Below are 56,702 nucleotides of genomic sequence, written 5' to 3'. Positions count from 1 at the left end.
GGTACCGCTGCCAGGTTTCCTTGAACCCAGCGGGGTTTCGCGGCCAGTCGTTGGCCTGCTTCCAGGTGGCCCAGTAGTCGCCGAGCCGCGCGCGATCCTGCTCGCTGAGCTCGCCAGTGACGTGTGCGCCGAAGGACTCGCACAGGTCCGGCGGGCTCTCCTGGTCCATGCTCAACGCGGTGGTCCCACCGGAACGCCGGAAACTGGCCACGAGCTGCTTTTCCCTGACTGGCAACCGGAAGAAGGCGTTGGTGACGGCGAACATGCCCTCGATCAGCTCCCCGGGCACGCCGTGGCCAACGATGACGAAGAAGCCGGAGGACTCGCAGACGGCACCGATTTCCCTTGCCAGCGCGGCTCTTCCGGTGCCGTGCCGTCCGGCGAGGTCGATGACCGGGACGTGGCTCATGCGGTTTTCCTTTCCAGGGTGAGGAAGGTGTGCAGCAGCGCGGCGGCGAGCAGGATGCCCACCGCCACGGTCAGCTCGGCCGCGCTGGTGACCACGGTGTTGAGCAACGCGGTGCCCAGCGCCGCGCCGAGCTGCTGGCAGGCGTGGTAGGAGGCGGAGGCCGCGCCGAGCTGGTCGGGGGCGGCCGCCGCGGTGGCCAGGATCGCGGTGGGCGGCAGCACACAGCCCAGGCCAAGGCCGGTGAGCACCAGCGCGGGCAGCAGGTACAGCGGCAGCGCGTGCGGGCTGTCCGGGGTGAGCCAGGTGAGCACGAACAGCCCGGCCGCCGCGGCGAGCAGGCCGGCGCGGATCAGCATGCCCGGCCGCACCCGGCCGTGCAGCCTGCCCGCGATCAGGGTGGCCCCGGCCAGCGCGGCCAGCGCGTTGACGATCAGCGTCAGCCCGGCTTGCACGGGTGTGTAGCCCAGCTCGTGCTGGGTGTAGTAGCTGAGGAACAGGTAGCAGCCGAACATCGCGACGAACATCAGCGTGATGGCCAGGAACGCGCCGCCCCGCGTCCGGTGCCAGAAGGTTTTCCGTTCCACACCGACAAAAGCGGCCAGCAGCAGCACTCCGGCGGCGAGCAGTCCGAGCACCACCGGCGAACCCCAGCCCCGCGACTCGGCCTCGGCACAGGCGTAGACCACCGCGACGAAGCCGCCGGTGCTCAGCAGCGCCCCGGTCACGTCGAACCGCCAGCCGCTCACCGGCCGGTCCTTCGGCACGAACACCGTGCCCAGCAAGGCCAGCAGCGCCACCGGCACGTTGAGGTAGAGGCACCACCGCCAGCTCGCGTACTCGGTCAGCAGCCCGCCCGCGACCAGCCCGACGGCCGAGCCCGCCGCTCCCACCGCGGCGAAGACCCCGAACGCCCGCCCGCGTTCCCTGGTCCCGGTGAAGGTGGTGCTCAGCAGCGCCAGCCCGGCCGGCGCGAGCACCGCGGCGAAGACCCCCTGCAACGCCCTGGCCGTGAACAGCGTGCCGGGCGTACCGGCCGCCCCGCCCAGCGCGGAGGCCGCGGCGAACCCGGCCAGCCCGATGCCGAAGGCCCGCCGGTGCCCCAGCGCGCCGCTGATCCGGCCGCCGATGAGCAGCAGCCCGCCGAAGGCCAGCGCGTAGGCGGTGATCGCCCACTGGCGGCTGGCATCGGTCATGCCGAGCGCGCGCTGCGCCGAGGGCAGCGCGATGTTCACGATCGTCCCGTCCAGCACCACCAGCAACTGGGCCGCGCTCACCACCGGCAGCGTCAAACGCCTGATTTCCATGTGGCGCAACGCTATTCCTGTTGCCCGAGTCGTCACACGAGTTGCCCGCGCGGGCAACCTGGTCTGGTCTGGACCAGTGGGCGCCCTCTGCGCCGACTGGTCCGCCCCCGGAAGTAGGTGTCCGCACCGGCGCGGTTTTGGTCGAATGGAAGGCGCGCACAGGCGCGAAGGGTTCGAACTTGCGCGGGATGTCCTTGCCGCCGGGGCCAACCGCGGGATGTGGGGTTGGTGATGGGTGGCATGTCACGACTGCTGGGACTCGGGCTCGCGGTGCTCTGCGCCACGCTGGGCCTGACGGCGCCGGCGAGCAGCGCGGAAGCGGCGGAGACCTGCGCGGTGAAGTCGAAACCGGCGGGCAAGGTGCTGCACGGGTACTGGGAGAACTGGGACGGCGCGGTCAACGGCGTGCACCCGCCGTTCGGCTGGACGCCGATCACCGACCCCCGGATCCGCGAGCACGGCTACAACGTGATCAACGCGGCCTTCCCGGTGATCCGCTCCGACGGCACCGTGCTGTGGGAGGACGGGATGGACGCCACGGTCAAGGTGGCCACCCCGGCGGAGATGTGCGCGGCCAAGGCGGCCGGGCTGACCATCCTGATGTCCATCGGCGGCGCGACCGCGGGCATCGACCTGAGCTCCTCGGCGGTGGCCGACCGGTTCGTGGCCACCGTGGTGCCGATCCTGAAGAAGTACAACTTCGACGGCATCGACATCGACATCGAGACCGGCCTGGTGGGCAGCGGCAACATCAACCAGCTCTCGCCCTCGCAGGCCAACCTGATCCGGATCATCGACGGCGTGCTGGCCGCGATGCCGTCGAACTTCGGGCTGACCATGGCCCCGGAGACCGCCTACGTCACCGGCGGCAGCGTGGTCTACGGCTCGATCTGGGGCGCCTACCTGCCGATCATCAAGAAGTACGCGGACAACGGCCGCCTGTGGTGGCTGAACATGCAGTACTACAACGGATCCATGTACGGCTGCGCCGGCGACTCCTACCAGGCGGGCACCGTGCAGGGCTTCACCAAGCAGACCGACTGCCTGGACAAGGGCCTGGTCATCCAGGGCAGCACGATCCGGGTGCCCTACGACAAGCAGGTGCCCGGCCTGCCCGCGCAGCCGGGCGCCGGTGGCGGCTACATGTCGCCGAGCCTGGTCTCGCAGGCCTGGCGGCACTACGGCGGCAAGCTCAAGGGCCTGATGACCTGGTCGATCAACTGGGACGGCTCGAAGAACTGGACCTTCGGCAACAACGTGAAGTCCTTGCAGGGCCGATGAAACGCGACGAGGCCGCGCCTGCCAGCGCGGCCTCGTCCTTCGGTCACTTCTTGCGCAGCCTGCCCCACGGCTTGTACACCGAGATCACGGTGGCGAACAGCAGCGCGGTGGTGGACACGATCGGCGGGTACACCAGGTCGCCCGGCCCACGCAGCGGCGCCTGCCCGGCGGCCAGCTGCCGCCCGTACTCGGCGATCTCGGTGACCCCGCTGCGCAGCGCGAAGGCCACCAGCGCGAGCAGCGCCAGGTTGAGCACCAGCTTGACCGCCACCCACCAGTACCGGACCAGCCCGTACTTGGTGCCCAGCCCCAGCACCACGCCACTGACCAGGCACAGCGCCGCCAGCGTGAGCATCGGCCAGACCAGCAGCTCCAGCACCTGGTAGCAGAGCGCGGCCAGCTGGGCGTCCGAGGTGCCCGCCGCGGTGAAGACCAGCACGGCCAGCACCACGTCCAGCCCGATCCAGGCCCCGGCGCTGACGATGTGCGCCACCAGCACGGCCTTGCGGGTGCGCCGCGGCAGCAGGCGCTCCCGCCCGGCACTGCGCCGGACCGGCGCGGGCCTCGGCTTGACTGCGGTTGCTTGCGTGCTCATGGGTGCTCCCTCGCCGACACGTCTGGTCGGTTCCCATCGTCGGCGGGAGCGCGGCCCCGGTCGTCCGTTGAGGCGGTGAACCCGGCTACGCGGATCTGCGTAGCCGCGGCTCAACGGCCCGCGCAGTACCGGCGGGGCAGCCAGTAGCGGAAGAAGTCGCAGAAGTGCCAGGTGATCGGCGGCCGCTCGGCCGCGGGCGGGGCGGGCGGCGGCGCGGAGGTGCTGGGGCGGGCGGGTGCGGGCTTGGCCGGGCGGGGCGCCGGTTTGGGCCGGGCGGGCAGGACCGGCTTGGTGACGATGGGCACCGTGACGATCGGGGCCGGGCTGGTGTGCACCGGTGGCGGGTCGGCGTAGACCGGGTCGACCGCCCTGGCCTCCAGCGGCGGCGGCAGGGCCAGCACCGGGTTGGCGATCAGCTGCGGCGGCCGCGGTGGCGGCCGGTCCAGGGCCACGACCGCGCCGGTGGCGGTGCCTGCCCCGAGCAGGGCCAGCGCCAGTAGTCGAGTGCGAGTGTTGGCGGTCGATCGCACGAGGCACCCCCGTCAGGTGGGTTTGTCCCGGTTAACGGGGGTGCCACCACTTCGGTTCAGCGCAGGGCCAGGGCCAGCTCCACCAGTCGCGCCCGGCCCGCGGTCGCCGACCGCGCCACCACCGCGGGCCCGCCGCCGGTGCCGGCCAGGGTCACCGCGGTGTCGGTCACCGCGGCCTGCCTGCCGTCCAGCTCGGTGTCGAACCGGGGCACCTGCGCCGGCAGCCCGGTCACCGGGTCGCGGGCCAGGTCCCGCTGGGTGCCGACCAAGATCCGCCCACCGCCGGGAGCGCCGTAGACCAGCAGCACCGCGTCGGTGACCCGGTCGGTGCTCCCGTACGGGCTGAGCACCCCGAGCAGCGGCTCCGGCTGGACCTGCTCGAACGGCACCAGGATCAGGTCGTCTGCCCCGGACTCGACGCTCTGCGCGATCCGGTGCGCCTGCTCCCGGTCGCCCGCGCCCTCGACGGACCCCCAGGCCCCGTCGGTCCACTCCCAGGCCACGCCCGTGCCCTGCCACACCGCCCGCCGCCCGTGCACCGGCGGCGCGGCCTCGCCCCCTGGTCCGGGACCGCCGCCGGTCATGGTGACCGTGGCCTGCCCGCCGCCGCCGTCGGCGCGCACCAGGGTGATCCGCTGCCGGTCCCGCCCGGTCTCGTAGCTGACCGGGGTGAAGCCACCGGCCGAGCCGACCCGGAAGGACTTGCGCAGCGGGTCGAAGGTCACCGCGGGCCGCGCGGGCTCGACCGTGGACAGCCCGCTGACCAGGCTCGGCGCCAGCAGCGCGATCAGCACGGTCAGCGCCGCGGCCACCCCGGCCCCGGCCACCTGCCGCAACCGTCGGCGCCGGGTCCCGGCCCGGATCGCCGCGGGCACGTCCACCGTGGACGGGGTGCGCGGCCCGGCCTCCCGCAGCGGGGCGAGCAGCTCCTCCGGTTCCATCTCCGCTACTCCTTCCCCAGGTTGGCCAGCGCCGACTCGCCCAGCAGCCGCCGCAGCGCGGCCAGCCCGAGCGAGGTCTGGCTCTTCACGTTCCCGGCCGAGCAGCCGAGCAGCTCGGCCACCTCCAGCACCGGCAGGTCCAGCAGGAACCGCAGCACCAGCACCGCCCGCGCCCTGGGCGCGACCCTGGCCAGCGCCGCGTGCACCACCGCCCTGGTCTCCACGTCCGGCCCGGCGGGCGCGGCGGTCGGCGGCAGTTCCTCGGGACCGCCGACCAGCCGGATCCGCTTGGCCCAGCCCAGCCGCTGCTCGGAGATGAAGGTGCGGACCAGCATCGCCCGGACGTAGCGGTCCAGGTCGTCCGCGGCGGCGGCCCGGCGCCAGTGCACGAAGAGCTTGGTGATGGTCGCCTGCACCACGTCGTCCGCGCGGTGCTCGTCCCCGCAGAGCAGGTACGCGGTCCGCCGCAGCGCGGGCAGCCGCGCGCTGACGTACTCGGTGTACCGCTGTTCCTCCGCCGCCCGCATCCGGCCACCACCTCCCCTCAACCCGGGGACGCGCACGGCCGCCGACGCGGTTGTGTGCGCTGGGCCACCCAAGGGGCTGTGTCACCGAGGGGGGAAGAAAGAAGTAGGCCGGGCACTCGCGGCGGGCGGACCCCTGGGGGTTAGGCCCACCCTGCGGCGATCCCGCCCGGCCTACTGCACCTACTGTAAACGCATCTGGGGCCGTTGTGCCTCGACATGCCCTAAAGACGCCAAAATTTCCGGAAAATCACTAGATTCTCGGCCTCAGGTCAGGGTTCGCCCCTCGGTCTCCGGTAGCGCCAGCGCGAGCAGCACCGAGACCACCAGGAAAGCGTTGATCACCAGCATGACCAGGGTGAACCCGCTGGAGGCTGCCAGCAGCAGGCCGATCGCGGCCGGTGCGCTGGTGCTGGCGATCAGCTGCATGGCGCTGGAGTAGGCGGCGCCGGTGCCCCTGGTCGCGGTCGGGTAGAACTCGCCGTTCCAGGTGTTCCACACCCCCCACGCGCCGAGGCTGAAGAAGGCCAGGGTGAAGTTGCCCAGGTACAGCTGGGTGAGCGAGTCGGCGGTGGCGAAGACGAAGCCCCCCGCGCAGGCGGCCAGCACGTACAGCAAGAAGATCTTCTTCCGGCCGAACCGCGCGGTCAGGTAGGAGGCGGTGAGGTAGCCGGGGATCATCATCACCGCGCTCAGCGCGGCGAAGGCCAGCGAGGCGTCCAGGGTCAGGCCCTTCTGCGCCAGCAACGTAGGCAGCCAGTTCTGCAGGCCCCAGTAGCCCCAGCTGAACACGAAGTTGACCAGCAGCGCGGGCACCGCCACCCGCACCAGCCCACCGCGGAAGAGCTCCAGCGGGTTGCCCACCCGGCCACCGCTGCCGGTCAGCCGCGCCTCCGCGTCCGGGCTGGACAGCTGACGCAGCACCACCCGCGCCTCCTCCTCCCGGCCGCGGGCGATGAGCCAGTACGGCGACTCCGGCACCACCGCGCGCAGCACGAACGCCCAGCCCCCGGCCACCGCCCCGGCCAGCATGATCTGCCAGCTCCAGTCCCGGATCAGGCTGGAGGCCCCGATCGCGCAGAGCAGCCCGACCGGCCAGCCCATGGACAGGTACACCGCGGCCCGCCCGCGGATCTTGGTCGGCACCAGCTCCAGGAAGTAGGGGAAGGTCACCGTGTACACCCCGGCCAGCGCGAACCCGGAGAGCACCCGCAGCAGGATCAGCACCCAGGGCTCCGGCGCGAACGCCGAGGCGATGGCCAGCACGCTGTAGGCCACCATCGACCCGAAACAGGCGGGCCGCCGCCCGATCCGGTCGGCCACCGGCCCCCACAGCAGCGCGCCGGGGATCATGCCGAAGGACAGCGCGGAGAGCACCAGCCCCACGGACGCCTGGTCCATCCCCATCGAGGCGGCCAGGTCCGCCTGCACGTAGACCAGCGCGACCAGTTCCCAGGAGTCGATGACAAAGGCGCCGAACAGGGTCAGCCCGATCATCAGGTGCCTGCGGGTGAACGGCATGTGGTCGAACGCGGCGCCGACGGGCACCACCCGCGGCTGAGCGGCGGTCATGGCTCTCCTCAATATCGCCCAAAATCCCCCGAAAGATAGTGCTCCGTACCCAGTCCGTCACTGTGCGCCACGCCCGCCCCCGCGATCGCCCGCCAGGCACCCGGCCCAGCGAACCTCTTGCCACCCCATCCCGGGCTCCCCTACCGTGCGCACATTCAGACCAGGGGGGTCTTTTTTCCATGCGATATCTGCTCGCGCTCGTCCTCGTGCTGCTCACCGCAGCCTGCGGCACCCAGCTCCCAGCCCCGGCGCCCGCCAACACCGCGCCCGCCACCAGCACCGCCGAGTCCCTGTCCCCCCGCCTGCGCCGCGCCCTGCCCACCGAGGAGATCATGACCCGGTCGGGCTACAAGCTCAGTGCCGACTACCGAGGCTTCGTCGAGGCGGAGAACCTCAAGAAGGGCCTGGTCCGCTCCTGCGAACCCAGCCCGTCCGATCTGCGCGTCGACGACGCGAGCCTGATCGGCTGGAGCCCGGTCGACGTGGAGGGCGGTGACCTGACCGGGCTGGAGCAGACCGTCACGCACTACCGCGACGGCCGGGCCGCCGAGGCGGTCGCCGACGCACGCGAGCAAGTGGCCTGTGGCAAGTTCCACTACGCAGGCACCACCTACCGGGTCACCGGCGAACTGGCCCTGCCCGCGCTGGCCGGAGTGGACGCGCAGTACGTCGTGTGCGGCAAGGCGGATCCGGCGTTCCTCGGCATTGGCTGTCTGCTGGTGGTGGGCAAGGGAGATCTGGCGGTCGTGTCGCTGGTTCGCGGACTCTCGAACAAGGCGGTGCCCGCGGAGGTGCGCCGGATCGGCCCGTTGCTGGCGAGCACCCTTGCCGGCGCCTGATCCACACCGGAGTTCCACCCCCGTTCAGTAACCGGCCATCCAGGTAGCGAAGCCATCCCGCTTGCGTAACCCCGGGCCCGGGCCACCCGAACGAGTGACAACGTCCGGGTATGGGTGGGTTTTTCGGCACGGTGCTGGGGATGCTGGATCTGCTGGGGGGTGCGCTCACCAGTGAGACCGGGCTGTGGGTGCTGGTCGCCGGGCTGGCCGTGGTGGTGGTCTGGCTGGTGGTGGACCGGTACCTGTTCGAACGCAACCGACTGGCCTGGCGGGTGGTGTTCGACTCCGGGCTGAACCTGAGTCTGCCGGGCGAGTTCGGCGAGCTGGAGCACTTCTTCCGCGGCCGCAAGGTGGACAACCCGTCCATGGTGATCCTGGCCATCCGCAACTCCGGCAGCACCGACGTGGCCGAGTCCGACTACGTCAACCGGCTGCGGTTCACCTTCGGGCCGCGCGAGGTGCGGGCGGTCAAGGTCTCCGAGGCCTCCGATGACATCAAGGAGCGGTTCAACACCGAGCTGGAGCACTCCGGCAACGAGGTGACCCTGCCCAAGGTGCACCTCAACCGGCGGGAGCGGTTCAAGTTCGCGGTGCTGCTCTCCGGCACCGACAAGGGCGTGCGGCAGAGCCGGGGCCAGCTCTACGGCGGGCTGATCCAGGACGAGGCGGCGCAGCGGCGGATCACCCGGCAGCGGGTGCTGCGCTGGCTGGCCGGGGCGCTGACCCCGGTGGTGCTGGTGGTGCTGATCGTCTCGACCAGGTCCGCGCCGGACAACTGCGGCGGCGCGGGACAGCTGCGACTGGTCGGCTCCACCGCGTTCGCGCCGATCGCCGAGGAGATCACCAAGGCGCACCTGGCAGGCTGCGCGGGCACCGAGATCAAGGTCGAGCCGAACAGCAGCCTGGAGGGCCTGCAACAGCTCCAGGCGGCCGGGGCGACCGAGTCGCTGGCCACCGTCTCCGACGGGCACGCCGGGGACGTCGCGCCGGAGCTGAAGCCAAAACCGTTGGCGGCCATCGTGTTCAGCGTGGTGGTCAACGAGGAGGTGTCCAAACAGGGCATCACCGACCTGAGCCTGGAACAGCTGCGCAAGATCTACGCCGGCGAGTACACAAACTGGAGCCAGGTGCGGCCGGGGGTGAACCTGCCGATCCGGATCGTCAGCCGCACCGGCTCCTCCGGCAGCCGCACCACCTTCGAGAAGTACGTGCTCGGCTTCCCGGAGGACCGCCTCTCCCCCAGCCTGACCTCGCAATTTTGCGAGACCAACGACCGCAACCCTGGCGTGCCGTGGACCCGCTGCGAACGCGCCCGCACCAGCGAACTGCTGGACCGGGTGAACGCGGTCTCCGGCGCCATCGGCTACGCCGAGGCCCAGACCGCCGCCGACCGCGCCAGGTACCCGAAGCTGGTCCGGGTCCGCCTGGCCGGCAAGGAGCCGATCTACGAGCACATCGACCCGAACCAGGACAGCAGCTACCCGTTCTGGACCGTCGAGTACCTCTACACCAACGGCACCCCGGCCCCGGCCTCCATCCTCGGCAACCTCATCCGCCACCTGGCCACCGACTCGGCCCGGGAAAAGCTCCGCGCGGCCAGCTACCTCCCCTGCGCCAAGACCGAGACCTCGGTCCTGGAACTGTGCCGCAACCCCCGCTGAGCGGGGCTGTGTCACGCTCGATCCTGGCCAGCAGATCTTCGTTATACTCGGCCAATCATGCAGATCAGCGCGGGTGGCGACCCATTGTGAGCACGCAGGGCAACGAGGTGCTGGCCGAGATCGCGGAGGCGGTCCGGCTTCAGGAAGGACCTGCGGGGGTGCGGGCCGTGGTCCGCGCGTTCCGGCAGATCGGACCCGCCTCCACCAGAGATGTCAGCAGGCACACCGGGTTGCCGGTGCCGATCGTGGCGGCGGTGGGCAACGAGCTGCGCAGGCACGGGTTGCTGGGTGAGCAGCGGCCGTCCCGGCTGACCGACAGCGGGCTGGAGCTGATCGCGCACCTCGGGCTCGGGCTGGACCTGGACACCGACTGCTCCCGGTGCGGCGGGCTGGAGATCCCGATCCCCCGGGCGTTGCAGGAGGCCGTCGAGCAGCTGCGGCGGATCTCCGCGGCGGGGCCGGGGGCGGACCTGGCGCTGGACCAGTCGCACTGCACCGCGGAGACCAAGGTCCGCCGGGTGCTGGCGCTGATCAGGGCCGGGGTGCTGCCGGGGTCCTCGGTGCTGCTGGTGGGCGATGACGACCAGGTGTCCATCGCGATCGCCGTGGTCGAGCAGGCGCTGGGCGTGCCGCTGGTGTCCAGGCTGGCGGTGGCCGACATCTCCGACGAGGTGCTCGACTTCATCGCCGACACCGCCTCCACCATGGACTTCCGGGTCGACCTCGCCAAGCACGACCTGCGCGAGCCGCTGCCGCCGCGACTGGTCGGCCAGTTCGACGCGGCCATGACCGACCCGCCCTACACCGCGGAGGGCGCGCGGCTGTTCCTGTCCAGGGCGGTCGAGGGGCTCAAGCCGGGGCCGGCGCAGAGCGTCTTCTTCTCCTTCGGGGCCAAGGGGCCGGAGGAGATGCTGGCGGTGCAGCAGGAGATCATCGGGCTGAACCTGGTGACGCACAGCCTGATCCGCAACTTCAACGAGTACCAGGGCAGCGGCATCCTCGGCGGCACCGGTTTCTTCCAGCACCTGCTGACCACCGAGGCCACCGCCTCCTCGGTGCCGGGCGCGTACCAGGGGCCGCTGTACACCAGGGAGAAGCGGAGCAGGCTGCGCGAGTACGAGTGCGGCAACTGCGGGGCGAAGTTCCCGGTCGGCGCGGGCGCGGAGTGGAACTCGGTGGCCGACCTGCGCGCCGCGGGCTGCCCGAACTGCGGCAAGGGACCGTTCCGGCCGCTCCAGCTCATCGGAGAGGAATCGTGACCGACTTCCAGGTGCGGCCGGCGGTCGAGTCCGACCTGCGCAGGCTGGCCGAGTTCGAGGCGGAGATCGCCCGGATCTCCTTCCAGGACGACGCGATCGACGACCTGGACGTGCAGGAGCGCCGGATGGCCAAGGCGATGGCCAAGTCCGCCGAGGGCATGTTCGTGGCCTGCCGGGGTGAGGAGCCCGCGGCCGGGTGGCTGTGGATCACCGTCAACACCAACCCGATGAGCGGGCAGCGCTACGCCAACTTCCGCTCGCTGGCGGTCGCCGAGATCCCGGAGCGCACCCAGGTCGGCGAGCAGTTGTTGCGGGCGGGGCTGGACTACGTCGACTCCCACGGCGTCACCGAGGTGGTGGGCAAGGTCTTCGCCGGCAACCTGCCGATGCGGGTGCTGTACAAGCAGTTCGGGTTCGAGGCCGCGCACCTGACCATGAAGCTCGACCGGCGGAAGCGGTAGATGAGCGTCAAGTGCGTGGTGTGGGACCTCGACGGCACGCTGTGGGACGGGATCGCCGTCGAGCAGACCACCGAGACCCTGCTGGCGCCGCGCGCCGAGGTGCTGGCGCTGATCGACGAGCTGGCCGCGCGCGGGGTGCTGAGCAGCATCGCCAGCCGCACCGACCCGTCCATCCTGGCGCTGCTGCTGGCCGACGAGCCGCTGGCCGAGCGGTTCGTCGCGCCGCAGGCGGACTGGCAGGACAAGAGCGTGGCGCTGCGCCGGATCAGCGCCGAGCTGGGCATCGGGCTGGCCGCGCTGGCCTTCGTTGATGACAACCCGTTCGAGCGGGCCGAGGTCGCCGCGGCGCTGCCCGAGGTGCTGGTGCTCGCCCCCGAGCAGGCCGCCGGGCTGCTGGACTCCCCCGAGCTGGACCCCTCTGCGCTGACCCCGGAGGCGCGCGGCCGGGTCCGGCGCTACCGCGAGGAGGCCCGGCGCAAGGACGCGGAGACCGCGTTCACCGGGTCGCGGGCGGAGTTCCTGCGCTGGTGCGGGATGCGGCTCACGCTGCGCGCGGCCACCGAGGCGGATGTGCCGCGGCTGGTGGAGCTGGCCCGGCGCACACATCGGATGAACACCACCGGCGATGTGCCGCCGGTGCAGGACGTGCTGGCCCGGCTGACTGACCCGGATGGGTGGTTCTTGCCGGTGGCGGAACTTTCTGACCGGTTCGGCGGCTATGGGCTGATCGGTGCCGCGGTGATCGAGAAGGGCACGGCAGCCGAGTCGAGCGCGGCAGTGGCGTGGCGGGTGCGGCTGCTCGCGTTGTCCTGCCGGGTGGCGGGGCGGGGTGTCGCGCCCGCGTTCCTGCGCTGGGTGATGGACCGCGCGCTGACTGAGGGCGCACTTGAGCTGCACGTGCCGGTGCGGCCGACCGGGGCCAACGTCGAGCTCCGGGTGCTGTTCCGCCAGTGCGGGCTGCGCGTCACCGGTCCGCAGCCCGAGGGCCTGGCGATCCTGGGCCGCAGGCTGGACCAGGGCCCGTTGCCGGACTACCCCGAGTACCTCGAACTGGAGAAGGTGGACCCATGACGGTCGAGGCGGAGATCCGCGGCCTGCTGGCCGAGGCCGTCGAGCTGGACCGCGCGACGGTTGACGCGCTGCCAGCGGACACCCCGCTGTTCGCCCCGGAGATCGGCCTGACCTCGCTGGCCGGGCTGAAGCTGCTCAGCGCGATCCGGGACCGGTTCGGCGTGGATGTGGCGGATGAGGACATGAACCTTGACTCGCTGGAGTCCATCGCCAGCCTGGCCGCCTTCGTCGGCACGAGAACCCGCCGATGACACAGGCGGTGTCATCGGCGGGACTCGGGCATCACTAGGTACACGCCGGGCACCAGCACGGGGCCCGGTGAGCTGGACGGTCTCAGTACCTGTCTTGGTAACGATCGTCGCTGTTGTCGAATCGGTCGTCGACCTGACGGCCGCCGCTCGATGTTCCGGACAGCTCTCGCTGAAGGGCCTCGAGGTCGGTGGTCGGCGAGCTGTACTTGATCTCGCGAGCGACCTTCGCCTGCTTGGCCTTAGCTCGGCCGCGCCCCATGGCTCGACCCCCTCGTACCCGGGGCAGGGCGGTCGGACTGCGCCGACGGGCCCCGCTCGTCTCAGTATTTGTCCTGGCCGCAGCATACCTGGTGCGCAGAGCGGAGCAAGCACACATACCCCGCGATCATGTCGCGTGGCGGGGTGGTAAAACGGTGCGCTTATGCCTCAGCCGACCGGCCGGGACGATCTTGCGGTGATCACGGCCCATGGCCAGGTCATCAGTGCCCAAGCCCCGCTGAGCAGCGCGTATCCGATGAACAGGTACCACGGCCAGCCGCCCATCAGGTCCAGCAGCGAGCCTGCTGGCGGCTTCTCGCTGAGGAATCCGTAGTTCGCCCCGATGAGCGGGTTCACGACGGACATCACTATCGCCCACACCGCCGTCACCAGCAGCGTGAGCCGGTAGCCCGACCAGTCGGGGCGCAGCCGCAGGCCCCAGATCAGGAAGACCGCGGCCCACACCTCCAGGATGTGCTGGCTGAAGAACATCAGGAAGCCGAAGTCGGGGAAGTCGGCGCCGCGCAGCGCCGGGGTGGCCAGCGCCTGCACGGTCAGGGTGAGGTTCCAGTAGTAGGTCAGCGCCAGCGCCCAGCGGGCGTGCGTCCACAGCGCGACCACCGCGGCGATCCAGGCCAGGTCGGAGAGCTGAAGCGGCAGCGAGTGGCCGAGGCCGAACTGCTCCGGCAGCAGCACGTACAGCTGCATCGGCAGGTGCAGGACGAGCAGGACCAGCGCCAGCGCCCGGCTGAACCGGAGCCGGGACTCCTCGGTGTCCAGCCCGCGGCCGAGCAGGATCAGCACGGCAGCGCCGGCGGCGAAGACCGCGATCGCACCCCAGTGCGAGGCGCCGTAGGGGGCGAACTCCCCGGCCAGCAGCGTCACGGGCCGAGGTTAGCCGGACTGGTTCGGCCAGGGGCCGGAACGCACCTGTTCGGCCCAACCTGTCCGGTTCGCCGGGGTTGTCGCGGTGCGTGCGCGTACGGTCACCGGCCGTGGACAACTGGGTCGTGGTGGCCGGGCTGGTGTTCTTCGTGGTCGGCGTGGCCGGCGCGCTGCTGCCGAGCGTGTCGGTGCTGCGGCACCAGCTGCGCGCGCGGCAGCGGGGCGGTTCACCGGTGCGGGAGCTGGCCGAGGGCGTGGCGGCCGGGCTGCGCGGGGAACCCGCGCCGCCGGGCGAGCCGGAGCCCGAAGGCGGGCCGCGGCGGCCGGAGGCGGACTTCACCGCCCGGCAGTTGCAGCTCTACGCCGACTACCACGAGACCGCGCGCACGGAGGGCTGGCTGAGCTTCCGGCTGGCGGTGGCCGCGGCCGGGCTCGGGTTCATGGTGATCCTGGCCTCGGTGGCGCTGCTGGTGTTCCAGGGCGGGGACACCGCGTGGCTGGGCACGGTGAGCGGGGTGGTCTGCGAGGCGGTCGCCGCCCTGTACCTGAGCGAGGCCCGCTCCACCAGGGAGCGCGCGGCCCGGATGTTCGACCTGTTGAACGCCGAGGTGGTGCGGACGGTGAACACCATGCGCGCGGTGGAGATGGCCGCCCAGCTCACCGACGAGCGCGAGCGGCAGCAGCTGCTCGCCGCGATCGCGCTGCGCCTGCTGGACTCCGCCCCGCAGCCGCAGGCCCCCGCGCCGCCACCGGAGCCACCGGCAGGCCCGTGACCCTTTTGTGGGTTCGGCGTAACCACTGACCGTGCCCGCGCGACGACGATAGGTGTCCGGTGAGTTGTCGCGAGGGGGTCCCATGGCGGGAGACGGGCTGCGCAGGCTGCGGTGGCCGTTCATCGGGCTGGCCGTGCTCGGCGCGGTGCTGCTGCTGGCGGTGCTGCTGCCCGGCCTGACCCCCGGCGAGCCGCCCGCGCCCGCGCAGTGCGCCGGGGAGCGGGTGGAGATCCTGGTGGTGGTGTCGCCGGAGAAGGGCGACCTGATGAGCGAGCTGGCCAAGGAGTACGGCGCGGCCCGGCGGCCGGTGCGGGACAGGTGCGCGGCGGCCAGGACGGTCAAGTCCTCCGCGCTGGGCAGCGGCGGCTCGGTGGACGCGATGGCCTGCGGCTGGCACGCCCAGCAGATGGGTGAGGCCCGCCCGGACGCCTGGACCCCGGCGGCCACCACCTGGCTCAAGATCGCCCAGCAACGCCACCTGCGCTGCCAGGACAAGCCGACCGGCGTCTCCCTGACCGCCGACCGGGACGCGGTAAGCCTGGCCAAGACCCCACTGGTGGTCGGCATGCCGGAGCCGATGGCCAAGGCGCTGGGCTGGCCGGAGCAGCCGATCGGCTGGCGCACCCTGCTGGAGCTGGCGCAGAACCCGGAGGGCTGGGCCAAGTACGGCCACCCGGAGTGGGGCGCCTTCCGCCTGGGCAAGACCAACCCGAACCTGTCCACCTCGGGCCTGCACGCCACGGTCGCCACCTTCTTCGCCGGCACCGGCCGCTCGGACGACCTGACCGAGGCCGACCTGGCCGATGCCAAGGCGGTGAACTACGTCCGGGGCGTGGAGAACAGCGTCGTGCACTACGGCGAGACCACGCTGACCTTCCTGCAGAACCTGTACGAGGCGGGCCGGGGGCGCAACGAGAGCGGCCTGGACTACATCAGCGCGGTGACGGTGGAGGAGAAGTCCATCGTCGACTTCAACCGGGGCCAGCCCGAGGGCCGCACCGAGGGCAAGCCAACCCCGCCCAAGGTCCCCCTGGTCGCGGTCTACCCCAACGACGGCACCCTGATGTCGGACAACCCGTACCTGGTGCTCGACTGGCCGGACGCCGACCCCGTGCGCAAGGAGATCGCCAAGGACTTCCAGGCTTTCCTGGCAGGCAAACAGGACCGCTTCACCGCCATCGGCTTCCGCGACACCGAAGGCAAGGCAGGCCCGGAACTCCGCAAGGAGAAAGGAATCCTGCCCGACCGCGAGCTCAAACTCATCCGCACCCCATCCGGCCCGGTGCTCGCCAAACTCCCCGAAGCCTGGCGCGAACACCGCAAACGCGCCAACGTCCTGATGGTCATCGACGTCTCCGGCTCCATGGCCGAACCCGCCATCCCCGGCGGCCCCACCCGCCTGGACGGAGCCAAGGCAGCGGCCAGCGGCGCGGCCCTGGACAACCTGGCCCCGGACGACAGACTGGGCTTGTGGACCTTCAGCTCCCCGGGCGCCTCGGAGTCCACGCCCTGGCGGGTGCTGGTGGAACCCGGCCCGGTGTCGGCGGTGCTGCCGAGGTACCGGACCCAGGTGGACAAGCTGACCGCACAAGGAGACACGGCGCTGTACGCGACGATCCGCCAGGTGCAGAAGGAGTTGCGGCAGAACCTGGACCCAAAGCGGATCAACGCGGTGGTGCTGCTGAGCGACGGCGCTAACCGGTATCCAGAAGACGAGAACCTGGAGAGCCTGGTGGCGGACCTGCGGCAGCACAGCCCGGAGCGGTCGGTGCGGGTTTTCCCGATCGCGTATGGGCAAAGCAGCGATTTGCGGGTGCTGGAGCAGATCGCGCGGGCGTCACGGGCGAAGGCTTACGACTCGCAGGATCCAAGGTCGCTGGAGAAGGTGCTGGCCCAGGTGCTGTCGAACTTCTAGCGACGGGTGAGGCTTGGGTCTTGGGGTGAAAACCCACAAAGTGGGCCTCTCGTCTTCTCCGTACGGCCTGGAGACTGCTAACCGCATCCCCGCCAGCGGACGCTCACAGCAACCGCCGCCGGTGCCACGAAACGTGACGGCGGCCGCTGGTGGGGATGTGGTTCGCTGTCGGAAGGCTGTGCGGAGAAGACGAGAGGACCGCGAGCACGCTGGAACCGGCCCCGGCAACACAAACCCCGCCCCGCAACCTGCTCATCCCGGCTCTTGACTTGTCAAACCCCTCCGGGGGTCTGCCCGTCCGGCGAGGACATTCTTTTGATCTTCGGGGTTAAAACCAAGAGCGAAGATCAAGAGCGTCCTCGCCGGACGGGCAGAGATCAAAGCATGGGGGGGAAAGTCAAAGTCAAAGGCCAAGACGCAAGCGGGTCTTGAGGTTCCCCATGCCCGTCAACCTTCCGAAATCAAACCACATCCCAGCGAGCAGCCGCCGTCACGTGGCGTGGCCTTGGCGGCGGTTGCTGTGAGCGTCTGCTCGCTGGGATGCGGTGTGATCTCTCCAGGTTGACGGGCATGGGGAACCTCAAGACTTCGGACAAGTTTTGAAAAGCCAGCCCGTCGCTGGGTCCTCAACAGCTCACCCTTCGGGGTGGAAAGCGCGACGCGATCCGGCGAGGCCGCGGCCCCGGTGTCACGCTGCTCGTCGGGCGCAGCGCATCCGGGAGGCATCATGCCGCTAGGGTCCCTGTCAGCACACGCGATCCGCGGTCTGGTCGTCCTATTAGGACTGACCACTGGAGTGTCCATTTCGGACGCATCGGCTGAACCGTTGAAGATGGTGGAGTACCGGGGCTACCGGGTGGCGGTCCCGGCTTCGTGGGAGGTGGTCGAGCTCGACGGCGCGCCGACGCGGTGTGTGCGGTTCGACCAGAACGTGGTCTACCTGGGCAAGCAGGGTGATCGGCAGCGGTGCCCGTCCAGAGCCGTGGGCCGGACCGAGGCGCTGCTGGTGGAACCCCTGGAGGACGGGGTGATCCGGCCGGACACGGTGACCGCGGCCGCCGGGTCGGCGCGGGCCGCGCTGCCGGCGCCGACGGGGCATGAGATCACGATGCAGGTCCCGGCCGCCGGGGTGCTGGTGACGGCCAGCTATGGCAACTCGGCCGCGGGCATCAGGGCGGTGCTGGACTCGGCCCGGATCACCGGTGATGCGGTGGCGATGGCCCCCAGGTCGGTCACCACGGCGGCACCGCGGACCGCCGCCTGGGTTGAGCAGCCGGGTGACTTCACCGGGCACGGGTTCGACACCTGTTCCGCGCCGCCGAACGAGGGCATGGACACCTGGTTGCGGTACTCGCCCTACCGCGCGGTCGGCATCTACATCGGCGGGATCAGCAAGGCGTGCGGGCAGCGGCACCTGAACTGGGGCTGGGTGCACCGGCAGGTCAGCAGGGGCTGGCGGCTGCTGCCGGTCTACGTGGGGTTGCAGGCCCCGTGCACCGGGTTCCGCAACAAGATCAATCCGGATCTCGCGGGCCACGAGGGATGGGCGGACGGCAACGACGCCGCGCAACAGGCCCGGCATCTGGGGATCGGCAACGGCAGCACCATCTACGCCGACATGGAGAGCTTCAACCCCGAGGACGGGCCGTGCCGGGACGCGGTGCTGACCTACCTGCGGAACTGGATCATCCGGGTGCACCAGCACGGTTTCCGCACCGGGGTGTACAGCAGCGCGGCCACCGGCATCCAGGCCATGGCCAACGCACCCGGTTTCCCGCTGCCGGACCACATCTGGATGGCGCACTGGGACGGCGCGGCCAACGTGGACAGCCGGTACGTGCGCGGGGACCTGTGGCCGCGCAGGCGGATCAAGCAGTACACCGGTGGCCACCCGGAGTCGCACTACGGGTGGGAGATCTACATCGACAGCAACTTCGTCGACCGCACCTGGTGAGCGCGGTCAGGGCCGCAGCAGCCTGGCGCCCAGCGGGGTCTGGGTGTGCAGCACCACCGGGCCGTTGCGGCGGCTGGTGATCAGGCCCGCGTTGCGCAACACGGTGGTGTGCTGGCTCGCCGAGGCCGGGGAGATCCGGAGGCGGCGGGCCAGCTCGCCCGTGGTGCAGCCGACGCCGACCGTGGCCAGCACCGCGGCCCTGGTCCCGCCCAGCAGCGCGGCCACCGCGGGGGCCGCCGCCTCGGCCGTGCCACCGAACCAGGCCGGGTCCTTCTCCACCGGGTAGACCAGCACCGGCGGCTGGGTCGGGTCGAGCAGGCTGATCGGGTGCCGCCAGCAGAAGAACGAGGGCACCAGCAGCAGCCCGCGGCCGTCCAGGCGCAGCTCCTGCTCGGTCGGGTAGTCCACCTCCAGCACCGGGTTCTGCCAGCGCATCATCGGCCGCAGGCTCTCCAGCAGGCCCTCCGCCCCGCCGTCGAGCAGGGAGCGGGCGCGCAGCGCGCGGTCGGCGTCCAGCTGGGCCTGCAACGCGCCGCTGAACGGGGCCACCGCCAGCTCGTAGTAGGCGGTCAGCGCGGTGGCCAGCCTGCGCAGCAGGTCCGGGTCGCCCTCGGCCAGCCCGGCCGCCCAGGACGGCAGGTGCTGCCGCCCGGCCAGCAGCTCCAGCTCGGCCCGCAGCCGGGCGGCCGGGGTGTGCAGCAGCGCGTCGATGCCGGCCTGCCAGCCCGCGCGGGCGTCGGCCGGGGTGAGGAAGTCCGGGAAGTAGCCGCGCTGGGGCACCAGCGGCAGCAGCATGCGCAGCTCAGGGCGGACCTCGGCGGTGGCCAGGCCGCCGCGCACCCTGGCCCGCCACTGGCCGAAGACCAGGGCGCCGTCCCTGGCCCGCAGCCGGTGCAGGCTCAGCATGGACTCCCAGAGCGGGTCGGGCGCGTTGGCCACCCGGGTCCGCCCCAGGTCCTCCGGCGTGAAATGTATTCGAAGCATGCGCCATCTCACTTCCCCCGAACACCGGGAAAGCTAACTCGACCTGCGCTTTTCAGATATACGTGAATAAGAAAGCCAAAAGAGTCCCCTTCCAGTGAAACTTCCACTACGGCAACTGGCAAGGATGGAGCGAGCATGACTCGACGACTCATCACGATGGTGCTGGTCAGCACCGTCGCCCTGCTGATGGGCAGCGCCGGGCTGGCAAGCGCCACGGAGACCCCGTCACCGGACAAGGCCACGGCCATCGCCGCACACGAGCTGGGTGTGCAAGCGGAAAGCCGAGTCCTCAACTACACCTGGCAACGACAGCAGACCGGCTATTGGTGCGGCCCCGGCTCGACCTGGATCGCGCTGAGCACCAGGGTCAGCCCGCCCAGCCAGCAGACCCTGGCCAACTACATGGGCACGCACACCGGCGGCACCGACCACATCGGCCTGGTCCGCAACGCGCTCAACCGGTTCGCGAACACCCAGTGGTTCGCGGCCAAGAACATGGCCGACCCGCCCAGCACCGCCCAGCGGGACCTGCTGAAGCGGGACGTGCTGCTCAACCTGGACAACGGCTACCCGCTGGTGGCCAACGTGATCAGCGGCTGGCGCCCGCCGGGCTACCCGGGCGGCACCATCTACCACTACGTCGCGATCGTGGGCTACAAGGACCACGGCAACACCGTGCTCGTGGCCGACCCCGCCGGTGAAGGCGCGGGCGGCGGTGGCTGGGCGAACGTGCCCCGCGCCTACTGGGTCAGCACCTGGAACATGGGCACCTGGATCGGCGGCAAGGGTTACGCCGCCTGAGGAACGCCAAAAGGACCGGGTGCCCCTCCCCTGATTCCCCGTGGGAGAGGCACCCGGTCCGGGTGTGCGGTTCAGGCTGACGCGAGGGCTACCGTCGGCGACAGCTTGGCCGCACGCCCGGCGGGGAACCACCCCGCCAGGGTGCCGATGAGCACCGAGGCCCCGACGCCGCCGGCGATCGCCTCCAGCGGAAGCGCCACCGGCCAGTCGTTGCTCATCGCGTAACCGATGCTGACGCCCAGTCCCAGCAGGACCCCGAACACCCCGCCGAGCCCGGACAGCAGCACCGCCTCGGTGAGGAACTGCGCCCGCACCTGCCCGCGGCCCGCCCCGAGCGAGCGCCGCAGACCGATCTCGGACCGCCGTTCCAGCACGGAGATCACCATCGTGTTCGCCACCCCCACCCCGCCCACGAGCAGGGCGACCGCGCCCAGCCCGAGGAACAGCGTGGTGAAGGTGGCCTTGGCCTGGATCTGCGCGGCCAGCGCGTCGGAGGGGCGGCTGACCTTGACCTCCTCCGGGTTCTTCGGGTTCACCGTGCCCGGCAGCACCTCGCGCACCTTGTCCACAGTGGACTCCAGCGAGCGCTCGTAGACCGTGGTCGGGTGACCGTCGAAGCCGAGCTGGCCCTTGGCCACCTCCCAGCTCACCATGGCCGAGCGGTCCAGCTCCTCGGCCAGCGGCATCGGTTCCAGGATGCCCAGCACGGTGAACCACTTGCCGCCCAGGAAGACCTGCTCGCCGGGCTGGGTCACGGCCAGCCGCTGCGCCGCGACGCTGCCCAGCACCACACCCGGGTACTTCGCGGTGGCCGCGTTGAACCAGGCGCCTGCCTTGATCTTGCCGCCGAGGGTGTCGAGCAGGTTCTGCTCGACCGCCTCCACGCTGAGCCCGCCGGTGTTCTGCGGGTCCTCCTTGTCGCTGCGCAGCACCTTGACCCCGCTGAGCGCGGCCACCGAGGAGGCCTTCTGCACCGAGCCGATCCGGCGCACCATGGCCGAGGCGTCCTCCGGCAGCTTGGCCGACTCGCCGAACATGGTCTGCCCCGCGCCGACCCGCAACAGGTTGGTGCCCAAGGACTCCAGCTTGGCCTGCAACTCGGCCTGGCTGGAGGCGGAGATGCCCAGCACGGACACCATGGCCGCCACCCCGATCGCGATACCCAGCGCGGACAGGATGGCCCGCGCCGGGCGGCCGAAGACCCCGGTGAGCCCGGCCCGCACCAGGTCGAACACGCTGATCCGGGCCGAGCGCGGCAGCCTCGGCAGGCTGCCCGGCGGCGTGGACCTCTGTCTGATCATGCCGCCACCAGCCCGCTGTCGTGCCGCACCACACCGTCGAGCAGCTCCACCCTGCGCGGCAGCGAGCGGGCGATCTCCATGTCGTGGGTGATCACCGCGATCGTGGTGCCGTCCTCGTGCAGCTCGTGCAGCAGCTCCAGCACACCGCGCCCGGAGGCCGAGTCCAGCGCGCCGGTCGGCTCATCGGCCAGCACGATGGCCGGTTTGCCGACCAGCGCCCTGGCGATGGCCACCCGCTGCCGCTCGCCGCCGGAGAGCTCGGCCGGTTTGTGCTCAACCCGGTGGCCGAGGCCAACCCGCTCCAGCGCGTGCACCGACCGCGCGATCCGCTCGGCCCTGGGCACCCCGTGGTAGAGCAGCCCGGTGGCCACGTTCTGCGTCGCGGACAGGTACGGGGTCAGGAAGAACTGCTGGAAGACGAACCCGATCCAGTGCGCCCGCACCGCGGAGAGCTGCCGGTCCGACAGCGACCGCACCTCATGGCCCAGCAGCCGCACGGTGCCCGAGGTCGGGTGGTCCAGGGTGCCCATCAGCTGGAGCATGGTCGACTTGCCGGAGCCGGACGGGCCGACCACGGCGAGCAGCTCGCCGGAGTCGATCCGCAGGCTGGCCCCGCGCAGGGCGTGCACGCCACCCGCGTACTCCTTGGACACCGCGGAAAGCTCGATCACCGGAGTCATAGCCCAGCCACTTTCACCGTGGCGCCCTCGCTGAGACCGGACCCGCTCACCTCTACCTTGCCCTTGGCGAACATGCCCAGCTCGACCGCGACCAGTTTGCCGCTGCCGTCGGCCTGCACGACCTCCACCGCGTAGCCGCCCTCGGACAGCGCGAGCAACGCGCCGACCGGCACGGTGAGCACGTTCTCCTTGCGGCGGCTGGTGAAACCGACCCGCACCGGCGCGGCGTCCAGCTTGCCCGCGGCCTCCGGCTCGGTCAGCTCCACCTCGGCCTTGACCACGGTCTTGCCCGCGCTGGGGCCGCTCTCCTCGGCGGACTTCTCCGCCACCGTGCCGACCGAGGTCACCTTGCCCTTGGTGGACTTGCCGCCGGGCAGGGTCACCTCCACCTCGGCGCCCTCCTTGGCCAGGGACTGCTTCTCCACCGGCACCTCCACGCTGACCGTGCGGGTGGTGCCGGTGCCGGCCAGCACCTTGCCCTGGGCGGGCGTGCCCAGCGCTGCGTCCACAGTGGACACTCGGAAGGCGCCGGGCTGGAGCACCACCGCGGCCGGGTCCACCGAGCCGGTCTGCTCAAGGCCGAGCTTCTTCTGCCACTTCTTCACCGCGGCCGCGGTCTTGGCGTCGAACTTCTCGTCCACGGTGAACCCGGTGTAGCCCAGCGCGCGCAGGTTCTGCTCCAGCTGCCGGACGTCGGAGCCCTTGTCCATCCCGGACTCCAGCTTGCGCCAGAACGGCTTGTCCCCGAACAACAGCGGCACCGGCTTGTCGTTCACCTGGTACACGGCATCGCCCCGGCCGAGCTGGTCGCCGGGCTTGGGCAGCCAGGTGACCACTCCGCCGCCGCCGTGCGCGGTGACGTCGAACTTGCCGCTGTAGCCGAGCTTGCCGGAGAGCTCCTCGTGCTCCTGCAAGGTGGTCCGGACGATCTTGCTGGTCTTGCTCTGCGGCTGCTGGTTCCCCTTGTCCGCCTTGGCGTCCTCGTTGTGCCCCAGCACCAGCACCCCGGTCACCCCGACCGCGGTGACGGTGGCCGCGGTGAGCACCACGTACGGCCAGCGGCGGCGCAGGCGTCGCGGTTCGGTCATTTCACCGGCTCCGCCCCGGCCATGCCCGCGTTGCCCATGCCGCATTCCTTCATCGCCTTCTCGGCTTTCTCCTTGTCATCGCCCAGGTTGATGGTGGCCCCGTTGCCGCCCTCGGCCTCCTTGATGTCGATGCCCTTCTCCCGCAGGCACTGGTTCATCTTGGCCCGCTTGTCCTTCTCCTTCGGGTCGTTGGGGTCGAAGTCGCTCTTGGGCAGGTACTTCTTGCAGGCCTCGTTGGCCTTGTCCATCTTGGAGTGGTCGCCCTCCATCGGGATCGCCCGCGCCATGCCACCGGAGTTGGGGTCCGGGTCGGGGAAGTCGACGCCGTTCTCCCGCATGCACGCGGCGAACTTGAGCATCGCCGCCTTGGGGTCCTTGGGCACGTCGTCCGCGCCGGCCTTCTGCTCGGTGCCCTTGTTGCCGCCGTTCAGGCTGGCCGGGCCGTCGGCCTTGTCCTCGCCACCACAGGCGCTCAGGGTGAAGGCGGTCACCAGCGCGGTGACACCCAGGCCCAGCCGGGTCAGCGTGTTCATCGTTCCTCCTCACCGCGTCGGACCGGTTGGCCCGGCGTTGTGGGGCCAGGTCTACGCGGACGGGTGTTTCCGGAGGCTCTCCGCCGACGGAAACATTCCGGAAACCCCCGGCCCGCGCATACTCGGTGGCATGCGGGTTCTGGTGGCCGAGGACGAGGTCGTGCTGGCCGAGCTGGTGGCCTCCGGGCTGCGCGCCGAGGCGATGGCGGTGGACGTGGTCTTCGACGGCCTGTCCGCGCAGGAACGGCTGGCCGTGCACGACTACGACGTGCTGGTGCTCGACCGCGACCTGCCGGGACGGCACGGCGACGACGTGTGCGCCGAGCTGGCCACCAGGGGCAGCCGGACCAAGGTGCTGATGCTCACCGCGGCCGGCTCGCTGGAGGACAAGGTGGACGGTCTTCAGCTCGGCGCGGACGACTACCTGACCAAACCGTTCGAGTACCCGGAGCTGCTGGCCAGGGTGCAGGCGCTGGGGCGGCGCAGCCAGCCCGCGCTGCCGCCGGTGCTCAGCCGCAACGGCGTCCGGCTGGACCCGGCCAACCGCCTGGTCAGCCGGGACGGGCGGCGGATCGACCTGTCCCCCAAGGAGTTCGCGGTGCTCTCGGTGCTGCTGCGCGCCCAGGGCGCGGTGGTCAGCTCGGAGCGGTTGCTGGAGCTGGCCTGGGACGAGCACGCGGACCCGTTCACCAACGCGGTGCGGGTGGCCATGTCCAAGCTGCGCGCCAAGCTCGGCGAGCCGCCGGTGATCGAGACGGTGCCCGGTGCCGGCTACCGCATCTGAGCGCCCGGCCCGGCTGACCGTCCGGGTCAAGCTGACCGCGCTCTACGGCGCGCTGTTCCTGGGCAGCGGCGCGGTGCTGCTCACCGTGATCTACCTGCTGGTGCGCGACCAGCTCTCGTTCCGGCTGGCGACCACGATGGGCCGCGCCATGCCGATGGACACCGTGCCGTCCTCGGTCGCGGTCCGCGGGTACAACCCGGACGGCACGCTGGGCTTCGTGCCCGCGGTCGAGGTGACCAGGGCGGTGGAGGCCACCACGCTGGACACCCTGCTGCTGGTGTCCATCCTGTCCCTGGTCGGGGTGGCCGCGGTGTCGGTGGCCGCGGGCTGGTGGCTCTCCGGCCGGGTGCTGCGGCCGCTGCACACCATCACCGCCACCGCGCAGCGGCTGTCCTCGACCAACCTGCACGAGCGACTGGCGATCAAGGGCCCGCCGGATGAGCTGACCGAGCTGGCCGAGACCTTCGACCGGATGCTGGACCGGCTGGAGTCCTCCTTCGACAGCCAGCGCCGGTTCGTGGCCAACGCCTCGCACGAGCTGCGCACGCCGCTGGCGGTGCAGCGGGCCGCGGTGCAGATCGGGCTGGCCGGCAACCCCAGCCCGGAGAAGGCGGCCGAGATCAGGGAGCAGCTGCTCACCGCGAACCGGCGGATCGAGCGGCTCATCGACGGGCTGCTGGTGCTCGCCCGCAGCGACCGCGGCCTGGCCAAACGCGCCGAGGTGGAGCTGCACGCGGTGGTCGGCGAGGCGGTCGAGCAGTACCGGGCCGAGGCCGAGCGCAGGCAGGTGGAGCTCCAGGTGCGGCTCACCGAGGCGACCGTCTCCGGGGACCGGGTGCTGCTCACCCAGCTGGTGGCCAACCTGGTCGCCAACGCGATCCGGCACAACCTGGCCGAGGGCGGCACGGTGTGGGTGCGCACCGACGCCTTCGGCGGGCTCACCGTGTCCAACACCGGCCCCAAGGTGCCAGCCAAGCAGATCCCGCGGCTGTTCGAGCCGTTCCGGCGCGGCGAGGGCCGCACCGACAAGGGCGAAGGCGCCGGACTGGGCCTGTCCATCGTGGACTCGATCACCCGCGCGCACGGCGGCACGGTGCGGGCCCACCGGCGGCCGGATGGCGGGCTGCGGGTCAAGGTCGAGCTGCCCAGGGGTTGACAGACCCCTCGACTGTCCCGGAAGGTTCGCGGCACAACCGCATATCGGCCGTTTGAGCTCGGGCGGGAGAGATCCCGGCACGCAGCACGCACGGGACGCCGAAGGAGCAACCTCTCCCCGGAAACTCTCAGGCAACGTCACCGTTCGAGCGAGGCGACTCTGGAAAGCAGGTGGGTTCGCCCACCTCACCCACGGTGCAACCCGTGTTCGCGCGGGGAAGCTCTCAGGTCCCATGACAGAGCGGGGAGGCTCGCCAGCGGCGTCCGCATGCCCGTGGACGCCTCGACCACAGGAGCCTCCCGTGACCGGACTCGGCGCGTCCCGCCGCAGCCCCCTGCACGCCCAGCACGTCGCGCTGGGCGCCCAGTTCACCGACTTCGCCGGCTGGTCGATGCCGCTGCGCTACGGCAGCGAGCTGGCCGAGCACAAGGTGGTCCGGGAGGCCGCCGGGTTGTTCGACCTCAGCCACATGGGCGAGATCGAGGTCACCGGTCCCGAGGCCGGGCGGGTGCTGGACTACGCGCTGGTCGGCGCGATCGGCTCGCTGGCGGTCGGCCGGGCGCGGTACACCATGCTCTGCCACACCAACGGTGGCGTGCTGGACGACCTGGTGGTCTACCGGCAGGCCGAGCGGAAGTTCCTGGTGGTGGCCAACGCGTCCAACGCGGTGCTGGTACGGGCGCTGCTCGGCGAGCGGGCGCACGGCTTGGCCGCCGAGGTCGTGGACCGGTCCGCGGAGACCGCGCTGATCGCGGTGCAGGGCCCGGCGTCGGCGGAGATCGTCACCGCGGTCACCGGGCAGGACCTCACCGACCTGAAGTACTACGCCGGACGCCCCGCGGTGATCGCCGGGCATGACGTGTTCCTGGCCCGCACCGGCTACACCGGCGAGGACGGCTTCGAGGTCTACGTGGCCGCCGAACTGGCCGGTGCGGTGTGGCAGCGGATCGCCGAGACCGGCGAGCCGCTGGGCCTCAAGCCCGCCGGGCTGGCCTGCCGGGACACCCTGCGGCTGGAAGCCGGCATGCCGCTCTACGGCAACGAGCTGCACGTCGGGGTGACCCCGTTCGACGCCGGGCTGGGCCGGGTGGTGCGCTTCGACAAGCTCGGCGACTTCGTCGGCCGCTCGGCGCTGGAGGCCCGCACGCACACCACCCGCGCGCTGGTCGGGCTGGCCGGCAAGAGCCGCCGCAGCCCGCGGGCCGGGCAGCTGGTCAAGCTCGCCGACGGCACCGTGGTGGGCGAGGTCACCAGCGGCGCGCCCTCCCCCACCCTCGGTCACCCGATCGCGCTCGCCTATCTCGACCACGCGCACGCCGCCGCCGGGACCGAGGTGGTCGTGGACGTGCGCGGCAACGCCGAACCGGCCGAAGTGGTCGCCGTCCCGTTCTACAAGCGCTCCCGCTGACCTGCGAAACTTCCCCGCGAAAGGCAATACCGCTGTGTCTGTGCCCCGTGAACTGAGCTACACCAAGGACCACGAGTGGATCACCGAGGGCGAGGTGGCCACCGTGGGCATCACCGCCTACGCCGCCGAAGCGCTCGGCGACGTGGTGTTCGTCCAGCTGCCCGAGGTGGGGGCGGTGGTCAGCGCCGGAGAGTCGTGCGGTGAGATCGAGTCGACGAAATCGGTCAGCGACCTGCTGGCCCCGGTCACGGGAACGGTGACCGAGGTCAACCAGGCGGTGGCCGAGGATCCGGCATTGCTGAACTCCGACCCGTTCGGAGCCGGGTGGCTGATCAAGATCAACCGCGCGGGTTCGGACGGGGAGCTGCTCACGCCGGATGCCTACGACGAGCTGACCGCAGGCTGAAAGGGAGACCCGATCATGTCCACATTGGACACTCCGCTCGCGCAGATCGACCCGGAGATCGCCGAGGTCCTGGGCGCCGAGCTACGCCGCCAGCAGTCCACCCTGGAGATGATCGCCTCGGAGAACTTCGCCCCGGTGGGCGTGCTCGAGGCGCAGGGCTCGGTGCTGACCAACAAGTACGCCGAGGGCTACCCCGGCAAGCGCTACTACGGCGGCTGCGAGCACGTCGACGTCTCCGAGCGGCTGGCCATCCAGCGGGTCAAGGACCTCTTCGGCGCCGAGCACGCCAACGTGCAGCCGCACTCCGGCGCGCAGGCCAACGCCGCGGTGATGCACGCGCTGCTCACCCCCGGCGACAAGATCCTCGGCCTTGAGCTGGCGCACGGCGGCCACCTCACCCACGGCATGCGGATCAACTTCTCCGGCAAGCTCTACGACGTGGCCGCCTACCAGGTGCGCGAGGACACCGGCCTGATCGACATGGCCGAGGTCGAGCGGCTGGCCAAGGAGCACCAGCCGAAGCTGATCCTGGCCGGCTGGTCGGCCTACCCGCGGCAGCTGGACTTCGCCGAGTTCCGCCGGATCGCCGACGAGGTGGGCGCCTACCTGATGGTGGACATGGCGCACTTCGCCGGGCTGGTCGCGGCCGGGCTGCACCCCAACCCGGTGCCGCACGCGCACGTGGTGACCACCACCACGCACAAGACCCTGGGCGGCCCGCGCGGCGGCACCATCCTGTGCACCCAGGAGTTCGCCAAGAAGATCGACTCCGCGGTGTTCCCCGGTCAGCAGGGCGGGCCGCTGGAGCACGTGATCGCGGCCAAGGCGGTGGCGTTCAAGATCGCCGCGACCGAGGAGTTCGCGGACCGGCAGCGGCGCACCCTGTCCGGGGCCAAGATCCTGGCCGAGACGCTGGTCAAGGCCGGTGGCGGGGTCAACGTGCTGACCGGCGGCACCGACGTGCACCTGGTGCTGGCCGACCTGCGCCAGCACGAGCTGGACGGCAAGCAGGCCGAGGCCCGGCTGCACGAGGTCGGCATCACGGTCAACCGGAACGCGGTCCCGTTCGACCCGCGCCCGCCGATGGTCACCTCGGGCCTGCGCATCGGCACCCCGGCGCTGGCCACCCGCGGCTTCACCGACGCGGACTTCGCCGAGGTCTCGGACGTGATCGCCAAGGCGCTCACCCCGGACTTCGACGCGGCCGCGCTGCGCGGGCGGGTGGCCGACCTGGCCGCCAAGCACCCGCTGTACCCGAACCTCTGAGCTGAACAGCGAAGGACCCCGTGCCCTCGGTGGGCGCGGGGTCCTTTGTGGATAGTGGGGAAAGTCTTGGCTCAGGCGGCGATCGGGCCGGCGTGGCGCACCGGGCGGTGGGTCTTGTGCGCCGCGCGGGCCGCGCGGGTGGCCTTGATCCGCTCGGTGCGAGCGACCCGCACCGCCCTCGGCTCGCCCTGGCCGTCGACCACGGCCGGGAGGATCATCAGCAGCAGCACCAGCAGGCTCAGCACCGCGCCCGTCCAGGTCAGCACCATCTCCAGCATCGTGGTCTCCTTCACTTCGCGCTCTCTGTGTCTGCAACCAGTTTGCGCTGGTAGACCCCGGTTCCGGATCGGCCGTTAAGCCATACCGACCCCGACCGTTCGGCCAGTCGGCGGACTGGCCGAACGGCCGAGGCCTCACTCCTCGGCGTAAGCCTGAGGAGAGATCCGGCGCAGGAGCGGGCCGCAGGCCGAGGCCGCCACCACCGCGACGCCGAAGCCGACCACCAGTGGCGTGAGCAGCCACAGGTTGAGCGTCAGCGGAGCGCTGGCGATGGTCATCAGCCCCGCGCCGACCACGAGTCCGGCGATGCCCGCGCCCAGTGTCGCCACCAGTGACGGCAGCGCCGCCTCCGTGCGCAGCGCCCTGGCCAGCACCCGCACCGGGGTGCCCGCGGCGATCAGCGCGGCCAGCGTGCGCCTGCGGTCGACCACCGCGCCCGCGGCGGTGATGGCGGCGCTGATGCCGCCGAGCAGGCCGGCGATGATCAGGCCGATCATCGCGATCCGGCGCATGTCCGCGACCTGCATGCCGTCGCGGCCCTGCTGGGCCTCCAGCGAGCCGACCCGGCCGCCGGGCACCTGCTCGATCAGCAGGGTGCGCACCAGCTCCGCGTTGGCCGGGCTGGTCTGCACGGTCAGGGTGTAGCCGTTGAGCTGGGCGCCGCTGGGGATCACCTCGGGGTCGATCAACATGGTCAGGTCGGCCTTGGTGGTGGGCCCGGCCATCTGGTGCACCACGGGGCGTGCGGGCAGCGGGGTGCGCGAGTCGCCCTTGCTGCTGTAGGAGGCGAACTGCAGCGGGCCGGGGGGCAGCTTCGCGCCCTTGCCGATCCGGACGCCGGGCTGGCCGCCGCACTGGCCGATCTCCAGCCACATCAGCCGGGTGGCGTCCGCGCAGCTGAGCACGATCGCGCGGCCGACGTGGTTGTCCGCGCTGTCCCGCAGGTTGCCCTGCGCGGCCACGCCGACCGGGCTGTTCACCCCGCGCTTGGCCAGCTCTGCCCGCAGCCGTTCGGCGGCGGTGGGCGCCTCCTCGGCGGAGACCGTGGTGTAGAGCACGCCCTCCTTCCACGGGCCCCAGACCCGCTGGTCCACCTTGCTCTCCAGGGAGGGCAGCACGGTCAGCGCCAGGCAGCCGGTGAACACCGCGAGCACCACGCCGGAGGCGGCCCGGTAGGCGGCCTTGGGGTCATCGCGCAGGCGGCGGCCGGCCAGCAGGGTGGACGGGCGGCGCCAGAGCTTGGTGAAGATCCGGCCGACCACCGAGGTCATCCACGGGCCGACCACCGAGGCGGCCAGCGCGATCGCGGCCAGCGCGCCGATCAGCACCGAGGTGCCGCCGGTGGCGCTGGCGACGCTGATGCCGCCGGCGAAGGCCACGCCCGCGCCCACCAGGATGAGCAGCCGCCACGCGCTGGGCGCCTTGCGGCCGTGCTGCTGGGCCGCGCCCAGTGGCTGGGTGAGCACCCGGCGCAGGCCGAACACGGCCGCGCCGACCACCAGCAGCGGGGTGCCCACGGCGATGCCGAGGCTGAGCAGCCAGCTGGGTTCCAGGTCGGCGGCGAACCAGGTGCCGCCGTTCCACGGCAGCTGCGTGGTCAGTCCCCTGGCCAGCGGGCCGAGCAGCAGGCCGAGCAGGGTGCCCAGCACGGTGGCGATGGCGATCTCCGCCACCGTGATCGCGACCACCTGACCGGGGGTCGCCCCGGCCAGCCGGAGCGCGGCCAGGCGGCGTTCCCGGCGGGCCGCGGTGAGCCGGGCCGAGGAGGCGATCAGCACCAGGCTGGGCACCACCAGCACGACCAGGCCGACCTGGGAGAGCAGCAGCAGGATGAACTCGGGCTGGGGATCGTGGGTCGGGACCAGGCCGGCCGCGGGGTAGGCGTCGTACTCGGCCAGGGCCTGCTGGCTGTGCCCGACCACCGCGACCAGCTCGCCGGGGTAGACCAGCGCCTGGTCGCCCAGTTCGGCGACCACCTTGCCCTGGAAGCGTTTGGCCAGGTGGTCCGCTGGCAGGTCCCTGGCCAGCGCGGCCAGTGCCGGGGACAGCAGCACCTCGCCCGGCTGCGGGACCCGGAGCAGGCCGGGCGCGGCCGGGGCGTTCGGGGTGAGCGCGGCGACGTCGACCCGGACGATGGTCTTGTCCCGCACCCGGTCCTCGCTGCTCTTGACCAGGACGGTGGCGGCTTCGGCGCTCTCGGTCGGGCCGGGCGAGCGCCACGCCTCGTGCGCGGCCCTGGCGTCCAGCGCGCCGGGCACGGCGGCCAGCCAGGACACCAGGGTCACCGCGATGGCGACGCCGAGCAGGGTGCACACCGCGGAGACGAGGCTGCGCTTGTCCGCGCGGAAGACCCGCAGGGCGAGCTGGAACGGATTCACGCGGCGACCCGCCTGGCGATCAGCCCGTCCCGGATCTCCACCACGCGCTCGGCGCGGGCGGCCACGGTCGGGTCGTGCGTGACGATGACCACCGCGGCGCCGGAGTCCTTGGCCGCGGCCAGCAGCGCGCCGATGGTCTCGTCCGAGGTGCGCGAGTCCAGCGCGCCGGTCGGCTCGTCGGCGAAGATCACCCGTGGCCGGTGCGCCAGCGCGCGGGCGATGGCCACCCGCTGCGCCTGCCCGCCGGAGAGCTCACCGGGCCGGCGGCCCTCCATCCCGGCCAGGCCCAGCCGGGTCAGCCACTCCCTGGCCGCGCTCAGCGCCTGGTCCTTGGGCGCGCCCGCGAGCAGCATGGGCAGCGCCGCGTTCTCCTCCGCGGTCAGCTCCCCCACCAGCATCCCGGCCTGGAAGACGAAGCCGAAGGCGGAGCGACGCAGCTTGCTGCGCTCGGTCTCGCCGAACTGGTCGATCCGCTTGCCGTCCAGCATCACCACACCGTCGTCGGCGGGCAGGATGCCGGCCAGCACGTGCAGCAGGGTCGACTTGCCCGACCCGGACGGTCCGATGATCGCGACCACCTCGCCGGGGGCGATCGAGATGTCCACCCCGGCCAGGGCGTGCGTCTGCCCGTAGCGCTTGATGAGGTGATGGCCGGTGAGCACCGGCTGCGCACCGAAACCCGGAACCGTCACGTTGTCCTCCTCGTTAGTCCTGACGAGGAACGAGACTGTCCGAGTGCGGCCGTGGTGACTTCGGCCAGCGGGTCAGGCGTGGGCTGCCGTCCTCAGCCGATCGGCCGAGGGGCGGGGTGGCCACCCGGCCGAGGTGCGCGCGCGGGCCGGACACGTACGGTGTTCCACTGTGGACACCACGTTGACCGGCTGGCGGCCGTTGCTGCGGCGGCAGTGGCCGATCGCCGGCGCGCTCGGGTTCATGCTGCTGGTGGAGCTCAGCTACGCGGCGAGCTCGCGCAACGGGGAAGTGCTGCTGCTGGCCTGGCTGGCCGACGCGCTGGTCGCGCTGATCGCGGTGGTGGCGCCGCGGCGGCCGGTGGAGTCGGCGCTGATCGTGGTGTGCACCGAGCTCGGCCTGACCCTGGCGCTGCGCTACACCGGGGTGAACCACTGGGACGCGGTCTCCGGCATGGGACCGGTGGAGACCGCGGCCGGGATGGCGCTGATCGCCACCGTGGTGCGGCAGGCCTCGCCGCCGAGGGCCACCGTCGCGGTGGCCGGGATCGTGTTCTCCGGCATCGTCTCCGGGGTGGTGCGGCCGGGCGGCAACCTGTTCGACACGCTGGCCTCGGTGGCCGTGCCCGGCATGTTGCTGCTGCTGTCCATCGGCACCGGGGTGTACTTCCGGGCCAGGGACGCCGACCGCAGCCGGACGGTGCGCTCGGCGATCAACTCCGCGCAGCAGGACGAGCGGCTGGCGCTGGCCCGCGAGCTGCACGACGTGGTCGCGCACCACGTCACCGGGATCGTGGTGCAGGCCCAGGCCGCGCAGGTGGTGGCGGAGCAGGATCCGCTTGCCGCGCAACGGGTGCTGCCCTACATCGAGCGGGCCGGGGTGGACGCGCTGACCGCGATGCGCTCGCTGGTGAGCAGCCTGCGCGACTCGCAGATGGTCGGCGAGGTCGGCGCCAGCGACGCGGCCACCACCGATCCGGTGGCCGACATCCGCAAGGTGGTCGACGACGCGGCCGCGGCAGGCCTGCCGGTGTACCTGACCCTGGACCTGCCGCGCACGCTGTCGGTGGAGCTGGCCCGCTCGGTGCTGCGGGTGGTGCAGGAGTCGCTGACCAACACGCAGAAGCACGCGGTCGGGCTGACCGCGGTGCGGGTGGCCGTGTCCACCGCGGACGAGATGGTGCACATCAGGGTCACCGACGACGGCAAGGGATCCTCCGCCGCGCCCGCGGGCGGGTCGGGGGGCTACGGTCTGGTCGGAATGCGGGAACGGGTTGAGCTGTTGGGCGGCCGGTTCAGCGCCGGGCCGAGGCTGTCCGGTGGCTGGGAGGTGCACGCCTGGCTGCCGGTGCGGGAGGCAACGCGGTGACGATTCGGGTGTTGATCGCCGACGACCAGGAGATGGTGCGGGTCGGGTTCCGGATGATCCTGGAGGCCCAGCCGGACATCGAGGTGGTCGCCGACGTGCCGGACGGCATCAGCGCGGTGCAGCAGGCGCGGCAGCTGCGCCCGGACGTGTGCCTGATGGACATCCGGATGCCCGGCATCGACGGGCTGGAGGTCACCAAGCAGCTGTGCGGCCCCGGCGTGACCGACCCGATCAAGGTCGTCGTGGTGACCACCTTCGACCTGGACGAGTACGTGCACACCGCGCTGGGCTACGGCGCCAGCGGCTTCCTGCTCAAGGACGCCGGACCGGCGTTGCTGGTGGAGGCGGTGCGGGCGGCGGTGCGCGGGGACGCGCTGATCTCGCCGCAGATCACCGTGCGCATGCTGGAGCACTTCAACAAGACCGGCACCGGCAAGCCGAAGTCGGAGCAGCCGTCCGAGCCACTGACCGAGCGCGAGCTGGACGTGGTGCGCGCGGCCGCGCGCGGGCTGACCAACACCGAGATCGGCGCGGAGCTGTTCCTGTCGCTGTCCACGGTGAAGACGCACCTGGCTTCCGTGCAGGCCAAGCTGGGCGCGCGGAACCGGGTGGAGATCGCCGCCTGGGCGTGGCGGGCCGGTCTGCTCAACGAGTGAGCGCGTAGCCCGCGCCCGGACCGTCCGCACGGGCGGTGATCCGGGCGTTCGCCACCCGGACCGCGGTCTCCGGCCCGGTCACGCCGAGCCGCTCCGCGATGGACGGCGCGCTGGCGTCGCAGACCACCTTGACCTGGCCGGGAACGCCACCGGCGGCCCGCAGGTTGTGCCCGAAACCGGCCAGGGTGAGTCCGGCCAGCAACCGCAGTTCTGAGGAGCCAAGCGCACCGGCGACCACCGTCACCGGCTCGTCGGTGCCGCGCACCAGGTCCTCGACCGCGCCGAGCCGGTCGGGGCCGAGGAAGAGGATCAGCCCGTCGGCGTTGAGCTCGATCGGGGTGGCGTGCACGGTGCAGACCGCGAGCAGCTCCGGCCAGGCGAGGTTCGGCCTGGTCACCGGCGGCAGGTCGGCCGGGGGCCGCCAGGTGTCGGCGGCAGGCAGGTCGGCCAGCTGGGCGCAGGCGGCGACCACCGCGTCCTCGGCCACGAACTCCGGGGCCAGCGTGGCCAGCTGGTTGGCCCCGTGCAGCACGGTCAGCGCGAGCCGGGCCCGCTGCTCGCCCCGGTCGCCCTCGCTCGTGCGCAGCAGCGGGCCGAAGAGCACCGACTGGATCTCCAGCAGCTGCGCGTAGACGCCCCTGGTGTCCTCCTCGGCGAGCACCTCGCCGAGCAGTTCCGGGTTGGCGGTGCGGGCCAGCCAGGACCGGGCGAAGCCGGCCAGCGCGCCGCGCACGCTGCCGTCCACCGGTTCCGGGGCGCCTCGGTCGCCGAGGGCAGCCCCGGCCAGCACGGCGAAGTAGAGCGCGCGCTTGCCGGGGAAGTTGGAGTAGACCGCGCCCCTGGTCAGCCCGGCCCGGTCCGCGATGTCGTCGATCTTGGCGTCCCGGTAGCCGCGCTCGGCGAACTCGGCCCTGGCCGCCTCCAGGATCTTGGCGCGGTTGAGTTCTTGCAGCTCCGCCCTTGTCAGTCTGGCCACTTGACAAACCCTAGCCACTCAACGAAATACTCTCACCATCCAGATGATAGTAACATCTGAAATATTCCGGAAGCGGGTGAGGGCCAGTGACCACGGACGCCTACACGTGGCTGAACGCGGACACGGAGGAGGTGCAGGCCTGGCAGGAACAGCAGGTCAGCAAGGCAATGGGGGCGGTGCGGGACTTCCCCGGCTTCGCCGAGCTGGTCGAGGAGATCGCCCCACTGATGGCAGGCCAGCTGGCCGGGGCGCTGGCCGAGCGGCGGAAGGTGGCCGGCCGCTGGTTCTGGCTGGACCGCAACGAGGAGGGCACCGCGCAGGCCATCCGGGTGGCCGAGGACCGGGACGCGCCGGGCCAGGTCCTGGTGGACGCGGCCGCGCTGACCGCCGAGCGCGGGGACGACCGGGCCACCACGCTGATCTACCCGGAGCCCAGCCCCGACGGCCGCCTGCTGGCCTTCAGCGCGGCCGCGGGCGGGGACCCGTTCGGCCAGTTCCTGGTGGTCGAGGTGGACTCCGGCGCGCGGCTGCCGGTGGCGGTGCCCGCGATGCAGGGCAACCTGATCCGCCCGGCCTGGCTGCCGGACAGCACCGGCTTCTTCCTGGCCGGACGCGGCGAGACCGGCGAGCACACGCTGCGGTTCGTCCCGGTGACCGGCGGGCAGGAGGCGACCTGGGCGGTGCCGGGCATCCCGCCCACCTCGCTGGCCGTGGTGCCCCAGGTCTCCCCCGGCGGCGGCCGGGTACTGGTGGTCACCGCGCCACACGAGCACCTGGCGACGATGATCGCCGACACCGGCACCGGCGAGTTCCGCCGGTTCGCGCCCGAGGACTTCCACGGCGAGCTCTACGGCGACTGGCTGGACGAGCAGACCTACCTCGCGATCAGCACGGACACCCCACGCGGCCGGGTGGTCCGCATCCCGGTGGCGACCTCAACGGACCCGGCCACCTGGCAGGAGCTGATCCCGGCGAGCGACCTGGTGCTGCGCAGCCTGTACCGGCTGGGCGAGCACCTGGTGGTGACCGCGCTGAACGACGTGTCCCTGGACATCCGCAGCTACACCCTGGACGGCGCACCGGTGGCGACGGCCGCGCTGCCGTTGGCCAGCGCCAGCATGCAGCTGACCATACTGTCCCGGCTGCCCAGCGGCACGGAGGCTTTCGCTTTCAGCGCAAGCAGTTTCACCACCGCCGACACCACCTACGAGCTGCACCCCGAGACCGGCGCACTGGACGTCCTGGCACCGGGCGCTTCCCTGGACGACATCACCGTCGAACAGCACTTCGCCACCTCAGCCGACGGCACCCGGGTCCCGTACTACCTGCTGGCCCGCACCGACCTGGACCGCACCGAGGCTCAGCCGACGCTGGTGAGCGCCTACGGCGGCTTCAACATCCCCAAGCTGCCAACGTTCCTGGGCGCGTTGACCCCGTGGCTGCGCTCAGGCGGCATCTACGTGCACGCGAACCTGCGCGGCGGCAGCGAATACGGCCGCGAGTGGTACGAGTCGGCCCGCCGCCAGCACAAGCAGAACACCTTCGACGACCTCCACGCGGTCGCCGAGGACCTGGTCCGCCGCAACATCGCTACCCCCGAAACCCTTGCCTTCCAAGGCTCCTCGAACGGCGGCCTGCTCGCCGGAGTGGCCGTGACCCAGCAGCCCGAACTGTGGCGAGCGGTGGTGCCGACCATGCCGGTGCTGGACGTGCTCACCCCGGTGCCCGACGGACCGGGCGCGGAGATGATCCGCTCGGTGTACGAGCTGGACTACGGCAACCCGGCAGCCCCGGCGGACGCGGAGGTGATGGCCCGGTACTCGCCGTGCCAGAACATCCGGCCCGGGGTGCGGTATCCGGCGGTGTTCGTGGTGGTGGGCAACAGCGACATCGGCTGCCCGCCGCAGCAGGCCCGGCGGTTCGTGGCCGCACTCAGGGAGGCGAGCAGCAGCGCGCATCCGGTGCTGCTGCGGGTGTGGACGGCGGTGGGACACGGGAGCCTGGATCCCCGGATCGCGGCTGAGTTGCAGGCGGAATGGCTGGCCTTCGTCATGCGGGAGCTGGGAGTGGAGCTAGTCCCCCGGGGGTGAAAACCCACAAAGCGGGCCTCTCGTCTTCTCCGTACGGCCTGGAGACTGCGCACCGCATCCCGCCGAGCAGACGCTCACAGCAACCGCCGCCGAAGCCTCGCAACGTGACGGCGGCTGGTCGGTGGGATGTGGTTCGCTGTCGGAAGGTCGTGCGGAGAAGACGAGAGGACCGCGAACACGCTGGAACCGGCCCCGGCAATCCAAACCCCGCCCCGCAACCTGCTCGTCCCGGCTCTTGACTTGTCAAACCCCTCCGGTGGTCTGCCCGTCCGGCGAGGACATTCTTTTCGCTTTTAAAAAAGAAGAAGACAGTGTCCTCGCCGGACGGGCAGACCATCAAAGCAGGGGGGAAGATCAAAGGCGGCGAGATGAGTTGCAGACCAGTGCGAGTTTGTGTTGGCGCGCTTTCAGCGGCGTGGGTGGTTCCGCGGGGTCTGGGTGGTTCTGCTTCGACGACCTTCCAAAACCAAACCAGCCCTGTCAAGCGCCCCGGTGCCAGCCCTTGGCTGCGGTGGGCGGCGTGGGTGGGGCGCTTGACAGGGCTGGTGTGTTTTTTCCAGGCCGTCGAAGCAGAATCACCCAGACCGGCCGCTCCGTTTGCGAGCAAAGGCAAAAGCGTCGCGTGTCCGGGGTTTCCCTCTCATGGGGGAGCCTGATCCCTCGTGATCGGGAGGCTGCTCGGCGAGCGCCGGTGCATGGTGTGGCCATGAACCGGGATCGGGTGCGCTGGGAGCGTTGGGCCGCGTTGGTGGTGGCGGCGCAGATGCTGTGCTACGCCGGTGAAAAGGTCTACATGGCGGCCATCGGCCGGGTTGGCCTGCCCGGAATGGTCGGGGCGGACTCGGCGGGCTGGGGTTCCGGTGAAGTGTGGCTGTTGCAGTTGGGCAATGCCGGGCTGGGAGCGTTCGCCGCTGCGATTGTGCTGGCGACCTTGCGGGACTGGGGGCCGGTGGCGCGCTGGGTCGTGCTCGGCGCGCTGGTCGTGACGTTGGCGGCGATGGCCGCGGGGGTTGTGCTGCTCTCGGTTCGGGGGGTGTGGACCGGGTGGGTGCAGTTGCCGTTGGTGGTGCTGGTGTGGCCGTGGCTGGTGTGGCGGTTCGTGTTGCGGTACTGGCGGCCGGTGTTGCCGGGGGCGGCCTGGGTGGCGCTGGCGTGTGCGGTGCCCTATGGCGCGATGAAGCTGGCTTGGGCGCTGGGGTCGGATGTGCTGATGGCGGAGACGCCGCTGGACGGGGCGGACCGGGAGTTGTTGCTGGGGGACAACCCGACGGCGCTGGTGGTGCACGTCCTGACGGCGCTGGTCGCGGGGGCCGGGGTGCTGGTGATCCTGGCGCTGGCCAGCTCGTGGCGGGAACGGTTGCCGCGGTGGCTGTTGCTGGGGCCCGCGTGGCTGGCGATCGCCTTTCTGCTCGTGCGTGGCGGGACCGGGGTGTCGGGGGCGCTGGTGACCTTGTTCGGGACGGCTTCGGCTGAGGCCCGGTGGTACGCGGGGTGGGATCTGGGGTTGTGGGCGCCGCTGTGGCTGGTGCTGGGGGTGGCGTTGCTGCGGCTTGTGCTGCGTGGTCCAGTCCGGTCGCCGGGTGTGGTAGTCCGTTCGTAGGACGCCTGGTCAAGGTTGTCGGCCAGAATCGGACAGTTTCCGTTCTCTTCTCTTCACACGCCTCTCACCTGTACGTACGTTCTGACGCGCCGCCAAGCACGATCGCTTGTCAACGTTGTCTGCGCACGTCTGGTGAATGGGGTCGGACAGGTGAGAAGGACACGGGCTCTGGCTGGTGCGGTGACCGCCGTGCTGGTGCTGGGAACGGTCGGCGGGACGGCCTCGGCTGATCCGCTCGACGGGAGCGGGTACCGGCTGGCAGGCGATCCGGCGGCCTACGTCGATCCGCTGATCGGGACCAAGAACCTGGGCAACGTCTTCCCCGGTGCGGTGCTGCCCTTCGGCATGCTGTCCTGGAGCCCGGAGAACACCAAGGGCAACGCCACCCGCACCGCCGCGCCCGGTGGCTACCACTACGACGCGACCAAGATCCGCGGGTTCAGCCTGACCCACATGTCCGGCACCGGGTGTGCCGGTGGGTCGGGGGACATCCCGTTCTTCCCGCACGTGGGTGAGGTGAACAGCTCGCCGGCGCTGGACGGCAAGGACGAGGTGTACGCGAGCACCTTCAGCCACGCCAACGAGTCCGCCAAGGCCGGGCGCTACTCGGTCACCCTGGACTCCGGCGCGAAAGCCGACCTGTCCGCGACCCTGCGCACCGGTGCGGGGCGGTTCACCTTCCCGGCGGGCAAGCCCGCCGCGTTGCTGGTGCGCACGGCCAACTCCCAGGTCGGGTCCTCGGACGCGAGTGTGTCGGTTGACCCGGCTGCCCGGACCGTCACCGGGTCGGTGACCAGCGGGAACTTCTGCGGCTACCTGGACAAGGAGGGCCGCCGCTCCTACTACAAGCTGCACTTCGTCGCCGAGTTCGACCAGCCGTTCAGCTCGGTGGGCACCTGGCAGGACGACAAGCTGAACCCCGGCGCGACCACCGCCACCGGCGGCACCACCTACGGCGCCAACGGCTGGCCGGTGGTGGGCAAGGGATCCGGCGCCTACCTCGGCTTCGACACCGCCAAGAGCACCAGCACCAACGTCCGGGTCGGCATCTCCTACGTCAGCCTGGACAACGCCAAGGCCAACCTGCGCGCGGAGAACCCGCGCCGGGCCGCGGTGGAGGAGGTCGCGGCGGCCGCGCGGGAGGCCTGGACCCGGCAGCTGCGGAAGATCCAGGTCGGTGGCGGCAACGAGGCGGACCGGCGGAAGTTCTACACCGCGCTCTACCACTCCCTGTTGCACCCCAACGTCTTCAGCGATGTCAACGGCGAGTACGCGGGCATGGACGGCAAGGTGCACCGGCCGGCGCCCGGTCAGCACGCGCAGTACGGCACCTTCTCCGGCTGGGACGTCTACCGCTCCCAGGTCCAGCTGCTCACGTTGCTGGAACCCAAGATCGGCTCGGACATCGCGCAGTCGCTGCTCAACCAGGCCCAGCAGAACGGCGGCATCTGGGACCGCTGGACGCACAACAACGGCGGCACGCACGTGATGAACGGCGACCCGGCCGCGCCTGCCATCGCGGGCATCCACGCCTTCGGCGGCACCGACTTCGACGCGCGGACCTCGTTGCGGTCACTGGTCAAGGCGGCCACCGTGCCCACCGCGCTGGACCTCAAGCGGGACGGCTGGAACGTGATGTCGGTCGGCCAGCGGCCCTCGCTGGACAAGTACCTCAAGCACAACTACATGCCCTCGGTGTCCAACGCCTGGGGCGGCGCGGCCGAGACGCTGGAGATCTCCACCGCCGACTTCGCCCTGGCCCAGCTCGCGGACCGGTTGGGGGACAAGGCAACCGCGAGGACCTTCACCGAGCGGGCACAGTGGTGGCAGAACAACTTCGACCCGGCCGCGCACGCCACCGGCGGCTACATCCGCAACCGGCACGCCGACGGCGGCTGGACGCCGAACTTCACCCCCGGCACCGGTGACGGGTTCGTGGAGGGCAGCAGCGCGCAGTACACCTGGATGGTGCAGCACAACGTGGCCGGGCTGACCCAGGCCATGGGCGGCGCGGCCAAGGTGAACCAGCGGCTGGACGACTTCTTCCACCACGCCGACGGCAGCTGGGCACTGAGCAAGTCCGGCGACGAGAAGTCCGAAATGGACAATGAGCCCTCGGTCAACGTGCCCTACCTCTACAACTACACCGGCGCGCCGCACAAGGCGCAGCAGACCATCCGCGAGGTGGTGAACACGCTGTGGACCACCGCCCCCGGCGGCATCCCCGGCAACGACGACCTCGGCGCGATGTCCTCCTGGTACGTCTTCGCCACCCTCGGCATGTACCCGCAGGTGCCCTCGCGCGCCGAGCTGGTGCTGTCCAGCCCGCTGTTCCCGATCGCCCGGATCAACCGGGACCGCGGCAAGGACATCACCATCGTGGCCAAGGGCGCCGCGCCGGACGCGCCCTACATCCAGCAGCTGCGGGTGAACGGGCAGCGCAGCACCAAGCCCTGGCTGCCCGAGTCCTTCGTGCAGCGCGGCGGTTTCCTCGAGTACACAATGGACACCAAGCCGAACACCGCCTGGGGCGCCGCGCCTTCGGACGCGCCGCCGTCCTGGCGCGAGGGTGAGCAGCCGTACCAGATCGGCGTCGGCCCGGACCACCTGGTGACCACGCCGGGCGGCACGGTCAAGGCCGAGGTGAGCGTCTACCACCTCTCCGGCGCGCAGCCGGAGGTCCGCTACTCGATCGCACCGGCGGCCGGGCTGAAGATCGAACCCAGCGCCGGCCCGGTGCCGATCAAGGACGGGGTGGGCAAGGCCGAGTTCGCGATCACCGCCGAGTCCGCCGGTCAGGGCTACCACCCGGTCACCGCCACGGTCACGGTCAGCGGCGGCAAGACCATCACCCGTCAGCTCATCGTGAAGGTGGCCGCGCCGGGCACCTGGTTCGCCGCGCTGGACAACACCGGGGTCTCCGACGACCCCGGCACGCACGAGGAGGCCAACTTCGACGGCGGCGGCTACAGCTACTCCAAGCAGGCGCTGGCCGCCGCAGGCCTGGTGGCCGGTCAGCCCGGCACGGTGCACGGACTGGGCTTCCGCTGGCCGGACGAGCCGTTCGGCCGCCCGGACAACATCGCCGCCAACGGCCAGACCGTCAACCTGACCACCCCGGTCAGCCGACTGTCCTTTGTGGGCAGTGCGATCAACGGCAGCCGCACCGCGCCGGGCACGGTCACCTACACCGACGGCAGCACCGGCACCTACGACCTGGGCTTCAGCGACTGGACCCTGGGTGGCGGTGGCGGCAGCCTGATGTACGAGAACGTGATCGTGGCCAAGACCCCGTACCGCAACGGGATCGGCGGCAAGCAGGAGGTGCCCACGCACATCCTGGCCACCAAGCCGTTCGCCGCGCCGGAAGGCAAGCTGATCGCGAGCATCACCTTCCCGCGCAACAGCGGGTTGCACGTCTTCGCGCTGGCCACGGCCTGAGCAGAGTGCCTGGAGAACCCCGGTGACAGCACCATGCCGGGCACCGCGCTGAAGGTGGCCGCCTGCAACGGTTCCACCGCGCAGCGCTTCAGCTTCCACGGCGCGTTCATGGAGCACAACAAGCTGTGCACGGCTCCGGCAACGAGAGCAAGTGGGCCTTCAGGTCTGCGGGGTGAGCGTGGCCGTGCCAGGGTGGGGACATGGACAAGGTCATGACGGCCGCGGTCCTCACCCGGCACGGCGGCCCGGACGCCCTGGAACTGCGCCGCGACCACCCGGTGCCGGCACCCGGCCCCGGCGAGGTGCTGGTGCGGGTCACCGCCGCGGCGCTGAACAACACCGACGTCTGGACCAGGGAGGGCGCCTACGGGCGGCCGGGTGATCCGGACGCGCGCAGCGGCTGGCGCGGCCCGATCGACTTCCCCAGGGTGCAGGGCGGCGACATCGCCGGCGTCATCGAGGCCACCGGGCCGGACGTGCCCGCTGAGCGGACCGGGCAGCGGGTGCTGGTGGACTCCGCGCTGTACCGGGACGAGGGCGAGCACGCCCCGCCGGTTGGCCTGCTCGGCAGCGAGGCCGACGGCGGCTTCGCCGACTACGTGCTGGTGCGCGCCGAACGGGCGCACGAGGTGGGCGGCTCCCCGCTGACCGACGCCCAGCTGGCCTGCCTGCCGGTGGCCTACGGCACCGCGATGGGCATGCTGGAACGCGGCGGCATCGGCGCGGGCGAGACCGTGCTGGTCACCGGCGCCTCCGGCGGCGTGGGCGCGGCACTGGTGCAGCTGCTGGCCGCCCGCGGCGCGCGCCCGATCGCGATGACCACCGCGGCCAAGGAAACCGACGTCCGCGCCCTCGGCGCCACCGGCGTGGTCACCAGGGACGCGGGCGACCTGGCCGAGCAGATCCGCGCCCAGGCCCCGGACGGCCTGGACGCGGTGGCCGACATCGCGGGCGGGGCCGCGGTCAACGACCTGCTGCCACTGCTGCGCGACGACGGCCGCTGGGTGATCGCGGGCGCGGTGGCCGGCCCCACCATCCACTTCGACCTGCGGCGGCTGTACCTGCACAACATCGGCCTGATCGGCTCGTCCATGCACACCCGCCCGCACTTCGCCAAACTGGTCGCCGCCGCCAGGACGGGCGCCGTGCGACCACCGGTCGCGGCCACCTTCCCCCTGGCGGAAGTGCATGCCGCGCAACGCCAGTTCCTGCAACGGCGGCACGTCGGCAAGATCGTGCTGTTCCCCGGTTAGTCCGGTCCGGTGAGGATGCGGAGATCACTGCCCCAAAGGGCGTCCGACTCGGCGGGCGTTGCCCGGGCGGCGGCAGGGCCAGGGGCGAACCTGCTGGCCAACGGGTGTGCCCCTGCTGGATAGCGAGCCGCCGCGCGTCCGCGACGGCGGGCCAGGCTGGTCTGACGCTTTCCGTATCCTCTGCCAGGGGACACCGGATTACAGGCTCTGACCAGGGGGAATGACATGGGCGGCGGCACCGCGTTCGCCGCTGGGCTGCGGCGGTTGCGGCGGGAGCGGGGGCTGTCGCTGGCCGCGTTGTCGGCGCGCACGCACTACAGCAAGGGCTATCTCAGCAACCTGGAGCACGAGCGCAAACCGCCGACGCCGGACCTGGCGCGGCGGCTGGACGAGGTGCTCGACGGGCGGGGTCTGCTCATCGAGCTGGCGGCCGCGGCGGCCGAGCCGGTGTGCCCGTACCGGGGGCTGGCCGCGTTCGAGGCGGCGGACCGGCGGTGGTTCTTCGGGCGGGAGCGGCTCACCGCGGAGCTGGTGGCGGCCTTCGAGGCGGCGCGCGGGCGGGGCAGGCCGCTGGTGGTGTTCGGGGCCTCGGGGGGCCGGGAAGTCCTCGCTGCTGCGGGCTGGGCTGGCGCCCCGGCTGGGCGCGGTGCGGGTGGTCACGCCGGGCGGTGGGCTGCCGGAGCCGGGGGGCGGCGCTGGTGGTGGACCAGTTCGAGGAGGTCTTCACCCTCTGCGAGTCGGCGGCGGAGCGCTCGGAGTTCATCGCCGAGGTCTGCCGCCGGGGCGCTGACGGGGTGGTGCTGGCGGTGCGGGCCGACTTCTTCCCGCAGTGCCTCGCCCAGCCCGAACTGCTGGAAGTGGTGCGGCACAACCAGTTCGCGGTCGGCGCGATGTCCCGGGCCGAGCTCACCGAGGCGATCACCGGTCCGGCCGCGGCGGCCAAGCTGACCGTGGAACCGGGGCTGGTCGAGCTGCTGCTCAGCGAGCTTGGCGCCGGGGAGCGCGGTTATGAGCCCGGTTCGCTGCCGCTGCTGTCCTATGCGCTGCTGGGCACCTGGGAGCACCGCGAGCAGGACCGGCTCACCGTGGCCGGGTACCGGGCCACCGGCGGGATCCGCGGCGCGGTGGCGGCCGCGGCCGAGCAGGTCTACACCCAGCTGGACGAGGACGCCCGGCAGGCGGCGCGGCGGTTGCTGCTGCGGCTGGTGCGCCTGGGCCCCGACGGCGAGGACACCCGGCGGCGGGTGCCGCTGGCCCAGCTCAGCGCGGGCGACCGGCAGGACCCGGCGCTGGTCGCGCTGGAGGCATTCGCCGCGGCCCGGCTGCTGGTGCTGGACCGGGACGCGGTCGAGATCACGCACGAGGCGCTGGTCAGGGCCTGGCCGCGGCTGCGCGAGTGGATCGACACCGACCGGGTCGCGCTGCGCGCCCGGCAGCACATCAGCGAGGCCGCCGACCTCTGGGTGGGCAACGGCCGGGTGCCCGCGCTGACCTACCGGGGTGTCGCGCTGGCCACCGCGACCGCGTGGGAGGCCGCCCACCCGGCCGAGGTCACGCCGCTGGAGCGGGAGTTCCTGCGGGCCGGGCAGCACGAGGAGCAGCGCGGAGTGCGGCGGCTGCGCACGCTGGTCGCCGCGCTCACCGTGTTCGTGCTGATCGCGGCGCTCACCGGCGGGATCGCCCTGGTGCAGCGGCGGGAGGCGCTCACCTCGCGGGATGAGGCCACCTCGCGCCAGGTCGGCGAGCAGGCGGCCGGTCTGCTCGGCAGCGACCCCTCGCTGGCCGGGCAGCTCGGGCTGGCCGCCTACCAGCTGGCCGGCACCCCGGCCGCGCGTGGCGCGGTGCTCTCCGCCTTCGCCACCGCCTACCCGACCCGGCTGCACGGCGGCGGCGAGCAGGTGGACGTGGTCGCGCTCCGGCCGGACGGCGGGCTGCTGGCCACCGGCGGCCAGGACGGGCTGGTGCAGCTGTGGGACGCCACCGACGGCCGGCGCAGTGAGCCGCTGCGCACGCTGCCCAACACCGGGCGGGTCACCGGCCTGGAGTTCAGCCCGGACGGGCACTGGCTCGCGCTCTCCGGCGCGGGCGGGGTGGCGCTGTGGGACGTTGGCGTGCCGGTGCGAGCCAGGCAGCTGGCCGCGCTGCTGCCCCGGACCAAGGTGAACCAGCTGGAGTTCAGCCCGGACGGCACGCTGCTGGCCACCGCGGGCTCGGCGGACGCGGTGACCCGGCTCTGGTCCCTGCGCGATCCCACTGCCCCGCAACAGGTCTCGGTGCTACCCGGACACACCGGCGAGGTGTTCGGACTGGCCTTCAGCCCGGACGGCCCGACCCTGGCCACCGCCGGGCAGGACGGCGTGGTGCTCGGCTGGCAGCTGACCGATCCGGCCAATCCCGGTGCGCCGCAACACATCCTGACCGCGCGCGGGCCGGTCAGCGCGATCACCTACAGCCAGGACGGCCGCCGCCTGGTGGTCGCCGACGAGACGCACGCGCTGTGGCTGGCCGAGCGCGGCGCTGCGCGCACCGTGCCCGCGCCGGATGTGCTGGTGCGCGGCCTGGCCTTCGGCCCGGACGCCGACCGGGTGGTGCTGGGCGCCAACGACGGGGTGCTGCGGGTGCTGGACCTGGTCTCCGGCCGGGAGATCCAGCGGCTGCGGCAGCCGAACCGGGTGCGCGCCATCGCCTTCGACCGGGCCGGGCGGCTGCTCGCCTCCGCCAGCAGCGGCGGCCGCTCCTACCTGTGGCACGACCCGCTGGCCAACCCGGCGGGCGGGCAGCACGAGATCGACGGGGTGTTCGCGCACCAGGAGAGCAGCCTGCTGGCCACCACCGCGGTGCGCGCGCCGGAGGTCCGGCTGTGGCGCACCGACTGGTCCGGCCTGCTCCCGCTGGGCACGCTGACCGGGCACGCCGACGCGGTGCAGCACACCGCGTTCAGCGCCGACGGTCGCCGCCTGGCCACCGCGGGCAGGGACCGCACCGTCCGGCTGTGGGACCTGGCCGATCCTGACCACCCGGCCCGTCTGTCCACTATGGACGGTTACCGGGAGACCGTGGGCCGGGTCGCGCTCAGCCCCGATGGCAGCCTGCTGGCCAGTGGCGACGACGCCGGGGACCTGGTGCTGTGGAACATCTCCGATCCGCGCGCGCCGAAGCGGCTGGCCATCCTGGCCGATGACTTCCGCACCGTGAACGCGGTGGCCTTCAGCCCGGACAGCCGCCACCTGGCCTCCGGCAACACCGACCGCTCGATCCGGCTGTGGGACCTGCGCGAGCCGGGAAACCCGCGTCAGGAAGCCAAGATCACCGGTTTCCGGGAGGCGGTCACCGGGGTGTCGTTCAGCCCGGACGGGCAGCTCCTGGCCGGGGCGAGCCTGGACCAGAGCGCCCGGCTGTGGCGGGTCGGCGAGCCGGCCCGGCCGGTGCCGCTGGCCGTGATCAGCGGTCACCGCGGCCCGGTGCACACCGCCACGTTCAGCCCGGACGGCCGCACCCTGGTGACCACCGGCGGCGAGGGCGCCGCCCGGCTGTGGGACCTGGCCGACCCGGCGAACCCCCAGCTCCACGCGCCGCTGACCAGCCCGGACGCCCCGGTCACCGCGGTCTTCCACACCGGCGGCAGGCGGATCGCGCTGGCCGCGAGCGGGCACACCCTGCGGTTCTGGGACACCGATCCGGACGCCGCGGTGAACCGGCTGTGCGCGCTGGCCGGGACGCCGATCACCGCGGAGGAGTGGTCGGCGCGGTTCCCTGACTACCCGTACCGCCCGCCGTGCCGGTGAGCAGCGGCAGCCGCACGCTGAACCGGGAGCCCGCAGCCCGCACCGGACTCTCCGCCGTGATCGTGCCCCCGTGCGCGGTGACGATCTCCCGCGCGATGGACAGCCCCAGCCCGCTCCCACCGGTGGCCCTGGCGCGCGCGTCGTCGGCCCGCCAGAACCGGTCGAACACGTGCGGCAGGTCCGCCGCCCGGATGCCGCGCCCGGTGTCGGTCACGGTGAGCACCGCCATCCCGCTCTCGGCCCGCGCGGCCAGCTCGACCAGGCCACCGGCCGGGGTGGCCCTGATCGCGTTGCTCACCAGGTTGCCCAGCACCTGCCGCAGCCGGTTCGGGTCCCCGGTCACCACCGGCGCTGGATCGTCCACAGTGGACACGAGTGCCACCCCGGCCGCGGTGGCCACCGCCTGGAAGCCGGTGCGGGTGGCCGCCACCACCTCGCCGAGGTCCACCGGTTCGTGCTGGTAGGACAGCGATCCGGCGTCGGCGAGGGCGAGCAGCTGGATGTCCTCGATCAGCCGCTGCTGCCACAGGGCTTCCTCGTGCAGCGAGTCGAACAGGTCCGGATCCGGTGGCAGCACGCCGTCCTTGAGCGCCTCCAGGTAGCCGCGGATGTTGGCCAGCGGGGTGCGCAGCTCGTGCGCGATGTCGGCGATCATCCGCCGCTGCCGTTCCTCGCTGCGCTGCAAGGAGTCCGCCATCCGGTTGAACGCTCCGGCCAGGTCGGCGATCTCGTCGTTGCCGCGCACCGGCACCCGCTCGGCCAGGTCACCCGCGCCGAGCCGGGTGGAGGCGGTCATCAGCGCGCCCACCGGCCGCAGCACCCGGCGGCTGACCAGCCACATGCCCAGGATCGCCACCAGCGCCACCCCCGCGGCCGCCAGCAGCGCGGGCAGCAGCGGCACGGTCCGGGTGGCCGGCGACTCGCCCGCGCCCATGGACAGCAGCAGCGGCGGCGGCATGATCTCCTCGATCTTGCTGCGGAACCTGCTGAGCACGCACTGCTGGGTGCTCCCGTCCGGTTTGACCTTGCACGTGTCGAAGGCCACGCCCGCCACCCTGACCAGCTCCGCGGCGCGGATCTTGCCCGCACAGTCACCCAGCGCCTGCTTGCGGCCCTGGTCCGGTCCGGGCCCGGTCAGGTCCACCACCGGGATCCCGTCCGGCTTCGACTGCTGCTCCACCGGGTAGCCCTTGTCGATCAGGCAGTTGGCGAGCTCGACGTCCTTGCCGTAGTTGAGCAACCGGGACAGCCAGGTCTGCGCCGGGGTGGTGGTGTAGCCCTGCGGCGAGGTCGTCTCCGTGGTGACCGGGACGGACTGGGTGCTGGCCGGGGGCTGGGTCCTGAAGATGGTGACGGTGGTCAGCGGGATCGAGGTGGCGAAGGCATCCGGCGGCAGGACCGGGGTGGGCACCGGATCGATCAGCAACGGCGTCCGGTTGCCCAGCGGCCGCGCGGCGCCGCCGTCCAGGGTGTCGCTGTCCACCACCACCTCACCGGCCATGGTGGTGAGCCGGATCCGTTGCCCGGTGCGGTCCCTGAGCGTGCGCACGGTGCCCGCGACGCCGTCCCACTTGCCGCGCAGCGCGCCGTAGCCGACCAGTTCGTCCACAATGGACTTGGACACCGCCTCCTCGGCGGCCACGTCCGAGGACACCTGCTGACTGGCCTGGTACACGGTCAGCCACGCGGTCAGCCCGGCGGCCAGCACCGCGACCACCGCGGTCAGCATCAGCAGCCGGAACCGCAGGCTGCCGTGCCAGCGCGGACTCATCCGGCGTCCTCGGCCAGCTTGTACCCGCGCCCGCTCACCGTGAGCAGGTAGCGCGGCCGGGCCGGATCGTCCTCCACCTTGCGGCGCAGGTTCTTCACGTGCGCGTCCACCGTGCGCTCCAGCACGTGGTTGTCGAAACCGAAGGCGCGCTCCAGGATCTGGGTGCGGGTCAGCGGCACGCCTGGCTGCTGGGCCAGCGCGTGCAGGATGTCGAACTCCTTGGCGGTCAGCTCCACCAGCTCGCCGCGCAGCCGCACGGTGAACCGGGTCGGGTCGATCTCCAGCTCCCCCACCGTGATCAGCTCCGGCGCGGTCCGGCCGGCGGCGCGGCGCAGCAGGGCGCGCACCCTGGCGGTCAGCTCGGCCGGGCTGAACGGTTTGACCATGTAGTCGTCCGCGCCCAGGTCCAGTCCCAGCAGCAGGTCCGACTCGGTGGAGCGGGCGGTGAGCATCAGGATCGGCACCCTGGACTCCGCGCGCAGGATGCGGCACACGTCGAGGCCGTCCACCTCGGGCATCATCACGTCCAGCACGATCAGGTCCGGCCGCCTGCTGCGGGCCAGTTCCAGCGCGGTCCGCCCGTCCGCGCAGGCGAGCACGCTGTGCCCGGCGCGTTCCAGGTAGACGCGGATCAGGTGCGCCTGCTTCTGGTCGTCCTCGGCGAGGAGGATGCGCGCGCTCACCGGCCCAGTGTCGCAGCCGTCCCGCCCGGCGCCGTGAAGAAATGATGAAGGGCGGCCGCGGTTGCCGTGAAATCACCCGCCCGCGCCTGATCGCACCGCCCCCGCACGGCTTCTTCGTCAGTTCTTCATCACGCCGTTCCTAGCTTCGCGGCCATGAGTCGCAAGTGGACAGCCGCCCTGTTCGTCCTGCTCACCGTGGCCGTGGCCGGCTGCCAGCGAGCGCCGGAACCCACCGTGGCCGGGTTCGGCGCCCAGCCACAGACCCCGGACGCGCAGCAGCGCGTGGTCAGCCCCGAGGTCAGGGTGGACACGCCAGGCCAGTACTCCTGGTCGCTGCGCGAGACCAAGACCGGCGCGGTGCGCGGCTCGGCCAACCAGGACCGCTTCGCCAACACGGTGGAGTCGATGGTCAAGGCCTGGATCGCCTTCGACTTCCTCAACGGGCTCGGCCAGGCCAAGCCCAGCCCGGCCGACCTGACCAACCTGCACCGCATGATCCACGTCTCCGATGACCAGGCCGCGCAACGGCTCTACCGCCAGCGCGGCTCGGACCAGGTGATCCTGCGGCTGATCCGCACCTGCGGCCTGACCGGCACCACGATCAAGACCGGCTGGTGGTCCAAGACCAGGATGACCGCCGACGACGCGACCAGGATGGGCCAGTGCCTCTTCGACGGCCGCCACCTCAGTCCACAGTGGACCAAATGGCTGCGCGAGGAGATGCGGAACGTGGACCCCAGCAACGCTTTTGGCATCGCGCAGGCCCCGGGCCTGGCCGGCAAGCCGCTCGCGATCAAGAACGGCTGGACCGAGCACGGGGCCACCGGCAACTGGGCGGTGAACTGCCTCGCGGTGTGGGAGGACAAGGTGCTCGCCGTGCTGGCCAGCTACCCGGCCAAGCTCGGCCAGTCGCACGGCGCCTCGGTCTGCCGCCAGGTCGCCGAGCAGCTGTTCCCGGCCTAAGCGTCGAACAGCGCGCTGACCGACTCGCCGTTGTGGATGCGCCGCATCGCCTCGGCCAGCGCGGGCGCGATGGAGAGGATCTTCAGCTTGGGCACCCGCTCACCGGCCGGGATCGGCACCGTGTTGGTGCACACGATCTCCAGCACGTCCGGCTGGTCGCCGATCCGCTTGAGCGCGCCCGAGGAGAACAGCCCGTGCGTGCAGGCCACCCTGATGGTGCGCGCGCCCAGCTCGCGCAGCCGGTCCAGCAGCTCCAGCACGGTGCTGCCCTTGGCGATCTCGTCGTCCAGCACGATGATGTCCCGCCCGGCCACCTCGCCGATCACCGAGCTGATGGTCACCTTGTCGTCGGCGAAGCGCTGCTTGGCCCCGGCCGCCACCGGCACGCCGAGCAGCCGGGCGAAGTGCGAGGCCTCCTTGGCGTTGCCCAGGTCCGGCGAGACCACGGTGGTGTTGCCCAGGTCGTACTGCCGGAAGTGCCCGGCCAGCTCGCGCAGCGCGTGCAGGTGGTCCACCGGCACGCTGAAGAACCCGTGCACCTGCGGCGAGTGCAGCGTCATCGCCAGCACCCGGTTGGCCCCCGCGGCCACCAGCAGGTCGGCCACCAGCCGCCCGCCGATGGAGATCCGCGGCGCGTCCTTCTTGTCCGAGCGCGCGTAGGCGTAGTGCGGCATCACCACGGTGGTCCGCGCCGCCGAGGCCCCGCGCGCCGCGTCCAGCATCAGCAGCAGCTCGACCAGGTTCTCCTGCACCGGCGTCACCAGCGGCTGGATCAGGAACACGTCCCGCTGCCGGCAGTTGGCCTGCAGCTGCACCTCGATGCAGTCGTTGGCGAAGCGCTGGGTCCGCACCGGCCGCAGCGGCACTTCCAGGTGGGCGCAGATCTCCGCGGCCAACTCGGGGTGCGCACTGCCACTGAAGACCGCGATGTCCCGCACGAACTTGCTCCCTCGCACCGACGACCTGTGACGCCCCGCATGCTAATGCGCGAATGGGCAAAAGCCCTGGTGAAGGTGGCCCGGGACACGCTCACGACCGGGTGGCCGACCGGCCCGTGGCGCCCCGCCGGGCGGAGCGGGGCGACACGGGGTCAGGCGGTCACTGGCAGCGCTGGGCCGGGAAGTTCGCGGCCACCGGGAACTTGCGCAGCCCCCGGATGGAGTTGGTCTCCCGCCGTTCCAGCGGACCGGCCTGCCGCAGCAGCGGCATCCGCTCGGCCAGCGTGCGGAAGACCAGCTCGCCCTCGATCCGGGCCAGCCGCGCGCCGAGGCAGTAGTGGATGCCACTGGAGAAGGCCAGGTGCTCCGGTCCGCTGCCGCGGGTGATGTCGAACTTGGCGGGCTCGTCGTAGACCTCGGGGTCGCGGTTGCCCGCGGCCAGCAGCACGCCGACCAGCTGACCGGCCTTGATGGTCTCGCCCGCGAGCTCGACGTCGGTGTGCGCGACCCGCATGGAGGCTTGCACCGGCGGGTCGTAGCGCAGCACCTCCTCCACCGTGGAGGCGGCCAGCTCCGGCTTGGCGCGCAGCTGCGCCCACTGCTCCGGGTGCGCCAGCAGCGCGCGCACGCCGTTGCCGATCAGGTTGACCGTGGTCTCGAACCCGGCCACCAGCAGCAGCAGCGCGCAGCCGTGCAGCTCGTGCGCGGTCATCTTCTCCTCGCCGACCGCGACCGCGAGGCTGCTGATCACGTCGTCGCCGGGTTCCTTTGCGCGCTCATGCAACAGCCGGTCGAACAGCGAGACCAGGTCCGCGCCGACCTCGATCAGGTCCTTGGCCTGGCGGATGGAGTGCACGCCGCTGAGGCCCTCGCCGATCATCGCGCCGTACTCGGCGAAGGCGGCCCGGTCCGGCTCCGGGATGCCCAGCAGGTCGCTGATCACCGTGATCGGCAGCGGCGCGGCCAGGTCGCGGACCAGGTCGAAGCTCTCCTGCTGCTCCACCGCGTCCAGCAGCGAGTCCACGATCTGCTGCACCCTCGGCCGGTAGCCGTCCACCCGGCGCGGGTTGAACGCGGGCGCGGCCAGCCTGCGCAGCCGGGTGTGGTCCGGCGGGTCCATGTCCAGGAAGCTTTCCGGGTAGTTCTGCGACACCACGGCCATCGCACCGCCCAGCGGCGGGGAGCCGTCGGCGTTCTTCATGCCGAAGCGGCGGTCCCGCAGCACCTGGTTGCACAGGGCGAAGGAGGTGGTGGCCCAGGTGCCGCTGAGCCCGCGGTAGAGCGGGCCCTTCTCCCGCATCCGTTCGTAGAGCGGATACGGGTCGTCCCGCCATTTCGGGTGCTCCACCTGCACGAGCAGATCGCCGAGTCCGCCGAGCAGCCAGTTCGCGGCCTTGGCAGCCTGGATCTGCGAGCCGAGCCGAAGGGAGGCGGCGGGGCCCAGGTTGTTCATCGGTGTCCTCTCATCGAGTGTTCGCCTTCTCCGGCGCCGGAGCGAACGGCGCCTGCGAAGGTTCGATCCGGCGCAGCCCCGGGGTGAGGGCGGCGTAGGCGGTGGCCAGCAGACAGCCGGCGCCGATGATGACGAAAGCCGTTGCGGGACCGGAGAATTCGACGATGGGACCGGCGACCACCGCGCCCAGCGGGCTGGCCGCCAGGGACAGCGAGGCGACCGTGCCGATCACCCGGCCGCGCATGTGCTCCGGCGTGCGCTCCTGCATGACCACCGCGGTGACCGGGTTGATCGGGCCGGAGACCACACCGGTGATCAGCGCCAGGGTGAGCAGCCAGCCGAACTCGGTGCTCAGCGCGAAGCCGCAGAAGGCCACCGAGGTCAGCAGCAGCGCGCCCAGCAGCGAGGCGCGGCGGGAGGCCCACCTGGCGATCACGCCGTAGCCGATGGCGCCGATGATGCCGCCGACGGCGAAGAGCGCGAGCACAAAACCGGTCTGCTCGGGCCGCCCGGCCTGGAACATCATCGCGGGCATGATCACCGAGGTGATCGGGGCCAGGAACAGCACGATCAGCATGCCGGTGAGCGCGGTGGCGCGCAGTGCGCCCTCGGTCCAGACGAACTTCAGGCCCTGCCACACCGACTGCCAGTACGGCTCGGCAGGCGGCCGGTCCTTGCCCCTGACCTCGGTGGAGGGCACCACGGCGAAGGTGAGCACCGAAGCCAGGAAGAACATGATCACGGTGGCCCACAAGGTGTTCATCGGCCCGATCACCGCGATCAGCACACCGGCGAGTCCGGGACCGGCCACGCCGCCGATCCCGTCCACCGCCTCACCCCAGGAGTTGATCTTCTCAAGGGGTAGCTTCGCGCGGGCCGCCACATCCGGCCGCAGCGACTCGCGCGCGGCCATGCCGGGGCCGTCGAAGACCGCGCCGAGCGCGACCAGGGCCAGGATCACCGGGATGCCCAGGCCCACGGTCATGTCCAGCAGCGGCAGCGCGGCCACCGCGGCCGCGCTGAGCAGGTCGGCGGCCACGCTGGAGCGCCGCCGGCCGAACCGGTCCACCAGCGCCCCGCCGAACAGCGCGGAGAGCACCAGCGGAGCGGCGGCCGCGGCCGCGACCACACCCGCGAGCACGGCGCTACCCGTGCGCTGCAACACCAGGATCGGCATCGCGACCGCCACGATCGCGTTGCCGGTGACGGACAGCGCCGTCGAGCCGAGCAGGCCCCAGACAGGTACCCGGGAGGGGCGCGCGGCCCCCTGGTCCGATTGGACGTCCACGCATCAAACGATACACCGATGTCTCATTCTTGACCGCTGGGTTCCCACCCGGCTCGACCGACCGCACCCGATCGAGCGGACGCGGATAGCCTCAGCCGGGTGGCGAGTGAGAAGCAGCGGAACGCCCTGCCGATCAAGGAAGTCGAGCGCTGGTTCCTGCGCGAGGGCATGCCTTTTGTGGTCCGGAACATGCGCAAGCACCCGGTGCTCGCCCGGTCCCTTCCAGCGCTGATGTTCTTCCTGGGTGGCGTGCTCGGCTACACCGCGGTGACCGTGGCCTGGCGCTGGAGCCCGCCCTACCGCCACCTGCCCAACGCCGAGGCGGACGCGGCGATGGCCGACTCCGACGCCTACTCGCTCACCGGTTTGGGTGTGGCCACTGTCACAGCGGTCGGCTTCGCCCTGCTGTTCCTCTGGTCGCGCACCGGCCGCCGCTACCTGCGCAGCCGCACCGCGGGCATCACCGGCGCCGTGATCACCCTGCTGCTGCCCCCGCTGCTGGAGGTGCTGACCAGCTGGAACCTGGCCGGCGCGCGGGAGGACCTGGTCATCGGCGCCGCGCTGATCCTGGTGGTCTACGCCTTCACCAGGGCGGGCATCGGCTCGCTGGTGCACTGGGCCTGCTGGCACCTGGTGCCACACCTGGGCAACCTGGGCAGGCTGGTCACCAGGGCGGTGCCGCTGCTGCTGCTCCTGGTCACCTTCCTGTTCATCAACACCGAGAACTGGCAGATGTCCGGCAACCTGGACCGGCCGAGGCTGTGGGGCATCGCCTGGTTCTTCATCGTGATCATCGCGCTGTTCCTGTGCGTGCGGCTGCCCGAGGAGCTGAAGAAGCTGCGGGTGGAGATCACCCCGGACTCGGTGCGCGCGGCCTGCGCCGGCACCGAGCTGGGCAGGCTGGCCGAGCAACTGCCGGATGAGGACCTGAACTTCGACCGGCACCCGATGAAGCTGGGCGAGCGGCTCAACGTGCTGCTCATCGCCTTCGTCAGCCAGGGCCTGCAGATCGCCCTGCTCGGCCTGCTGGTGTTCCTGTTCTTCGTCACCTTCGGCGCGATCGCGATCAAGGACTCGGTGGCCGAGGCCTGGGTGGGCCACCCGCTCACCGAGGGCACCTTCTTCACCATCCCGATCCCGATCGAGGGGGTCAGCAACGAGCTGATCCAGGTCTCCATCGTGATGGCCGCCTTCTCCGCGCTGTACTTCGCGGTCTACGCGGTCAACGACGCCGGCTACCGGGAGCAGTTCTTCGAGGAGATCCTGGAGGAGCTGCAAAAGGTGCTGCTGGCCAGGGAGTGCTACCTCCGGTTGCTGGAGGTCGACGGGCCGCAGTCCCCCGAAGGATGGACCAAGCTCGCCCAGGTCACCCAGCGGAGCTAGCTCTGTCCCTCCCCCGGTAGCCCGCCGGAGTGGACCTGCGCGCGGTCCACTTCCCGGCCACCCCCGGCGCGTACCCTCGCGCAGTGTCGACGACGGAAGAACCGGTCGCGCTCGCCGGGGTTGACCCCGCCCGTGGCCTGACCGCAGAGCAGGTACGGCAGCGCGTCGCGGCCGGCCAGTCCAACGACGTGCCGGCCAGGGCCAGCCGCAGCGTCGGCGAGATCATCCGGGCCAACGTGTTCACCCGGTTCAACGCGATCATCGGGGTGCTCTTCGCGATCATCCTGGTCATCGGGCCGATCCAGGACGGCCTCTTCGGCGTCATCATCGTGATCAACACGCTGATCGGCATCGTGCAGGAGGTGCGCGCCAAGCGCACCCTGGAGCGGCTGGCCATCGTCGGCGAGGCCAAGCCGACGGTGCGCCGCGACGGGCAGGCGGTGGAGGTCTCCCCGCACGAGGTCGTGCTGGACGACGTGATCGAGATCGGGCCCGGCGACAAGATCGTGGTGGACGGGCAGGTGCTCGCCGCCGAGGCCATGGAGGTCGACGAGTCGCTGCTCACCGGCGAGTCCGACCCGGTGGTCAAGCAGCCGGGCGAGGAGGTGATGTCCGGCAGCTTCGTGGTCGCGGGCACCGGGGCCTACCAGGCCACCAAGGTCGGGCGGCAGGCCTACGCGGCCCGGCTGGCCGAGGAGGCCAGCAAGTTCACCCTGGTCTCCTCCGAGCTGCGCTCCGGCATCGACAAGATCCTGCGCATCATCACCTGGATGATCGTGCCGATCGGCGCGCTCACCATCTACAGCCAGCTCGCCGA

At 71.6% G+C, this 56,702-nt stretch carries 49 protein-coding genes, 1 pseudogene and 1 riboswitch (2 of these 51 cut by a window edge); of the genes and pseudogenes, 27 read left to right on the top strand and 23 right to left on the bottom strand.

The window, feature by feature from the left end; genetic code table 11:
• A protein-coding gene (locus tag M8C13_RS09630) for an isopenicillin N synthase family oxygenase (protein WP_252480154.1) crosses the window boundary here: on the bottom strand, positions 1–409 show its 5' portion. Its footprint begins 497 nt before the window's first position; 409 of the gene's 906 nt are visible here — the first part of the coding sequence; it begins with the start codon at positions 407–409; its stop codon lies beyond the left edge, outside the window.
• Positions 406–1,713 carry an MFS transporter gene (locus tag M8C13_RS09625; protein ID WP_252480153.1) on the bottom strand — a complete coding sequence of 436 codons (1,308 nt, stop codon included), beginning with the start codon at positions 1,711–1,713 and terminating at the stop codon, positions 406–408. Before M8C13_RS09625 ends, M8C13_RS09630 begins: the two co-directional genes overlap by 4 nt.
• Positions 1,714–1,953: 240 nt before the next feature.
• On the opposite strand from M8C13_RS09625, the gene M8C13_RS09620 reads away from it, so the two are divergent.
• Positions 1,954–2,994, top strand: coding sequence for a chitinase (locus M8C13_RS09620; RefSeq protein WP_256508794.1), 1,041 nt, complete (start codon positions 1,954–1,956; stop codon positions 2,992–2,994).
• A gap of 43 nt (positions 2,995–3,037) precedes the next feature.
• On the opposite strand, the gene M8C13_RS09615 is transcribed toward M8C13_RS09620, so the two are convergent.
• The 5 genes from M8C13_RS09615 to M8C13_RS09595 all read right to left on the bottom strand — a co-directional run bounded on the left by M8C13_RS09615 (position 3,038) and on the right by M8C13_RS09595 (position 7,156).
• Entirely contained in the window at positions 3,038–3,589 is a 552-nt protein-coding gene (locus M8C13_RS09615; protein WP_252480152.1) for a hypothetical protein, read from the bottom strand.
• 110 nt (positions 3,590–3,699) lie between these two features.
• A complete protein-coding gene (locus tag M8C13_RS09610) occupies positions 3,700–4,119 on the bottom strand; it encodes a hypothetical protein (protein ID WP_252480151.1) in 420 nt (139 codons plus the stop codon).
• Positions 4,120–4,175: 56 nt separating this feature from the next.
• Positions 4,176–5,060, bottom strand: a complete 885-nt coding sequence (locus M8C13_RS09605) for a hypothetical protein (RefSeq protein WP_252480150.1) — start codon at positions 5,058–5,060, stop codon at positions 4,176–4,178.
• A gap of 5 nt (positions 5,061–5,065) precedes the next feature.
• Positions 5,066–5,587, bottom strand: coding sequence for a SigE family RNA polymerase sigma factor (locus M8C13_RS09600; protein ID WP_252480149.1), 522 nt, complete (start codon positions 5,585–5,587; stop codon positions 5,066–5,068).
• Positions 5,588–5,851: 264 nt separating this feature from the next.
• A complete protein-coding gene (locus M8C13_RS09595) occupies positions 5,852–7,156 on the bottom strand; it encodes an MFS transporter (RefSeq protein WP_252480148.1) in 1,305 nt (434 codons plus the stop codon).
• 179 nt (positions 7,157–7,335) lie between these two features.
• Here M8C13_RS09595 and M8C13_RS09590 point away from each other — a divergent pair, with 179 nt between their 5' ends.
• The 6 genes from M8C13_RS09590 to M8C13_RS09565 all read left to right on the top strand — a co-directional run bounded on the left by M8C13_RS09590 (position 7,336) and on the right by M8C13_RS09565 (position 12,698).
• Positions 7,336–7,995 (top strand): hypothetical protein, encoded by a 660-nt coding sequence (locus M8C13_RS09590; protein WP_252480147.1) that lies wholly within the window; start codon positions 7,336–7,338, stop codon positions 7,993–7,995.
• A 140-nt stretch (positions 7,996–8,135) separates the two neighbouring features.
• Entirely contained in the window at positions 8,136–9,656 is a 1,521-nt protein-coding gene (locus M8C13_RS09585) for a PstS family phosphate ABC transporter substrate-binding protein (RefSeq protein WP_252480146.1), read from the top strand.
• 86 nt (positions 9,657–9,742) lie between these two features.
• Positions 9,743–10,915: a bis-aminopropyl spermidine synthase family protein gene (locus tag M8C13_RS09580; RefSeq protein WP_252480145.1), complete on the top strand. Its 1,173-nt coding sequence runs from the start codon at positions 9,743–9,745 to the stop codon at positions 10,913–10,915.
• Positions 10,912–11,376 carry a GNAT family N-acetyltransferase gene (locus M8C13_RS09575; RefSeq protein ID WP_252480144.1) on the top strand — a complete coding sequence of 155 codons (465 nt, stop codon included), beginning with the start codon at positions 10,912–10,914 and terminating at the stop codon, positions 11,374–11,376. The genes M8C13_RS09580 and M8C13_RS09575 overlap by 4 nt, the downstream gene beginning before the upstream one ends.
• A complete protein-coding gene (locus tag M8C13_RS09570) occupies positions 11,377–12,447 on the top strand; it encodes an HAD-IIIC family phosphatase (RefSeq protein WP_252480143.1) in 1,071 nt (356 codons plus the stop codon). It begins immediately after the preceding gene.
• Positions 12,444–12,698: an acyl carrier protein gene (locus M8C13_RS09565; RefSeq protein ID WP_252480142.1), complete on the top strand. Its 255-nt coding sequence runs from the start codon at positions 12,444–12,446 to the stop codon at positions 12,696–12,698. The genes M8C13_RS09570 and M8C13_RS09565 overlap by 4 nt, the downstream gene beginning before the upstream one ends.
• Positions 12,699–12,780: 82 nt before the next feature.
• Here the strand turns inward: M8C13_RS09565 and M8C13_RS09560 are convergent, their stop codons facing one another.
• Together M8C13_RS09560 and M8C13_RS09555 are read right to left on the bottom strand one after the other, a co-directional pair.
• On the bottom strand, positions 12,781–12,957 hold the full coding sequence (locus tag M8C13_RS09560; protein ID WP_252480141.1) for a DUF3073 domain-containing protein: 177 nt from the start codon (positions 12,955–12,957) through the stop codon (positions 12,781–12,783).
• Between the two features lie 167 nt (positions 12,958–13,124).
• A complete protein-coding gene (locus M8C13_RS09555; RefSeq protein ID WP_252480140.1) occupies positions 13,125–13,841 on the bottom strand; it encodes a TIGR02206 family membrane protein in 717 nt (238 codons plus the stop codon).
• Between the two features lie 110 nt (positions 13,842–13,951).
• Between M8C13_RS09555 and M8C13_RS09550 the strand changes: the two genes are divergently transcribed.
• From M8C13_RS09550 to M8C13_RS09540, 3 genes are all read left to right on the top strand, one after another.
• Entirely contained in the window at positions 13,952–14,614 is a 663-nt protein-coding gene (locus M8C13_RS09550) for a hypothetical protein (protein WP_252480139.1), read from the top strand.
• 82 nt (positions 14,615–14,696) lie between these two features.
• Positions 14,697–16,529: a substrate-binding domain-containing protein gene (locus tag M8C13_RS09545; RefSeq protein ID WP_252480138.1), complete on the top strand. Its 1,833-nt coding sequence runs from the start codon at positions 14,697–14,699 to the stop codon at positions 16,527–16,529.
• Between the two features lie 832 nt (positions 16,530–17,361).
• A complete protein-coding gene (locus M8C13_RS09540; protein WP_252480212.1) occupies positions 17,362–18,483 on the top strand; it encodes a glycoside hydrolase domain-containing protein in 1,122 nt (373 codons plus the stop codon).
• Positions 18,484–18,489: 6 nt separating this feature from the next.
• Here M8C13_RS09540 and M8C13_RS09535 read toward each other — a convergent pair whose 3' ends face one another.
• A complete protein-coding gene (locus tag M8C13_RS09535; RefSeq protein ID WP_252480137.1) occupies positions 18,490–19,467 on the bottom strand; it encodes a helix-turn-helix transcriptional regulator in 978 nt (325 codons plus the stop codon).
• A gap of 135 nt (positions 19,468–19,602) precedes the next feature.
• Here M8C13_RS09535 and M8C13_RS09530 point away from each other — a divergent pair, with 135 nt between their 5' ends.
• Positions 19,603–20,268 carry a C39 family peptidase gene (locus M8C13_RS09530; RefSeq protein WP_252480136.1) on the top strand — a complete coding sequence of 222 codons (666 nt, stop codon included), beginning with the start codon at positions 19,603–19,605 and terminating at the stop codon, positions 20,266–20,268.
• Positions 20,269–20,339: 71 nt separating this feature from the next.
• Here M8C13_RS09530 and M8C13_RS09525 read toward each other — a convergent pair whose 3' ends face one another.
• Genes M8C13_RS09525 through M8C13_RS09510 form a run of 4 tightly spaced genes read right to left on the bottom strand, consistent with a single transcriptional unit; the run spans position 20,340 to position 23,870 of the window.
• Complete coding sequence (locus M8C13_RS09525; RefSeq protein ID WP_252480135.1) at positions 20,340–21,569, bottom strand: ABC transporter permease; 1,230 nt, start codon at positions 21,567–21,569, stop codon at positions 20,340–20,342.
• Entirely contained in the window at positions 21,566–22,249 is a 684-nt protein-coding gene (locus tag M8C13_RS09520; RefSeq protein ID WP_252480134.1) for an ABC transporter ATP-binding protein, read from the bottom strand. The genes M8C13_RS09525 and M8C13_RS09520 overlap by 4 nt, the downstream gene beginning before the upstream one ends.
• Positions 22,246–23,337 (bottom strand): peptidoglycan-binding protein, encoded by a 1,092-nt coding sequence (locus M8C13_RS09515; RefSeq protein WP_252480133.1) that lies wholly within the window; start codon positions 23,335–23,337, stop codon positions 22,246–22,248. The genes M8C13_RS09520 and M8C13_RS09515 overlap by 4 nt, the downstream gene beginning before the upstream one ends.
• Positions 23,334–23,870 (bottom strand): hypothetical protein, encoded by a 537-nt coding sequence (locus M8C13_RS09510; RefSeq protein WP_252480132.1) that lies wholly within the window; start codon positions 23,868–23,870, stop codon positions 23,334–23,336. The genes M8C13_RS09515 and M8C13_RS09510 overlap by 4 nt, the downstream gene beginning before the upstream one ends.
• A gap of 130 nt (positions 23,871–24,000) precedes the next feature.
• Here M8C13_RS09510 and M8C13_RS09505 point away from each other — a divergent pair, with 130 nt between their 5' ends.
• The 5 genes from M8C13_RS09505 (at position 24,001) to glyA (ending at position 28,890) form a co-directional block, all read left to right on the top strand.
• Positions 24,001–24,654 (top strand): response regulator transcription factor, encoded by a 654-nt coding sequence (locus tag M8C13_RS09505; RefSeq protein WP_252480131.1) that lies wholly within the window; start codon positions 24,001–24,003, stop codon positions 24,652–24,654.
• Positions 24,635–25,810 carry a cell wall metabolism sensor histidine kinase WalK gene (locus tag M8C13_RS09500; RefSeq protein WP_252480130.1) on the top strand — a complete coding sequence of 392 codons (1,176 nt, stop codon included), beginning with the start codon at positions 24,635–24,637 and terminating at the stop codon, positions 25,808–25,810. Before M8C13_RS09505 ends, M8C13_RS09500 begins: the two co-directional genes overlap by 20 nt.
• Positions 25,811–25,863: 53 nt before the next feature.
• A riboswitch (glycine riboswitch) is annotated at positions 25,864–25,963 on the top strand.
• Positions 25,964–26,111: 148 nt separating this feature from the next.
• Positions 26,112–27,218, top strand: a complete 1,107-nt coding sequence (gene gcvT, locus M8C13_RS09495) for a glycine cleavage system aminomethyltransferase GcvT (RefSeq protein WP_252480129.1) — start codon at positions 26,112–26,114, stop codon at positions 27,216–27,218.
• A gap of 34 nt (positions 27,219–27,252) precedes the next feature.
• A complete protein-coding gene (gene gcvH / locus M8C13_RS09490; protein WP_252480128.1) occupies positions 27,253–27,624 on the top strand; it encodes a glycine cleavage system protein GcvH in 372 nt (123 codons plus the stop codon).
• Between the two features lie 15 nt (positions 27,625–27,639).
• The gene (gene glyA, locus M8C13_RS09485; RefSeq protein ID WP_252480127.1) at positions 27,640–28,890 is read left to right on the top strand and encodes a serine hydroxymethyltransferase; all 1,251 of its coding nucleotides are present in this window, start codon (positions 27,640–27,642) and stop codon (positions 28,888–28,890) included.
• 71 nt (positions 28,891–28,961) lie between these two features.
• On the opposite strand, the gene M8C13_RS09480 is transcribed toward glyA, so the two are convergent.
• The 3 genes from M8C13_RS09480 to M8C13_RS09470 form a co-directional block, all read right to left on the bottom strand.
• Positions 28,962–29,168: a hypothetical protein gene (locus M8C13_RS09480; RefSeq protein WP_252480126.1), complete on the bottom strand. Its 207-nt coding sequence runs from the start codon at positions 29,166–29,168 to the stop codon at positions 28,962–28,964.
• A gap of 135 nt (positions 29,169–29,303) precedes the next feature.
• Positions 29,304–31,547 carry an FtsX-like permease family protein gene (locus M8C13_RS09475; RefSeq protein WP_252480125.1) on the bottom strand — a complete coding sequence of 748 codons (2,244 nt, stop codon included), beginning with the start codon at positions 31,545–31,547 and terminating at the stop codon, positions 29,304–29,306.
• The gene (locus M8C13_RS09470) at positions 31,544–32,239 is read right to left on the bottom strand and encodes an ABC transporter ATP-binding protein (protein ID WP_252480124.1); all 696 of its coding nucleotides are present in this window, start codon (positions 32,237–32,239) and stop codon (positions 31,544–31,546) included. Before M8C13_RS09470 ends, M8C13_RS09475 begins: the two co-directional genes overlap by 4 nt.
• 169 nt (positions 32,240–32,408) lie before the next feature.
• Between M8C13_RS09470 and M8C13_RS09465 the strand changes: the two genes are divergently transcribed.
• Together M8C13_RS09465 and M8C13_RS09460 are read left to right on the top strand one after the other, a co-directional pair.
• Positions 32,409–33,605: a sensor histidine kinase gene (locus M8C13_RS09465; RefSeq protein ID WP_252480123.1), complete on the top strand. Its 1,197-nt coding sequence runs from the start codon at positions 32,409–32,411 to the stop codon at positions 33,603–33,605.
• Complete coding sequence (locus M8C13_RS09460) at positions 33,602–34,261, top strand: response regulator transcription factor (protein ID WP_308202776.1); 660 nt, start codon at positions 33,602–33,604, stop codon at positions 34,259–34,261. Before M8C13_RS09465 ends, M8C13_RS09460 begins: the two co-directional genes overlap by 4 nt.
• Here the strand turns inward: M8C13_RS09460 and M8C13_RS09455 are convergent.
• Entirely contained in the window at positions 34,251–35,237 is a 987-nt protein-coding gene (locus M8C13_RS09455) for a TetR/AcrR family transcriptional regulator (RefSeq protein ID WP_252480122.1), read from the bottom strand. The genes M8C13_RS09460 and M8C13_RS09455 overlap by 11 nt on opposite strands.
• 86 nt (positions 35,238–35,323) lie before the next feature.
• Here M8C13_RS09455 and M8C13_RS45360 point away from each other — a divergent pair, with 86 nt between their 5' ends.
• The 6 genes and pseudogenes from M8C13_RS45360 to M8C13_RS09420 all read left to right on the top strand — a co-directional run bounded on the left by M8C13_RS45360 (position 35,324) and on the right by M8C13_RS09420 (position 47,406).
• Positions 35,324–37,327: a prolyl oligopeptidase family serine peptidase gene (locus tag M8C13_RS45360; RefSeq protein ID WP_252480121.1), complete on the top strand. Its 2,004-nt coding sequence runs from the start codon at positions 35,324–35,326 to the stop codon at positions 37,325–37,327.
• Positions 37,328–38,033: 706 nt separating this feature from the next.
• Positions 38,034–38,927, top strand: coding sequence for a DUF3995 domain-containing protein (locus M8C13_RS45030; RefSeq protein WP_305883938.1), 894 nt, complete (start codon positions 38,034–38,036; stop codon positions 38,925–38,927).
• 180 nt (positions 38,928–39,107) lie between these two features.
• Positions 39,108–42,368 (top strand): GH92 family glycosyl hydrolase, encoded by a 3,261-nt coding sequence (locus M8C13_RS09435; protein ID WP_252480120.1) that lies wholly within the window; start codon positions 39,108–39,110, stop codon positions 42,366–42,368.
• Between the two features lie 200 nt (positions 42,369–42,568).
• Positions 42,569–43,621, top strand: coding sequence for a zinc-binding dehydrogenase (locus M8C13_RS09430; RefSeq protein WP_252480119.1), 1,053 nt, complete (start codon positions 42,569–42,571; stop codon positions 43,619–43,621).
• Positions 43,622–43,846: 225 nt separating this feature from the next.
• Positions 43,847–44,239 (top strand): annotated as a pseudogene (locus M8C13_RS45755) (helix-turn-helix domain-containing protein); the annotation flags it as partial.
• An 80-nt stretch (positions 44,240–44,319) separates the two neighbouring features.
• A complete protein-coding gene (locus tag M8C13_RS09420; protein WP_252480118.1) occupies positions 44,320–47,406 on the top strand; it encodes a WD40 repeat domain-containing protein in 3,087 nt (1,028 codons plus the stop codon).
• Here M8C13_RS09420 and M8C13_RS09415 read toward each other — a convergent pair.
• Both M8C13_RS09415 and M8C13_RS09410 read right to left on the bottom strand, forming a co-directional pair.
• A complete protein-coding gene (locus tag M8C13_RS09415; RefSeq protein WP_252480117.1) occupies positions 47,345–49,177 on the bottom strand; it encodes a cell wall metabolism sensor histidine kinase WalK in 1,833 nt (610 codons plus the stop codon). The genes M8C13_RS09420 and M8C13_RS09415 overlap by 62 nt on opposite strands.
• The gene (locus M8C13_RS09410; protein WP_252480116.1) at positions 49,174–49,860 is read right to left on the bottom strand and encodes a response regulator transcription factor; all 687 of its coding nucleotides are present in this window, start codon (positions 49,858–49,860) and stop codon (positions 49,174–49,176) included. Before M8C13_RS09410 ends, M8C13_RS09415 begins: the two co-directional genes overlap by 4 nt.
• Positions 49,861–50,013: 153 nt before the next feature.
• On the opposite strand from M8C13_RS09410, the gene M8C13_RS09405 reads away from it, so the two are divergent.
• On the top strand, positions 50,014–50,823 hold the full coding sequence (locus tag M8C13_RS09405; protein WP_252480115.1) for a serine hydrolase: 810 nt from the start codon (positions 50,014–50,016) through the stop codon (positions 50,821–50,823).
• On the opposite strand, the gene M8C13_RS09400 is transcribed toward M8C13_RS09405, so the two are convergent.
• The 3 genes from M8C13_RS09400 to M8C13_RS09390 all read right to left on the bottom strand — a co-directional run bounded on the left by M8C13_RS09400 (position 50,820) and on the right by M8C13_RS09390 (position 54,502).
• Positions 50,820–51,761 (bottom strand): ribose-phosphate pyrophosphokinase, encoded by a 942-nt coding sequence (locus tag M8C13_RS09400; RefSeq protein ID WP_252480114.1) that lies wholly within the window; start codon positions 51,759–51,761, stop codon positions 50,820–50,822. The two genes, M8C13_RS09405 and M8C13_RS09400, sit on opposite strands and share 4 nt — an antisense overlap.
• A gap of 160 nt (positions 51,762–51,921) precedes the next feature.
• Entirely contained in the window at positions 51,922–53,214 is a 1,293-nt protein-coding gene (locus M8C13_RS09395) for a cytochrome P450 (RefSeq protein ID WP_252480113.1), read from the bottom strand.
• Positions 53,215–53,224: 10 nt separating this feature from the next.
• Positions 53,225–54,502 carry an MFS transporter gene (locus M8C13_RS09390; protein WP_252480112.1) on the bottom strand — a complete coding sequence of 426 codons (1,278 nt, stop codon included), beginning with the start codon at positions 54,500–54,502 and terminating at the stop codon, positions 53,225–53,227.
• Positions 54,503–54,601: 99 nt separating this feature from the next.
• Between M8C13_RS09390 and M8C13_RS09385 the strand changes: the two genes are divergently transcribed.
• Both M8C13_RS09385 and M8C13_RS09380 read left to right on the top strand, forming a co-directional pair.
• Positions 54,602–55,885 carry a hypothetical protein gene (locus M8C13_RS09385; protein ID WP_252480111.1) on the top strand — a complete coding sequence of 428 codons (1,284 nt, stop codon included), beginning with the start codon at positions 54,602–54,604 and terminating at the stop codon, positions 55,883–55,885.
• 83 nt (positions 55,886–55,968) lie between these two features.
• A protein-coding gene (locus M8C13_RS09380; RefSeq protein ID WP_252480110.1) for a cation-translocating P-type ATPase crosses the window boundary here: on the top strand, positions 55,969–56,702 show its start. 1,651 nt of this gene lie beyond the right edge of the window; the window shows 734 of its 2,385 coding nt (coding positions 1–734); its start codon is at positions 55,969–55,971; its stop codon lies off the right edge, out of view.

This window comes from Crossiella sp. SN42 (assembly GCF_023897065.1).
Lineage (GTDB): Bacteria > Actinomycetota > Actinomycetes > Mycobacteriales > Pseudonocardiaceae > Crossiella.
This window is presented reverse-complemented; position numbering and strand designations above follow the sequence as displayed.

Excerpts from the sequence above, each read along its gene's own strand:
- M8C13_RS09515 (WP_252480133.1), bottom strand. The coding sequence starts at position 23,337 with ATGACCGAACCGCGACGCCTGCGCCGCCGCTGGCCGTACGTGGTGCTC.
- M8C13_RS09585 (WP_252480146.1), top strand. The coding sequence starts at position 8,136 with ATGCTGGATCTGCTGGGGGGTGCGCTCACCAGTGAGACCGGGCTGTGG.
- M8C13_RS09535 (WP_252480137.1), bottom strand. The coding sequence starts at position 19,467 with ATGCTTCGAATACATTTCACGCCGGAGGACCTGGGGCGGACCCGGGTG.
- M8C13_RS45030 (WP_305883938.1), top strand. The coding sequence starts at position 38,034 with ATGAACCGGGATCGGGTGCGCTGGGAGCGTTGGGCCGCGTTGGTGGTG.
- M8C13_RS09615 (WP_252480152.1), bottom strand. The coding sequence starts at position 3,589 with ATGAGCACGCAAGCAACCGCAGTCAAGCCGAGGCCCGCGCCGGTCCGG.
- M8C13_RS09510 (WP_252480132.1), bottom strand. The coding sequence starts at position 23,870 with ATGAACACGCTGACCCGGCTGGGCCTGGGTGTCACCGCGCTGGTGACC.
- M8C13_RS09595 (WP_252480148.1), bottom strand. The coding sequence starts at position 7,156 with ATGACCGCCGCTCAGCCGCGGGTGGTGCCCGTCGGCGCCGCGTTCGAC.
- M8C13_RS09480 (WP_252480126.1), bottom strand. The coding sequence starts at position 29,168 with ATGCTGGAGATGGTGCTGACCTGGACGGGCGCGGTGCTGAGCCTGCTG.
- M8C13_RS09625 (WP_252480153.1), bottom strand. The coding sequence starts at position 1,713 with ATGGAAATCAGGCGTTTGACGCTGCCGGTGGTGAGCGCGGCCCAGTTG.
- M8C13_RS09395 (WP_252480113.1), bottom strand. The coding sequence starts at position 53,214 with ATGAACAACCTGGGCCCCGCCGCCTCCCTTCGGCTCGGCTCGCAGATC.
- M8C13_RS09590 (WP_252480147.1), top strand. The coding sequence starts at position 7,336 with ATGCGATATCTGCTCGCGCTCGTCCTCGTGCTGCTCACCGCAGCCTGC.
- M8C13_RS09430 (WP_252480119.1), top strand. The coding sequence starts at position 42,569 with ATGGACAAGGTCATGACGGCCGCGGTCCTCACCCGGCACGGCGGCCCG.
- glyA (WP_252480127.1), top strand. The coding sequence starts at position 27,640 with ATGTCCACATTGGACACTCCGCTCGCGCAGATCGACCCGGAGATCGCC.
- M8C13_RS09605 (WP_252480150.1), bottom strand. The coding sequence starts at position 5,060 with ATGGAACCGGAGGAGCTGCTCGCCCCGCTGCGGGAGGCCGGGCCGCGC.
- M8C13_RS09560 (WP_252480141.1), bottom strand. The coding sequence starts at position 12,957 with ATGGGGCGCGGCCGAGCTAAGGCCAAGCAGGCGAAGGTCGCTCGCGAG.
- M8C13_RS09520 (WP_252480134.1), bottom strand. The coding sequence starts at position 22,249 with ATGACTCCGGTGATCGAGCTTTCCGCGGTGTCCAAGGAGTACGCGGGT.
- M8C13_RS09600 (WP_252480149.1), bottom strand. The coding sequence starts at position 5,587 with ATGCGGGCGGCGGAGGAACAGCGGTACACCGAGTACGTCAGCGCGCGG.
- M8C13_RS09540 (WP_252480212.1), top strand. The coding sequence starts at position 17,362 with ATGGTGGAGTACCGGGGCTACCGGGTGGCGGTCCCGGCTTCGTGGGAG.
- M8C13_RS09545 (WP_252480138.1), top strand. The coding sequence starts at position 14,697 with ATGGCGGGAGACGGGCTGCGCAGGCTGCGGTGGCCGTTCATCGGGCTG.
- M8C13_RS09405 (WP_252480115.1), top strand. The coding sequence starts at position 50,014 with ATGAGTCGCAAGTGGACAGCCGCCCTGTTCGTCCTGCTCACCGTGGCC.
- M8C13_RS09530 (WP_252480136.1), top strand. The coding sequence starts at position 19,603 with ATGACTCGACGACTCATCACGATGGTGCTGGTCAGCACCGTCGCCCTG.
- M8C13_RS09620 (WP_256508794.1), top strand. The coding sequence starts at position 1,954 with ATGTCACGACTGCTGGGACTCGGGCTCGCGGTGCTCTGCGCCACGCTG.
- M8C13_RS09565 (WP_252480142.1), top strand. The coding sequence starts at position 12,444 with ATGACGGTCGAGGCGGAGATCCGCGGCCTGCTGGCCGAGGCCGTCGAG.
- M8C13_RS09525 (WP_252480135.1), bottom strand. The coding sequence starts at position 21,569 with ATGATCAGACAGAGGTCCACGCCGCCGGGCAGCCTGCCGAGGCTGCCG.
- M8C13_RS09570 (WP_252480143.1), top strand. The coding sequence starts at position 11,377 with ATGAGCGTCAAGTGCGTGGTGTGGGACCTCGACGGCACGCTGTGGGAC.
- M8C13_RS09505 (WP_252480131.1), top strand. The coding sequence starts at position 24,001 with ATGCGGGTTCTGGTGGCCGAGGACGAGGTCGTGCTGGCCGAGCTGGTG.
- M8C13_RS09415 (WP_252480117.1), bottom strand. The coding sequence starts at position 49,177 with ATGAGTCCGCGCTGGCACGGCAGCCTGCGGTTCCGGCTGCTGATGCTG.